The 40661-nt window shown below is 48.5% G+C and carries 38 protein-coding genes and 1 tRNA gene; 21 read left to right on the forward strand and 18 right to left on the reverse strand.

Annotation, left to right across the window (positions count from 1 at the left end; all coding sequences use genetic code 11):
* Positions 1–215: 215 nt before the first annotated feature.
* On the reverse strand, positions 216–1511 hold the full coding sequence (clpX, locus tag JNJ77_14515; protein MBL8823799.1) for an ATP-dependent Clp protease ATP-binding subunit ClpX: 1296 nt from the start codon (positions 1509–1511) through the stop codon (positions 216–218).
* A 202-nt stretch (positions 1512–1713) separates the two neighbouring features.
* Positions 1714–2265, reverse strand: a complete 552-nt coding sequence (locus JNJ77_14520) for a hypothetical protein (protein MBL8823800.1) — start codon at positions 2263–2265, stop codon at positions 1714–1716.
* A gap of 153 nt (positions 2266–2418) precedes the next feature.
* Here JNJ77_14520 and larC point away from each other — a divergent pair, with 153 nt between their 5' ends.
* The 7 genes from larC (at position 2419) to JNJ77_14555 (ending at position 8837) form a co-directional block, all read left to right on the forward strand.
* Complete coding sequence (gene larC, locus JNJ77_14525) at positions 2419–3588, forward strand: nickel pincer cofactor biosynthesis protein LarC (protein ID MBL8823801.1); 1170 nt, start codon at positions 2419–2421, stop codon at positions 3586–3588.
* Positions 3589–3788: 200 nt separating this feature from the next.
* Complete coding sequence (locus JNJ77_14530; GenBank protein MBL8823802.1) at positions 3789–3962, forward strand: Flp family type IVb pilin; 174 nt, start codon at positions 3789–3791, stop codon at positions 3960–3962.
* A gap of 75 nt (positions 3963–4037) precedes the next feature.
* On the forward strand, positions 4038–4217 hold the full coding sequence (locus JNJ77_14535) for a Flp family type IVb pilin (GenBank protein ID MBL8823803.1): 180 nt from the start codon (positions 4038–4040) through the stop codon (positions 4215–4217).
* Positions 4218–4339: 122 nt separating this feature from the next.
* Complete coding sequence (locus JNJ77_14540) at positions 4340–4513, forward strand: Flp family type IVb pilin (protein ID MBL8823804.1); 174 nt, start codon at positions 4340–4342, stop codon at positions 4511–4513.
* Positions 4514–4688: 175 nt separating this feature from the next.
* Positions 4689–5393 (forward strand): prepilin peptidase, encoded by a 705-nt coding sequence (locus JNJ77_14545; GenBank protein MBL8823805.1) that lies wholly within the window; start codon positions 4689–4691, stop codon positions 5391–5393.
* 298 nt (positions 5394–5691) lie between these two features.
* Positions 5692–6717, forward strand: coding sequence for a Flp pilus assembly protein CpaB (gene cpaB / locus JNJ77_14550; GenBank protein ID MBL8823806.1), 1026 nt, complete (start codon positions 5692–5694; stop codon positions 6715–6717).
* Between the two features lie 131 nt (positions 6718–6848).
* Complete coding sequence (locus tag JNJ77_14555) at positions 6849–8837, forward strand: hypothetical protein (protein MBL8823807.1); 1989 nt, start codon at positions 6849–6851, stop codon at positions 8835–8837.
* Between the two features lie 84 nt (positions 8838–8921).
* Here JNJ77_14555 and JNJ77_14560 read toward each other — a convergent pair whose 3' ends face one another.
* Entirely contained in the window at positions 8922–9617 is a 696-nt protein-coding gene (locus JNJ77_14560; protein MBL8823808.1) for a lipid-binding SYLF domain-containing protein, read from the reverse strand.
* A gap of 216 nt (positions 9618–9833) precedes the next feature.
* Between JNJ77_14560 and JNJ77_14565 the strand changes: the two genes are divergently transcribed.
* The 4 genes from JNJ77_14565 to JNJ77_14580 all read left to right on the forward strand — a co-directional run bounded on the left by JNJ77_14565 (position 9834) and on the right by JNJ77_14580 (position 13481).
* Entirely contained in the window at positions 9834–10520 is a 687-nt protein-coding gene (locus tag JNJ77_14565; GenBank protein MBL8823809.1) for a hypothetical protein, read from the forward strand.
* A 213-nt stretch (positions 10521–10733) separates the two neighbouring features.
* The gene (locus JNJ77_14570) at positions 10734–12245 is read left to right on the forward strand and encodes a tetratricopeptide repeat protein (protein MBL8823810.1); all 1512 of its coding nucleotides are present in this window, start codon (positions 10734–10736) and stop codon (positions 12243–12245) included.
* An 11-nt stretch (positions 12246–12256) separates the two neighbouring features.
* On the forward strand, positions 12257–12784 hold the full coding sequence (locus JNJ77_14575; protein MBL8823811.1) for a hypothetical protein: 528 nt from the start codon (positions 12257–12259) through the stop codon (positions 12782–12784).
* Between the two features lie 16 nt (positions 12785–12800).
* Positions 12801–13481, forward strand: a complete 681-nt coding sequence (locus JNJ77_14580; GenBank protein ID MBL8823812.1) for a hypothetical protein — start codon at positions 12801–12803, stop codon at positions 13479–13481.
* A gap of 1 nt (position 13482) precedes the next feature.
* On the opposite strand, the gene JNJ77_14585 is transcribed toward JNJ77_14580, so the two are convergent.
* Both JNJ77_14585 and JNJ77_14590 read right to left on the reverse strand, forming a co-directional pair.
* The gene (locus JNJ77_14585) at positions 13483–13971 is read right to left on the reverse strand and encodes a peptide chain release factor-like protein (protein MBL8823813.1); all 489 of its coding nucleotides are present in this window, start codon (positions 13969–13971) and stop codon (positions 13483–13485) included.
* Positions 13940–16690: a protein kinase gene (locus JNJ77_14590; protein MBL8823814.1), complete on the reverse strand. Its 2751-nt coding sequence runs from the start codon at positions 16688–16690 to the stop codon at positions 13940–13942. Before JNJ77_14590 ends, JNJ77_14585 begins: the two co-directional genes overlap by 32 nt.
* Before the next feature lie 122 nt (positions 16691–16812).
* Here JNJ77_14590 and JNJ77_14595 point away from each other — a divergent pair, with 122 nt between their 5' ends.
* Positions 16813–17607: an MBL fold metallo-hydrolase gene (locus JNJ77_14595; protein ID MBL8823815.1), complete on the forward strand. Its 795-nt coding sequence runs from the start codon at positions 16813–16815 to the stop codon at positions 17605–17607.
* Positions 17608–17830: 223 nt separating this feature from the next.
* A complete protein-coding gene (locus JNJ77_14600) occupies positions 17831–19723 on the forward strand; it encodes a serine/threonine protein kinase (GenBank protein ID MBL8823816.1) in 1893 nt (630 codons plus the stop codon).
* A 9-nt stretch (positions 19724–19732) separates the two neighbouring features.
* Here the strand turns inward: JNJ77_14600 and aroC are convergent, their stop codons facing one another.
* From aroC to JNJ77_14630, 6 genes are all read right to left on the reverse strand, one after another.
* Positions 19733–20815 (reverse strand): chorismate synthase, encoded by a 1083-nt coding sequence (gene aroC / locus JNJ77_14605; GenBank protein ID MBL8823817.1) that lies wholly within the window; start codon positions 20813–20815, stop codon positions 19733–19735.
* 65 nt (positions 20816–20880) lie between these two features.
* On the reverse strand, positions 20881–22008 hold the full coding sequence (locus tag JNJ77_14610; GenBank protein ID MBL8823818.1) for a hypothetical protein: 1128 nt from the start codon (positions 22006–22008) through the stop codon (positions 20881–20883).
* A gap of 145 nt (positions 22009–22153) precedes the next feature.
* Entirely contained in the window at positions 22154–22366 is a 213-nt protein-coding gene (locus tag JNJ77_14615; protein ID MBL8823819.1) for a carbon storage regulator, read from the reverse strand.
* Between the two features lie 328 nt (positions 22367–22694).
* The gene (locus tag JNJ77_14620) at positions 22695–23192 is read right to left on the reverse strand and encodes a hypothetical protein (GenBank protein ID MBL8823820.1); all 498 of its coding nucleotides are present in this window, start codon (positions 23190–23192) and stop codon (positions 22695–22697) included.
* A gap of 32 nt (positions 23193–23224) precedes the next feature.
* Entirely contained in the window at positions 23225–24811 is a 1587-nt protein-coding gene (gene pckA / locus JNJ77_14625; GenBank protein MBL8823821.1) for a phosphoenolpyruvate carboxykinase (ATP), read from the reverse strand.
* Positions 24812–24913: 102 nt separating this feature from the next.
* Entirely contained in the window at positions 24914–25687 is a 774-nt protein-coding gene (locus tag JNJ77_14630) for a segregation/condensation protein A (GenBank protein MBL8823822.1), read from the reverse strand.
* A gap of 70 nt (positions 25688–25757) precedes the next feature.
* On the opposite strand from JNJ77_14630, the gene JNJ77_14635 reads away from it, so the two are divergent.
* A complete protein-coding gene (locus tag JNJ77_14635; GenBank protein MBL8823823.1) occupies positions 25758–26675 on the forward strand; it encodes a diacylglycerol kinase family lipid kinase in 918 nt (305 codons plus the stop codon).
* On the opposite strand, the gene JNJ77_14640 is transcribed toward JNJ77_14635, so the two are convergent.
* From JNJ77_14640 to JNJ77_14650, 3 genes are all read right to left on the reverse strand, one after another.
* Positions 26672–27289, reverse strand: a complete 618-nt coding sequence (locus JNJ77_14640) for a tyrosine-protein phosphatase (protein ID MBL8823824.1) — start codon at positions 27287–27289, stop codon at positions 26672–26674. The two genes, JNJ77_14635 and JNJ77_14640, sit on opposite strands and share 4 nt — an antisense overlap.
* Positions 27290–27355: 66 nt before the next feature.
* A complete protein-coding gene (locus JNJ77_14645; GenBank protein ID MBL8823825.1) occupies positions 27356–29170 on the reverse strand; it encodes a serine/threonine protein kinase in 1815 nt (604 codons plus the stop codon).
* Between the two features lie 206 nt (positions 29171–29376).
* Positions 29377–29769 carry a RidA family protein gene (locus tag JNJ77_14650; protein ID MBL8823826.1) on the reverse strand — a complete coding sequence of 131 codons (393 nt, stop codon included), beginning with the start codon at positions 29767–29769 and terminating at the stop codon, positions 29377–29379.
* Between the two features lie 84 nt (positions 29770–29853).
* On the opposite strand from JNJ77_14650, the gene JNJ77_14655 reads away from it, so the two are divergent.
* Entirely contained in the window at positions 29854–31002 is a 1149-nt protein-coding gene (locus tag JNJ77_14655) for an N-acetylglucosamine-6-phosphate deacetylase (protein ID MBL8823827.1), read from the forward strand.
* Here JNJ77_14655 and mutY read toward each other — a convergent pair.
* Positions 30977–32071 carry an A/G-specific adenine glycosylase gene (mutY, locus tag JNJ77_14660; GenBank protein ID MBL8823828.1) on the reverse strand — a complete coding sequence of 365 codons (1095 nt, stop codon included), beginning with the start codon at positions 32069–32071 and terminating at the stop codon, positions 30977–30979. The two genes, JNJ77_14655 and mutY, sit on opposite strands and share 26 nt — an antisense overlap.
* Positions 32072–32143: 72 nt before the next feature.
* Positions 32144–32821, reverse strand: coding sequence for an FHA domain-containing protein (locus JNJ77_14665; GenBank protein MBL8823829.1), 678 nt, complete (start codon positions 32819–32821; stop codon positions 32144–32146).
* Between the two features lie 231 nt (positions 32822–33052).
* Here JNJ77_14665 and JNJ77_14670 point away from each other — a divergent pair, with 231 nt between their 5' ends.
* From JNJ77_14670 to JNJ77_14695, 6 genes are all read left to right on the forward strand, one after another.
* Complete coding sequence (locus tag JNJ77_14670) at positions 33053–34567, forward strand: fucose isomerase (protein MBL8823830.1); 1515 nt, start codon at positions 33053–33055, stop codon at positions 34565–34567.
* 33 nt (positions 34568–34600) lie between these two features.
* Entirely contained in the window at positions 34601–35551 is a 951-nt protein-coding gene (locus tag JNJ77_14675; GenBank protein MBL8823831.1) for an esterase family protein, read from the forward strand.
* Between the two features lie 27 nt (positions 35552–35578).
* On the forward strand, positions 35579–36676 hold the full coding sequence (gene aroB / locus JNJ77_14680; protein ID MBL8823832.1) for a 3-dehydroquinate synthase: 1098 nt from the start codon (positions 35579–35581) through the stop codon (positions 36674–36676).
* Positions 36663–37805 carry a DNA-protecting protein DprA gene (gene dprA / locus JNJ77_14685; protein ID MBL8823833.1) on the forward strand — a complete coding sequence of 381 codons (1143 nt, stop codon included), beginning with the start codon at positions 36663–36665 and terminating at the stop codon, positions 37803–37805. The genes aroB and dprA overlap by 14 nt, the downstream gene beginning before the upstream one ends.
* Positions 37806–37808: 3 nt before the next feature.
* On the forward strand, positions 37809–38942 hold the full coding sequence (locus JNJ77_14690; GenBank protein MBL8823834.1) for an amidohydrolase family protein: 1134 nt from the start codon (positions 37809–37811) through the stop codon (positions 38940–38942).
* Positions 38943–39408: 466 nt separating this feature from the next.
* A tRNA-Pro gene (locus JNJ77_14695) sits at positions 39409–39483 on the forward strand.
* Between the two features lie 118 nt (positions 39484–39601).
* Here the strand turns inward: JNJ77_14695 and JNJ77_14700 are convergent.
* Together JNJ77_14700 and JNJ77_14705 are read right to left on the reverse strand one after the other, a co-directional pair.
* Entirely contained in the window at positions 39602–40447 is an 846-nt protein-coding gene (locus tag JNJ77_14700) for an alpha/beta hydrolase (protein ID MBL8823835.1), read from the reverse strand.
* A 98-nt stretch (positions 40448–40545) separates the two neighbouring features.
* The coding region (locus JNJ77_14705; GenBank protein ID MBL8823836.1) for an IS5/IS1182 family transposase at positions 40546–40661 on the reverse strand (116 nt) is incomplete at its 5' end.

Below are 40661 nucleotides of genomic sequence, written 5' to 3' on the forward strand. Positions count from 1 at the left end.
TCCATCAGTTGGCTACATCAATTTCGACGCTTACGGGTTCGCTATGAACGACGCGATGACATCCACGAAGCGTTCATGCTACTCGGGTGCATCGTCATCTGCGGCTATTTCCTCTAATGTTCTTTTTGTTAGATGCTCTAACTCATTATCAAGTCAGGATACAAAGTGAAACATCCCGGAATGATTCCGGGATGCTCTTACATCACAATTTACGGTTAAGCACTCATTTTCTCCGGCATTTTGGGAATCATGTCGAAAAGCGATTTCTTACGCAATACCACATCTTCGTTGACGATATACTTGCCTTTATGCTCGCGGTCAGGCAGATCAAACATGGCATCGTTCATGATATCTTCAATAATGCTTCGTAGACCTCGTGCTCCGGTATCTTTCTGCTTGGCCAGTTGTGCGATGGCTCGCAAGGCACCATCGGTGAACTCCAGTTCAGCGCCTTCCATGTCGAACAGCTTCTGATATTGCCGGGATAATGCGTTTCGTGGTTCGGTGATAATTCGAACCAGTGCATCCACATCCAGAGGATCAAGCGGCGCCAGTACGGGCAGTCGTCCAACAAATTCAGGAATGATCCCGAACTCCACCAGATCATCACTGGTGACATTGTTCAGCAACTCACCAAGATCGCGTTCCTTGACCTGGTTCTCTGCTGCAAAGCCGATGGTCTTTTTACCAATGCGGCGAGCAATGATGTTATCCAGGCCAACAAACGTGCCACCACAGATAAACAGAATGTTCGATGTATCGATTTGAATGTATTGCTGTTCAGGGTGCTTGCGACCACCTTGTGGAGGCACATTGCTGATGGTGCCTTCGATCATTTTCAGCATCGACTGCTGCACACCTTCCCCTGACACATCTCTGGTGATGCTTACGTTGTGATGCGTTTTGGCTACCTTGTCAATTTCATCAATGTAAATGATGCCACGCTGTGCAGCTTCAATATCGAAATCGGCGTTGTGGAGCAGTTTGAGAAGCAGGTTTTCAACATCCTCTCCCACATAGCCAGCTTCGGTTAATGTCGTTGCATCGCCGATGGCAAATGGTACATCGAGAATACGGGCCAGTGTTTTGGCCAGAAGTGTCTTTCCAGAACCAGTTGGCCCGATCAGCAAAATATTGCTTTTGTCAATTTCGACATCACCTCGATCAGCATCCAGCAAGGACAACCGTTTGTAGTGGTTATGGACAGCGACTGAAAGTACTCGTTTGGCTCGAGTTTGACCAATCACATACTGATCCAGTTTTTCTTTGATGGTTCGTGGTGTTGGGATATCTGCCATTTTGCCCTTAGGAGCACCACGCCGTCTCTTTTCCTGATCAATAATCGATTGACAGAGCTCCACGCATTCGCCACAGATGTAAACCTCTGCTGGTCCTTCCACCAGAGGCCCTACATCACGATGGCTTTTCCTGCAGAAAGAGCAGTATGCATTGCGATTCTTGGTGGAGCCACTGGCTCGTCTACTGCTGTTACCAATATCTTTTGTCGCCATGCCCAATCCTCAGGTCTTTCCAGAATCACAAATCGAGGAGCATCCATACCGCTCGGCAAGAGGGGTTACCCATCAGGCAGCCAATTCTATCCCCCTGTCTGCAAACAGGCAAACACGACTTGAGCAAAGTTTGTCGTACAGTAGTGTACAACTCACTGGCTCATCCCTAGAGCCGTTGCGAACGGACAAGTCATCGCATTCATCAAGGCGAAGATTCTTGTGTCGGGGTTTCTCCCTTCTTGACTTCCTCCGGTTCAGTCGTCACGGGCTTGACCGGTTTACGGATTTTTTCCGCCAGCAATGCCTTGACTTTTTTGAACTCATCGTCGGTCATTTCGCCTTCTTCTACCGCCTGTCGAAATGACGTCAACTGATCATGTGCCGTGAGAGCAATCGTTCCAGCCTGTTTTTCTCGTGATTTTTTCAACCAGGCAATCAGAATAGCTCCGATCGCCAGGATGCCAATCAGCCAGAGGGCAGGTTCCAGAATGGCTCCGATCTGGTGTTGCCCGGCTGGTGGCTTTAACGGCACTCCCTGATTAGCACCGGGTGGAGGATTAAACGGCAACTCTGGCTGCTTCGCAGGTGCTGTCTCTTTCTTTTCGGGTTGCAGTTGTTTCGCAGCAGCATCCTCTTTGTCCTGGCTTACCGATGTTTTTTCTTCGAGCTTTGCTGCGGGTAGTGTCTTTCCGTCACTTGGTTTTTCCAAGGGTGGATTTTTCTTGTTATCCGGCGGTTGACAAGTGTGTGACATGGATAGTTTACAGCAGTAAGGGTGAGTGTTTACTTTACCATGAATGGCAGGGCTTAGGCAAGTCAGGTAATATTCCCAATTAGATGGAAACGATCTGCTTTTTACCCTCACGAAGGCTCATACATTGAATAAGAACAAGGATACATGATCGATATGCGAACCGCTCATTTTGATTGCTTCAGTGGCATCAGTGGCGACATGACACTCGCTGCACTTATCAGTGCTGGTGTACCTATTGAAGTACTACGGGAAGGACTGGCATCTCTTCAGCTTCCTATTGAACTTGAAGTTGAAGAAGTAATTCGCGGCTGTTTCGCTGCTACATATGTTCAAGTCAAAGCACTTCAGGAACAACCGCAGCGATTTTTGAAAGACATTCAAACGATTATTCATGCGGGTAAGCTTACACCTGGTGCACGTGATCTGGCCCTTGCAATCTTTCAAAAACTGGGAGAAGCAGAAGCTGCTGCACATGGTATGAACCTAGATCAGGTTCACTTCCATGAAGTGGGTGCATTGGACAGCATTGCGGACATTGTCGGCAGTGCCATTGGCCTGGATTATCTGCAGTTGGATCATGTAACTGCACGATCAGTACCAACGGGACATGGCACTGTCAAGGCAGCACATGGCCTGATGCCCATCCCCACACCTGCAACTGCCACATTGCTGAAAGGTGTGCCTTTAGCCTCATCCACTATCAAAGGAGAATTAACAACTCCGACTGGTGCAGCCATCCTCTCCACGATTGTAAACGAATGGTGTGAAAGCCCGTTGATGACAATTCACTCCATCGGTTACGGCGCTGGAACAAAGGATTTTGCTGAACAACCCAACATCTTGCGATTGTTCCTGGGTCATCATGCATCCCAGGATTCGAGAGCATCCATGCTGCAGGATGAGGTCTGGATGCTGGAAACAAATGTCGATGATGTTGCTGGCGAGATTATCGCTTATTGCACGGAAAGGTTACTTCAGGCTGGCGCGCTGGATGTATTCACCATTCCGATTCATATGAAGAAACAACGACCAGGCGTCATGGTTTGCGTCATCACCATTGACATCAAGATGTCACAGTTGGAGGAAATTCTGTTTCAGGAATTACATACGCTGGGAATACGAAGAACAAAATATCAAAGGCATAAATTGTCCAGGCAGGAAAAAACAATCAAGACGCCCTGGGGTGATTTACTTGCGAAAGAAATAGTACTTGCTAAGGGGGAAAAACTCCTGACTCCAGAGTTTGAGGTTTGTGCCCAAATCGCACGAACTCACCAAATTCCGTTGTGGAAAGTCTATCAGGCCATCGAGAAACATCATTGAAACACCGGCCATTCTCTAAAAACATGAATTCAGATACTGCAGGAACTGTGACTATTCATCTAATTTTCTTCAGCAAAATTTGACAGTTATTCCAATGTGACATACCGTTTTGATGTTAACGATCTGCTGAAGCAATGTGCGACCCGACTTGCTGAAGTAGTGAGTGAAGTGTTCAGTCAACTTTCAGTAGGAGAGGAATCATGTCAACCATCTGCCGAAGCATCGTCAACTTCCTGAAAAATGAAGATGGCCCCACTGCTGTGGAATATGCTGTCATGTTGGCCCTGATTATCGTACTCTGTATTGTGGTGATTCGACAGGTGGGCACCAGTGCATCAAGTACCTTCAGCACTGCCGACTCTGCCATCAGCTAACGACAAAACACTCGCCCAAGACGCCCATCAAGAATTCGCCTAATCCTTTTATATGGTGTTGTTCAGGAGAAAGTCATGAAGAAGTATCTGTCCGCGATCAGCCGTTTCATCAAGAATGAAGACGGCCCCACTGCAGTGGAATACGCTGTGATGCTGGCTTTGATCATCGTGCTCTGCATCGTGGTCATCCGCCAGGTTGGAACGAGTTCATCGGCTACCTTCAGCCGTTCCGACTCAGCCATCTCCACGAGCTAGTTATAAACTGTTTCGCCCCCGAGCGGGAGCAGATGGATTCGGGGAAAGTCCACTGTTACTTACTTAAGCATTTTCCCCGTGTCCTGTGAGTTAATCTCACGTTTTTCACCAAGGAGTTTTTCATGAAGAAGTGTCTCAACGCCATCAAGCGATTCATTAAGAACGAAGATGGTCCAACCGCTGTTGAATACGCAGTCATGCTGGCTCTGATCATCGTGCTTTGCATCGTGGTCATCCGCCAGGTAGGTACCAGCGCAAGCCGTACCTTCAGCACTGCTGATTCCGCTATCTCCTAGTGCCCAGCTGGGAAACACGAACAAGCAGCTTTTCACTCTGGTGGAAAGCTGCTTGTTCTGTTTTAACAGTCCCAGATTCTTCTCTCAAAATAATAGCCAAAAATTATTGGCAACCACTCGTTCTGTGACCTAGCATTCTGCTACAATCAGGTATCTTTTCGCCCAAGATCCACTTATGAACACTTTTTCCATGTTTGCATCTTTTCCTGCAGAGAAAACCTGGCTCATTATCATGCTCTCAGTAGCCATGATCGTGATGGCCGTCGTGGACTTCAAATATCTGAAGATTCACAACGTACTTACTTTTCCAGTAATATTTGCTGGCTGGCTGTTTGCCCTGGTAAATGGCTTCATGAATGGCGCTGATATTGAGATGTATCTGCCTACCCATTGGCTCGGAATGAACAAATTGATCATGTTTGAGCTTCACGGAGGAATCGGCGGTGCTGTCCAAGGATTATGGCATTCACTGGGACTTTCATTCCTCGGTCTTGGATTATTGGTTTGGTTATACGCAATTGGTGGGGTTGGCGCAGGTGATGTTAAGATGCAGATGGGTTTTGGTGCCTGGGTCGCCCCCATCTACGGATGGGAAGCAGGGTTGGACATTGTTATCTGGGGATGGATCTTTGGGGTAATTGTCGGCGGCGTTATTTCGTCTATCATGATTTGGTGGAGTGGATCATATAAGCAAAATGCCAAGAATTTAACTAATATTGTCTCGGATTGGGTGAACGCTAAGGGAATTGGTGAAATTCACGATAAAGCCATGGCGCGAAAGCCGTCATTGCAACTTCTTCCTTACGGCGTGCCACTTTGTATTGGATACTTGGCTTATGTTGCCTGGGACTGGTATCAATCCATGCCTGTAGCATCGTAAGTCGTTTAACTGTCGTCAGATCGAACTGATTGACAATAATCAAAAAAAATAAATCACTCGAAGGAGGAGCTTACCTAAGCCAGCTAAATTAAACACATTCGCCATAGACCGTTTCTTCGCGTTCTTCCCTACAGGCGCAAAAGTTGAAGATGGTCATGCTGAATAGTCGAAAGATACGGCTAGAGGTATTGGCGTCTGCGTAGTTCGATAGAACTTGGGATCAAGTTCTGTCGTCTAAGGCTTAGGTAGGTATTACCTCACTTCATCTAGATTGACACAAACGAGGAGGTTCCTGGCCATGCAATCGAAGACGCCCTTACTGATGGTGACAGCACTGGTCTGCGGACTAGGCGCTGCATTTGGTACTTGGAAACTGGTCTCTGGTGCACAAAGTGCTCCAGCAGAAGATGAGAAAGTAAAGGTCTTGGTTCCCGTGGCTGAAGTAGCTCCTTACCATCTGTTTCAGGATGCACAGCGCTTCACCGAGATGGAGTGGCCCAAAAGCCGTCTCCGGGAAGAACTGAGTGATACCATTACCAGTTTTGATCAGGTCAAAAACAAAACATCACGACATTACAAACTCCGCCCCAATGAACCCATTTACAAAAACGATATTTGCGAGAGCATGGACACCGATGTCACTGAACGATTGAAGAACGGCGAAGTGGCTCATGCTGTTCAGGTGACTGCTGAACGCGCTGGTGGTGGATTCATCAATGTAGGAGACCGTGTTGATATTTCTGCGACGGTTCTACCTGGCAATGGTGAAACACAAATCAAGACCTTGTATCTGCTGGAAGATATCGAGGTTCTAGCGGTTGATAACAGATCTCAGAAGGAAAATAACACGATGGCGACACCGCCTACACGTTTCCTGCTGAGATTGACCAGACCCCAGGCGCTGACTCTCAAATACTTCCAGGATACAGCTAAGATCGACTTCGATAAGCGCAAGCACGGCGATCAGAGCCGCGTTGGTGAAAGCTTCTATTTCAACGGGAACAAGAAACCATCTGCAACACCTGGCTACCAGGATGACATTCCTGATGCTACAACCACGGTCAATCTCGAAGAGCGTAAACTGCCAGACCCGGTCGAAGAAACGGCTGTCAGAGTCACCGGAAAGAAACCTGAAATACCAACTGCAGGTACTGGAGAACTCTGGGAAGACATTATCAAGATGAAACGGCACAGCGTCACCATCAATGATTCTGGCACACCAAGGGTTCAGCAAACTAATGAAAAGTATAGAGAAACGGAAAAAGTGAAGAAGGATTCAACAAAAGGGAATGAAGAAGGGAAAAAAGATCCCTCCGGGCAGTAATGCCTGAAGGGTTGAGGGGACATAAACGGCAGTAATGAACTGGTCAGGGATGACCAGAAACAGCTGCCTGACACGGGAACTCGGCACGCCAGGCATCGGGCGCGTGCTTGCACTCAAGGAGGGGTGAAGGGATGCACTCTTTCGCTACTTGGACTGTTCGACATCGCCGGCTGCTGGGTGCGGGACTTGTCGCCGTCGCCACGCTTGCTGGTTCAACTACTGCCAGTATGGCCCAGGGATTGGGTGCAGCTGGGTACGGCCAGAATTTCCAGGGCCAGCCTCCACCGCCAAGCGGACAGGCGCAACCAGCTCCTGCTTCACTGGCGGTCAGCTCTTCCGTCTCATCGGAAAAAGCTGATTTCACTATACAAATCAACGAAGTCTTCAGCTTGCGGCATGAAGAAGGTGGACTCATCAAGGATGTCCTCGCTTCTCGCCCTGGTATTATTCAGGTTGAAGTCGATCCTGATAACGCCAGCATTCTAAAAGTCAAAGGCGTGAATGTTGGTGTTACCCAACTTACGATCAGCGCCCGTGACAAGGATAACAAGTCGCTGACTCCAACAATTAAAACCATTCAAGTCAATCCAGACATCAGCTACATCCGCAGCAAGGTAGCTGAAACATTTCCCACGGCTAATCTCAAGATTATCGCAGGTGGGCCTCCGGGTTCGCTCATCGTTACTGGCACGGTTGATTCCGTTGAAGATATTGAGCCTATTCGAACCTTCGTCAATGGCATAGCTGCGCAGTATCGTGGAGGCGCAGTCCAAGGATCAACCGATCTGGTTACCTATGCTGTACGTGTTTCAGGTCCACAGGTGGTTCAACTCGATGTCTGCCTGGCATCAGTTGATCGCAGGGAAATCCGTCGCTTGGGCGTCGATTTCTTCCAGCGAAGTGGAACCAACTTCCTGGGTACTTCGATCGGCGGTGCAGGTGGCACCACCCTGCAGTTAGGCACTGAAGGTATTGGTCAGGTTGGCTCTTCCGGCGCTAACTTTGTCTTCCGCTCACAGCAGGGCGCCAATGCATTCATTGGCTTCATCAATGCGTTGCGTGAAGAAAATGTTGGTAAAGTGATGGCTAACCCATCCTTGACAGCACTTAGTGGTCGCCCTGCCCGCTTCATCGTGGGTGGTGAAGAACCATTCGGTACTGCTGGCGCTGCTGGCCTGGGTGGTGGCGGTGGTGGTGGTGCTGGTATCCAGTTCCGTCCAACCGGTACTGTAGTCAGCTTCCTGCCCGTGGTTCTGGGCGATGGCCGCATCCGTCTGACGGTTGCTGCAGAAAACACTATCAAGACTGGTGACGCGAATCAGGCAGGTATTATTGCACCGATTCTGGCAACTCAATCGGTTGGCACCACTCTCGAACTGGAAAATGGCCAGTCGCTTGTGATCGGTGGATTAACTGAAAGTACCTCAACAGGTACAACTCAGAAATATCCCATCCTGGGTGATCTGCCGTTCATAGGTGTTGCGTTCCGCAATGTCAACTTCCGAGAAACTGAAAAAGAGTTCGTGATCATTGTGAAGGTCAACCTGGTGGAAGGCCTTGACTCTGCCCAGCGCTGTGCACTGCGACTGCCTGGTCAGGAATCACGCTCCCCAACCGATTTCGAGTTGTTCCTGGAAGGAATTCTGGAAGCACCTCGCGGACCACGCGATGTATTCCCGAACCGCACCTATGTGCCTGCCTTCAAGAATGACGCTCCATTTGGTGCTCGTTCAGGTGAATGCTCACTACCTGGCCCAGCATGTAGCGGCAAACTGGATTGCAATCTCTTCCACAAACATCGCAATCATGGTGATTGTGCACCTGCTAATTGTGCACCAACCACGGCAGTGCCTGCGGCGACGGCACACCCACCTGCTGCTATGGAAGTGCCTTCCACCACGGTAACTCCAGCCAGTATGCCTGCGGTGAATACCACCATAGTGCCTACTACTCAGGAAGTGCCAGTGGAAGTGAAGCCAGTGGAAAAAGTAGACACCACCGTGCCAGTAGTACCCGTGGTGCCTGCTTCAGAAACACCGGCTCCGGTAGTACCAGCGGGCGAAACACCTAAACCTGTTGAACTGCCTGTACCTCCAGTACCACCAAGTGATCCGAAGTAACGGCAGTCACTTCACAATTAAGGCAAGGTAAGGGCGTTGAGATTGATCTCAACGCCTTTTTACATCATCCATTGATGATAGGAGTTATTTTGCAGGTGGAGGGAGTGGGCTTAGCTGGATAATCTGATTCCGCAAATCGTTGGCTGCAGCAGGGAATGTCGGTAGTTGTCCATTCAAAATAACTTCTGTTGGCGGTACTGGATTGCCATAAAAGGCTGAATTAGCTGAATGATCAATTTTTACTTTGGAACCATCCAGAGCAACACCGGCAAACAATCCTCGACTTCTTGACCAGGACAGAATCTCTGTCCGAAATGAGGTATCTGTTCCAGCAGCAATGGTTCTTCCCACGGGTCCAGCTGAAACACTCGCATCAGCACCGAGCGTTAGTTGACGACCTCTTAAGATATTTTCGACTCCACGCCTGGTTTTAAACATCAGCACCAGGTCAGTTGCCTGTACACCAATCTGACCACCGATACTACCACCTGTTATGGTCAGCAAAACCGGGAAACCCCAAAGTCCCTGTTCATTTCGAGTAAGAATCACTCCTTTGCCATGTCTGCCCCCAACTACAAAGCCCGCCTTGACCACATTGGGGAAAATCATGATGGCTTGTGCTTCCTGAATGAGGGAAGTGGGAATCCCTTTATCTGGCACTCGCATGATCTCAGCCAGTACCGTGCCAGCTTCCTTTACCTGTTCCTGTTCCCGTATTTGCGCACATACCTGAGTAGAAAAGCAGGTTGCGATCAGGCAGGTTGTTAACATCCATTTCATTGTGTGTCTCCCTGTACGTCCTTGAGGATACTCACCAAATTATACCTATTTATCGCATATTAAGGAAATACCATGTTTCTCAACTTAACTTAAGCTTGAATGAAGTAGGGTATTTCCTGGCATTCTCCTCTATTTTTCATCAAAATAGCGTGACAAATTGCTCTGGGGTGCGTTTACTGTTGGTGTACGAGTTGAATTCCCTTTTTGGAGCAAGTCATGAAATTGCGATGTGCATTGTGTTCACTGGTTTGTGCAGGCTTGATGGTCGGTGTTTCCCTGGCTCAGCCACCAGGTGGAGGCCGACAGGGCGGAATGATGGGCGGAAACTTGACTGCGTTAGCCAAAGCTAAAGATGTGGCCGCTGACCTGAAACTCACAGAAGACCAGACAAAGAAACTGGATGAACTTGACAAGAAGATGTCAGAAAAGCGCCGTTCTGCCATGCAAGATAATCAAGGCGATCGCGAAGGCATGATGGCTGCCATGCAGGAAATTGCCAAGGAAACCGAAAAGGGCCTTGGAGAAGCTATCAGTGCAGATCAACTCAAACGTTTGAAACAACTGCAATTGCAGGCCTCCATCAAGAATGGTGGATTGATGATGGCATTAGGTAATCCTGATGTCTCGAAGGCTCTGAAATTCAACGAAGAACAGCAGGAACAACTGCGTGGCTTCCGCGAAGACATGCAAAGCACCATGCGTGAAATGTTCCAGAATGCTGGCGAAGGCGACCGGGCTGAAATGCAGAAGAAGATGCAGGAATTCCGAGCCAGTATGGACAAGAAAGTCGCAAAACTCCTGACTGATGATCAGCAGAAAACCCTCAAAGACCTGCAGGGCGAGCCATTCAAGGGTGAGTTCCCTGCCATGGGTATGGGTGGCGGTCGTGGAAAGAGAAAGTAACCGTCAAATGCGATGAATTTCAGAAAAGCCGTGGATAATCTCCTCGGCTTTTATTGTTTTTGCTGGAAGTTATTACTCGAATCGTTCACAATAGCTTTACCCACCTGTTATTCTCTCCCGTGTGACTTTATGTGTTGTTATGTAATCTTTATTAGTCTGTTGACTTTACCAATTCCCCCCGTTGCAAACGCACATGCCCTTGATCTGTTACCAATGTCTCGACTGGCTATTGCAAAACTTCAACCAGGTCTATGTTCGTTAACATATCGCATCACCACACAGTCTGAAGAATGCCAGAAACTGTTCGACCAGGGGCTGGGCTACTTCTACTCCTACGTCTGGACCGAAGCTGCCAGGTGTTTTGAAACTGCAGCCAGGCATGATCCACAATGTGCGATGGCATGGTGGGGATTAAGCAGAGCTTTGCAGCAATGGCCCAAACGCTCTGGTCAAGCTGACGATGCATTGAAGAAAGCATACGAGTTGCGAGAGTTCGCCAGTTACTCCGAAAAGCAATTGATCATGGCCCGTGCAGTGGAAAAAGACATTGCCAAGGGTGCATCTCCCACCGATGCCGCAGCAAGAAAGCAGTCCGCACAAAAGATACTCGATGAACTCCTCATGCTGCATCCCGATGATGAGGAAGCATGGATGATGCGTGGATTGTCAGCTGCCAATGGCGCGTTTTTTGGCGGCAACTCAGCTTCTGCACCCTACTATCTGGCTCTGGTAAAGCTCAATCCATTGCATCCTGGCGCTAATCATGAGTTGCTGCATCACTATGAGCACAGCAAACGGCCTGCTCTGGGTTGGGTACATTCTGAAAAATACATCGAGTCTTCACCTGGAATTCCTCACTCCTGGCACATGCAGGGACACCTTTCCACCCGCATAGGCCGTTGGGAACATGCTGCTGAACGTGCACTTAAGTCCATCGAAATTCAACGAAATCATAACCAGACCTGGAAAGTCAAACCTCGTGATGATCATCAATGGTCGCATCATCTTGAAACCTGTCTTGAGATCCTGGTACATCAAGGCAGGTATCGCGAAGCTCGTGCCGTCTATGATGAAATGAAAAGTCTGCAGTTCAGTAAGCTCGAAGTTTTCGCCCGTTTTCACCTCGCTGTGAGAGAGTATGCAGCATTGCAAAAACTGATTGATGATGCCCGTTCCAAAGACAAGAAAGCTCATGCGTACCTTGCAGCACTTTTGTATTTGAATCAGGGAATTCCTGCCAAAGCTCAGACGGAAATAGAAACTCTGGAAGAATCCTTGAAAAAGAACAGCAGTGATAAAAAACTACAAAATAGAGTCAGGGAAACACGTGGACTCTACCTCTGCCAGACAGGCCAATCGGAACAAGGCCTTGGCATGCTGAAGAAAGCAGCTGTCGCTTCGCAAAGTAACTACGAACAACATGCCTGGGGGCATGGCGCCTACTTCATGGAAATCTGGGGACAGGCAGCACTTGCCGCAGGAAACCATGCCGAAGCAGAGGAAGCATTTCTGGAAGCCTTGGCTCATGATCCTGGCAGCTTCTACGGCGCTGCAGGCTTGATGGTTCTCTGCGAAAGAACAGGGAAACTCGATGATGCTGCCCAATATCGAACTATGGCCGAGAAAGCCTGGCAACATGCTGAAGTGATAGAGTTCAATCGAGCGCTGGCACAGATTCGTTCCGTGAGAACAGGGAACGTAGTTTCTTCCAGCGCAGGTCGTTAACAGGATAAGCTATGCCGATCTTGATGTTGCTTTTGATGACTTTGCCTGTTGCTGATCTGGTATCAGGCCCACAACCCGGGCGTAAATTGGGTCCGTACACATTTTTGCTCTCGACCGGTGCGCATCGAGGGACATCACATTGTTACGTGTGTGAAACAGGGAATGATCCTGCAGTTATAATCCTGGCACGCTCCAATTCAGTTCCATTGGGCAAGTTTATCAATCAACTTGAAAAACAGATGGACAAACCTTCAAAACCTGAGTTGCGTGCCTGGGTCACCTTTGTAGGCATGGACCAGCCCAAGAAGGAACCTGAATTGATCAAATGGAGCAAACAGACAGGCATCCGAAAAATACCTGTTGGTATTTTCGAAGGGTCTTCGGGACCTCCTGGGTATAAGCTGCACGCAGAAGCAGACTTGACCATACTGCTGGTTCGTCAGGGCAAAGTAGTTCACAACTTCGCGTTTGGTGCTGGGAAATTTTCAGAAACTCAAGGCAAAGAAATTCTCTCTAGAATACCGGATATCCTGAAGTAACCACGGAAGATTCGTCATGGCGTCTCGATCCAAAACCAAGACCGCTACTCGAAAACCGAAAAGAATTAAATCGATCATCCAGGCTCGAAAAGTAAAACCTGCCAAGAAAGTGGCGTCGAAGGCCAAACCAAAGAAGTCCATTCGATATCGTTCGCCTCTGGCTAAGAAGCCTGAACTCCCAAAAACAGTACGTTTTAAAAAAACACGTTACCCTCATGATGGCCAGGGTATTCAGTTTCGTATTCCAACATCCTGGAAGGAAACATGGGGAAGTGAAGACAATGGACTGTTCTATCCACCTATTCCAGGCTTGAGTGGCCCAAGCCCGATTGGTGGGAGACTGTTTGTTCGTTTTCGATTGGAACCGGTCGGACATGCCAATGATGCAGCGGCATTCAGCCTGCTATTATCACATCGTACTGATCCATCACAAACAGTTGTTCAACTGGATTCCGGAGCTTACATGTTGCACTTCCAGTCCAGGCATCAGTCCGAAGGATTTCACGCCATTGATTATTACTGGTTCCTGGCCATGCCCTTCCCGCCTCGTCGCGTTGGCCTGGCCTGCTTCATGTTCAGCGGTGTTGCAGAGTTATTCGACGGCCCCAAGGCGCCAGAAGCCCAAATTGTTGCCATGCTGGAAAAAGAGATACCTCAAGCAATATTTGACCAGGAACGATTACCCGTCGAAAAGTAACTTAACCCTGTCGCAAGGGTGAAAGCCCAAAACGCTGTCGAAGACGGTTGGCTTCAGTCCAACCAGCATCGTGTGTTTCGAGAAAATCAATCAGGTTGCCAGTCGTAGTGCCTAAATACTTCGCAGCAGTACTGACCTGTGCCTTGCATTGATCGAGTACATCCAGCACCAGTCCCCAGGTAGGCCAGTAGCGTTCATCTTTCTTACCAATATGAAGATTAACACTGGAAACTGATTCTTCGGGTTGTGTCTCTCGAAGCTGTAGCCAGAATCGTTCCCGTAAACGCCGCAGTGCCTTGGCTTTGTTCTGATGTTGTGACCGACTTTCCTCTGCAATCACCAGAATTCCGCTGGGTGTATGCCTGAGTCTTACCGCTGAACTGGTCTTGTTACGCTTCTGCCCACCTGGGCCGCTGGCACGATAGGTGTCTACTTCACACTGGCTTAACAACTGAGCATCATTCAGGCTGGTCCACACCAAACGTGACATACTCGTATTTTCCAAACTGGAATGCTGACTTCTTAGTAGTATCAAATCGCTTCATGAAAAGCTTGAAATCATCTCGATTGCGCAGCGGCGCGATGTCTGGATCAATCACCAAATGGAGAATACGTGGAGTAGTAAAATAATTTTTCTGAAACAATTCTTCCAGCAATGCCAGGCTTCTCTTGGCATACTTATCCTTACTTTCCGAGTCTGCATGTTGATACGCCTGGGCATACCCACAAGCGACATTGTATACAGCATCAAGATCATCCTGTGCCTTGGTTGTTTTCAGGAAATCTTCAGCCGATCGTTCGTAGCCTTTGATAGCACCATCTCTTGCCCGCATAACAAGCATCATGGAACGCTGCCGGGTACTGCTGTTCTTGAGGTATTTCAACTGTGGCAGTTCCCTGATCATTTGATCCTGCAGATTAAAGGAACGCTCAATGGTTTTCTTGGATTCAACCAGTTTCTGCTGACGGTCCTGAACGTCTCCTAATGTCTGCAGAGCGTTCATCTGCAGCATCCGCACGGGATACATTTTTGGCCTTTGTGACAGCATCGTGTCAAGCAAGGCAACACCCCGACGCAATTCATTCTCACCCGCTTCATGATTACCACTGCGAACCATGGCATAACCATTGATAATGACATACTTGGCATGCAGTGTTTCATATTGATCCCGATCCTGCACCGATGGAGCAGACTCAGTTTCAAGCTTGGCTAAAACAGGCTGTATCTCCTCAAGTAACTTGCGTACTTCCTTCTGATTATTCAGGTTGAGATAGTAATTGGCTGCATCTACCAAAGGAGAAAGATAGGCTAACTGGTTGGCATACGGCTTAGAATCAGCTTGGTAAATTTCTTTACCCAGGTTACGAGCCTTTTCAATGTAATAGGATGCCGTTTTAGGATTGGAGTTCAGGTAATAGTAACTCAAATTGAGATAGGATCGCACTTGTGTGATCTTAAATTCCACATTCTCTGGGAACGCCTGTGCCAAGGCTTCTGCATGCTTGGCAGCTTTTTCATGCATGTTGAAACTGGTTGTCATTTCTCCCTGCATCATGACAGCGCTAGCCAGGAAACTTTCAGTCTTGATCAAATCATGCTTATAATCAAGGTTCTCAGGGAAGTCAGTGCACAGAGCATCCTGCAAAGCCTTGGTCTTCTTCAAGACTTCCTGAGCATTGACGGAATCACCGAGCAGCAGGTAGACTCCAGCCATTCGATAATACACGCGGGCTGCTTCACGCCTCAGCAACGGGTCTTCACTTTCCTGCTCAAGAAAAGACTGATAAAAGGCAACTGCTTCTTCCAGTAACTTTTTCCGTTCTTCCTGTAATTCAGGCCTGCGGGCCCAGTTTTCGGAAGCAGTTCTGGTCAGCAGTTTTTCAACAGCTTCTACTGCCTTTTCCAAACGTTTCTGAGCTTTCTTTTGCTCACTTTCCGCCTTCTTCATTGCGACCATGGCACGATCACGCTCTGTTTGAGCATTATCACGCTCTATCTGTAGCCGGGCGTTGCCAATGGCAATCAAAGCGATGATGGTGCCGACAGCGAGCAGCGCAGTGAGAACCAGACCCGCCAGCGTAGGTCGTCGTTTCGCCGCTTTCCATGTTCTTTCCCACCAGGCAACTGGTCTTGCCTGTATTGGCTCATCTTGAAGAAAACGCTGCAAATCTGCATCAAGCTCTGCGACAGTGCCGTATCGCTTTTTAGCATCTTTCGACAAGCACTTCAGGCAGATCGTTTCAATATCCTTAGGCAGTCTTGGCATCAGCCTGGTAGGTGCAACTGGCTCATCATTCAATACCTGAACAATAGTGTCCCAAGAAGTGCTGGCACGAAAAGGCGGACGGCCAGTCAACAGTTCATACAGAATGGCGCCCAACGCATAGACATCCACAGTTGGACCGACTTGAGTGTTATCTCCTGCCGCCTGCTCTGGAGCCATGTAACTCGGCGAACCCATTACAGTACCAGCCTGAGTCTTCGCACCTGTCCACGTACGCGCATCATCTAACTGCTTGGCTAATCCAAAGTCTGTAACCTTGAGTGTTACCAGCGATTGACCAACCGTTCCTTCATTCACTTCCTTAACCGAATCGAGAACAACCGTGTTTCCCCTGCCTGGTGTGGTTCGCACAGGCTTTTGCGTGCTGTCTACGGTGGAAGGTTGACCATCAACATCCTGAACCAGAATATTGCCAGGCTTCAGATCGCGATGGAGCACACCACGTGCATGGGCATGTGCCACTGCCTCCGCCAACATACTGGTTACACGGGCAGCTTCACGTGCAGGCAGTGGTCTTCCCTGCATACGCTTATCGAGACTGCCACCCGCAACATACTCCATGGAAAACCAGGGGTTGCCCTGACATTCGCCTGTTTCAATCACCTGCACGATATGGGGATGCTGCAATTGAGCAATGGCTTCCGCTTCTGTCTTAAATCGCAATAGATCTGAACTGCTGGCATGATTTCCAGCCAGGATCATCTTCAATGCAACTAAACGATTCAAACTCTGCTGCCGGGCGAGATACACTACGCCCATCCCGCCACGCCCGATCTCCTTCACCATCTCGTAACCAGGGATAATCTCTGGTTTGACAACACCGGCTTCAGTGCCTGCCGAAAGCACAGTACGTTCAGCATCACCAGTCGAGATTTCTGGCCGATACGCAGTTGTCGGGAATGATGCAGCCTGAGAAGAATCCATATTTCTACGATATCGTTGTGAAAACGCTGAATCCAGATGAATTCAACTGATAGTTCATTCGTCTTCACCGAACTCCCATTTCTGCTTCTTGCTCCTTGCTCATAGCTTCTTAAAGTATTCATATGCTCAAGCGAAAATATTTATTGTCTGATCCACGTGTTATTGAGTTGAATTACCAGGCTCGTCGCAAGCTCGGAGTGAATGTTTATCTGGTAGATGGCAAATCGGCATTTTCCCTCATTGATGTTGGTTATCTGGATACTATCGTTGAAATCATTGACCTGCTGAGGGAACTCGATTTCAAGCTTTCTGATTGCAAGTATCTCATTGCCACGCATGCCGATGCCGATCATGTGCAGGGATTGGCCAAGGCAAGTGAGTTGTTACCCGGTGCCAAAGTTGTTGCTCATCCATTGGCAGCTCCGCTGATTGAAAATGGCGACGTGATTGAGACGTTTGCGAAGATTTCCGCCCAGCAAATCGACCTTGAAATGCCACCATGCAAGGTTGATCTACAGGTGAATGAAGGTGACACGCTTGATATAGGCGATGTGACTTTACACGTATGGCATACTCCTGGTCACACAGAAGGACAGCTATCCTTCAAATGTGGCAACGTTTTATTTTCCGGCGACAATATCTATCGTGATGGTGGTGTAGGTGTTATCGACGCTCATCATGGCTCGCATCTACCGCATTTCATCAGCAGCCTGGAACGTATCCGCGATGATGATGCCCGCGTCCTGCTTCCCAGTCATGGACCACCATTTGTCCGCGACAATGCCATGATTCAGAAGACTATCGATCGCTTGGTAGGCTACCAGACTCTACCAGATTTCGGGACTTGTGCAGTACATTGGCCTTTGCTGGAACAATGGGAACGGGATGTTGCATCCGGGAAAATACCCAAACTGTAAACCAACGAATAAACCAGCCTGTTATAAACAGCTGGGCATTCAAGAAATCATTGATAAGCCACCTGGCACTGATTCATTGATGAAAGAGTTGCTGAGATTAAGCAAGAAAAGGTGATGAATTCTCTAAAGAATTATCTGTTGAGGAACTGCATGCTGAGTTGATTGATCTAAGATTAATGCAATACTGCGAACCTGCATTATTCCGCTTAAAGCAGGACATGGAATGAATCAGCCACATCAACCACCATCGCTTCAATCAATCGAACCAACCGTTCGCAAGGACGTTACTTTTTCACAATCTGGATCAGATAAAGCCACCCTGGCTGCGCCATCTTTCGCCGAACCCATACCGGATGTCATAACCAGGAATCTTGAGGCAGGTGATATTGTCCAGGATTTCGAACTGTTGCGTGAGTTAGGACGTGGCGGGTTTGCCACCGTTTTCCTGGCCAGGCAGTTGTCACTTGGCCGACAGGTTGCACTCAAAGTCAGCCCACAGCGCGGCCGCGAAGCACAGACCATGGCAAGCCTGGAACATGATCATATCGTCCAGGTGTTTTCTGAGAGTATTGATGGACTGCGAAAGAAACGTCTGCTCTGTATGCAGTATATCGCTGGTACGACCCTGGCGGAAGTAATGCAGAAACTGCCCGCCAGCATACGAACTGGTGGAAGAGGAAACGATTTTCTGACCGTTCTCGATCAGGTTTGTCATCATCGAGATGAGTTCAAGCCTAGTCTGCTTCAGGAACGTCAATCCCTGGCTTCGGGAGATTTCTTCGAAGCAGTCTGTTGGCTAGGCAGCCGATTATGTGCTGCACTGGAATTTGCTCATGAAAAAGGAGTCCTGCACCGGGATATCAAGCCGGCTAACATTCTGCTCAATAATTATGGCAGGCCGTTCCTGGCCGATTTCAATCTCGCTTGCCAGGCGGACCAGGCTGAAGATGTCATCGTTGGTGGCACCCTGCCCTATATGTCACCGGAACATCTGAAGGCATTTCTTTCCCAGGAAGACGATGACTGGAATAAGGTCAATGAGCAGAGCGATATTTACTCACTGGGGATGGTACTTTATGAATTGGCAACCGGGGTCAAGCCATATCCATCATTGCGGGAACTTGGCCCGGGTCTGGAACTCTATGAGCAGCGTTTGATTCCGATTGACCAACTGCGGACATCCACGCCACCCATACCAGCCTCGCTTGATTTGATTTTACGCAAGTGCCTGGCACCTGATCCGACTCAGCGATTCAGAACAGCATCTGCATTAAGGCAGGCACTGGATGCATGTCGAATCCATCTGCGTTCAATCCAGCAGTTGCCCGCCATTCCACACAGTACACGTCTCCTGCATCATTATCCATTTATTTCCCTGGTGCTAATTTCCACAGTTACCAATATCCTGGGTAGTATTGTAAACACATCATACAACCTGATTCATGTAGTTGATAAACTGTCGCCTCTGCAACAGAAGGCATTTCACTGGGTGATCCTGATTTACAATGGCTTAGCCTATCCACTGCTGGTTGGATTCACCATTTATCTTTTGCGAAAGCGATATCTTGACTGGCAACAGGTACAGCAGGGACGGATGTATACGGCTGAGCAGTTTACAACGCTCAGGAAACGTTTTAATTTCCTTGCTACCTGGTCGATTTTGGGCAGTGCCTTAGGCTGGCTTCCAGGTGGGATTATTTTTCCCGCCGCCATCCACTTCGGCTCGGAACCATTAAGCCTGGAAACTTTTATTCACTTTGTTATTTCCTTCACGCTCTCCGGAATGATTGCTGTGACCTACTGCTATCTCGGCACACAATATCTGGTGCTTCGTGAATTACTTCCAGATTTATGTGCAGTGTCGAGTGAGCAGCGGTTGAAAAATGAATTGAAACCCATACCGGGCAGATTGGCTTTCTTTCAGATGCTTGCGGGCATCATACCACTTTCCGGTGCCCTCATGGTCGTAATGATCGGCTACTCAAGCTACGGCGACAATTGGTTTCGTCTGCTGGTGTGTATGCTGATTGTTCTCGGCATGATCGGCTTTGTCCTGTCATTGCAGGTATCTCAGTATCTTCAACGAGTTCTCAGTGCACTTCTGAAACCTGAGTAATCGCAGAGTTTATAACACTCTGCTTCGATGTCTCAGCCAGTGATCCACCAGAACCAGAGCCATCATGGCTTCACCCATGGGTACAAATCGAGGAAGCAGACAAGGATCATGACGACCTTTTACGCGGACTGTTGTTGGCTCACCTTCTCTAGTAATTGTTTTTTGCTCCTGCGGTATACTGCTGGTAGGCTTCACAGTAACTCGAAGTATTATCGGCTCACCACTGCTGATACCACCCAGCATTCCACCATGGCGATTGGTTGATGTGCCAATCTTCTCCTGCTTTTTGATGAATGCATCGTTATTAGTACTACCACGTTGTAGGGCAGCAGCAGTGCCAATGCCATATTCAAACGCCATTACTGCTGGCAATGACAAGATGGCTTTGGCCAAGTCGGCTTTGAGCTTATCAAAAACTGGTTCACCCCACCCAGCAGGTACTCCTTGTGCAACCAGAGTGCAGGCTCCGCCGATGCTATCCTGTTCCTTGCGAACTTTTTCGATGAGGCTCATCATCATCGCTGCTGAAGCGGCATCAGGGCAGCGTACAGGAGTTGCTTCAACCTGTTCGAGTGTGACCTGTTCAGGTTCTGGGACAGAAGCAACAATATCTCCAATTTGCGAAACATAACCAACGATGAAAACCCCTTGCGTAGCTAGCAGTTTTTTGGCTACTGATCCTGCAGCAACGCGACAAAGCGTTTCACGAGCGCTGGAACGCCCGCCTCCACGATGATCACGAAAGCCGAACTTGGCATCGAAAGTGTAGTCAGCGTGACCTGGTCTGTACAAATGCTTGAGTGCCTCGTAGTCGGAACTATGCTGATCTTTGTTTCGAAAGATCAAACCAATCGGTGTGCCATCGGTTTTTCCTTCAAACACACCTGAAACGATTTCAGGTATATCCTCTTCCTGACGCTGAGTAACCAGTTTGGATTGTCCCGGACGACGTCGTTGCAAATCAGGGATCAGGTCATCTACCTCCAAGGGCAGTCCAGCCGGACATCCATCGATAATGCAGAGATAAGCTGGTCCATGGCTGACACCAGCAGTCGTCACACGAAACAGTTCGCCAAAAGTGTTGGCTGGCATGCATTCCACCTGATTGAGTATCATTGAAATGATATTCAATTCAATCAGAATAAGTAACCTGAGGATCAGGGCGCATAGGGCCTAAGCTGATCATTCAACCATTGCAATACTATCGGAATCATTTTCTGAGCTGTGCCTACATCATGCGTTCCACGGGGGATTGAATGAGAATCTACCTGTAAGCCTCGATTCTGGGCAAGATACATGAAACTTTCAGACTGAGCATCGAGGTTAAAGTTATCTCGGCCTGCCAACGTAATGAGTATCTTGAACTGTCCAGGTTTTATCTTGTAGCGATCAATCAACTCAATCGGGTTATTCTCGCTTGCCAATTGGATAGCAGCATTGCCTCTTCCAAATGCCGGCAAGAGAATATCCTTCATGTGAATCTTGAGTGGACCATATTGTCCAATGACCTCTCGCGGATTGTCCACCCGATCCCGCCAGGCCCAATTGTCTGGTTGAAAATCTGCCTGGTAATTTCCCGAACGATCCATCCACCGTAAGTTCAGTGCTGGCATTAGCCCTACCAAAAGTCCATATTGCTCTGGATGCCTGAGACCAATGCAGAATGCTCCTACCCCGCCCATGGAAGCGCCAGCCATCACGTGGGAATTAGGATCAGGATTTATTGCGAAATTCTTCGTCAGGAAGTGCCACAAATCATGCTCAATCCATGATTGATACTTACCGCGTGGACCATCAATGTAAAAGCTGCCTGCATCCCAGGGATTTGGATCGCCAGTGAAACTGCCATCAGGTGCTGCAACGATCATCGGAGGTAAACAACCCTGAACGATGGCATCATCCAGAGGCTTCACTACCCAATCCAGAAAAGCACGTTCATCCTGGAGGATACCATGAAGTACGACCATCACGGGATACTGCTTTTCCGGACAGTAGCCGGGAGGCAGATAAATATAAAGATCTCGCTTATCGCACAATGAACGAGAAAAGATGCGCCGGTCTCGACCATGATTCTGTGAAAAATCGAGCACTTTCCCCTGTATGCGCAAACACGGAACAATGGCCGGATTGCTCGGCAATGATCCATGACAACAGGCATATATCTGTATAGGTGCAGACGCTAACTGATCTGATGAACTGGCAGTGCTTTCATATCCCAGGATGATACCTGTGATCAGGCAAACGGTGAGCATCCAAGGTGCTGATTTCATCCCAACGCGAATCATGACCGCATCCTTGCGTACCAACAGCGTGAGGCACAACGTAGGTGTCCTGTTTACGCTGATCGACCATAAGCCAATAATGCATCATGAAGAAGTCTTCGTATTAGACGATGTCGAAGCGATTCAGTTCAGACCGTAGGAGTTAGACCTAATTAACACCCACAGCGATACCGCCACGAGCTTTCAGCACCGCGGGAATACCACTGGGTGGCGTACCCTGAAGCTCTTCACGTACGATGTGCACTTGAGCAGGTGCTTCAATGCCCAAGCGTACTTGACCGTTTTTGAGGGAAACAACACTTACAACAATGTTGTCGTCAATGACTATTCGCTGACCAGGCCGTCGGGTGAGAACAAGCATGATTGCACTTCCTTGCACAAGAGACTGGTAATGTTTGCTGATATGAATCTAGCAGCAACAAGAGTGCCAAGGCATCCATGAATTGGCATATTAGTTGTTTTTGTAGCAATCGCTGGGAGAACGGCTAGGGATGCCTCATTACTCCCATGGTGAACATGAAATAGTTTCAATTTGTACACTACTGTACATGAGAAACTCTTACAAGCATGTTGCACCTTGCTACAATCGATTGCTGCAATTCAAGTCTGTTGCTTGCAGTTACCGATATATATTATTCGCATTTGACACTGGTTTTGTTTCGCTGACCGTAAAGTTATTGTGAATTCCTTTATTTTTCATTTTTTCGCTTGGTGGCACTCACTAGATTTCGTGCAAATGTAGTAACTGATTCCAATTGCGTTTCTGTGATTTCATCATGACCGTATGCCTGGGATTCGATCTGAATCCACTGTTCCTGCAAGTTTACTGATTCAACCTCGCTAAGATGATCTACATCTTTCCACGATGAAGTTAGCTCTTCTGCTGTCAGAGAATTCCATGAAGTATTGATCTGATTAGCCAGATAGCCTCTCAGAGCTGTGTACATAGACTGAAATCGAACCCTGGTTGAAATACTGTTATCACTCACATTATTTAGTGCGGTCTCTAATGGATCAATAATGGCAGATGATTGTTTTTTCAACCGATAGATCAACCAGACCATCATTATCAGAAATAGAGTTAGCCCAAAGCCCCAAAACACCCAATTCATATCAGTAGTGGGAATCGGTTCTGGAACAGGAAAATCACGCAGATCAATACCAGAGTTTATAACTGCGAAACTCATCTGTGCTTAGTTGTTTCCTGGCACGAGAGATGTTATGAGACAGCAGGGCCTGCTGCCTTCACTTCAGGACTGGCAACGCTGGCGTACTGTTCAAAGTTTTTATTAAACAAACCTGCCAGCTTACGTGCGGTCGCATCATAGCCTGCCTGGTCTTTCCACGTATTCCTGGGAATCAGGATTTCTGGAGGCACGTTTGGACAAGTTGTTACGACATGCAAGCCAAAAACAGGATCACGTTCCGTCGGTGCATTGACCAGTTCACCTGCATGAATGGCATCGATAATCGACCGTGTGTAAGCAAGTTTCATGCGTTTACCAGTGCCATAGCTGCCTCCGCTCCAGCCGGTATTGACCAGCCATACATTCACATGATTCTTCTGCATCTTGTCGGCAAGCAATTCAGCATACTTGGCAGGATGCCAGACAAGAAATGGCCCGCCAAAGCATGGAGAAAAGGTAGCTGTTGGATCCTTCACACCCACTTCAGTACCTGCCACCTTGGCGGTGTAACCACTGATAAAATGATACATCGCCTGCTGAGGAGTCAGTTTGCTCACGGGAGGCAGCACGCCAAATGCATCTGCAGTAAGAAAAATAATGTCGGTAGGGTGACCAGCCATACAGGGTATCTTTGCATTCTTGATAAACTCTATTGGATACGCACCGCGGGTATTTTCCGTGAAGCTGGCGTCATTGAAATCCGGTTCGCGGTCATCCTCCAGAACAACATTTTCCAGGACTGCACCAAAATGCAATGCCTGGAAGATATCGGGTTCAGATGCAGGTGCCAGGTTGATGGTCTTGGCATAACAACCACCTTCAATGTTGAATACTCCGTGATCCGACCAGCAATGCTCATCATCACCAATCAAGACTCGCTTGGGATCAGCAGACAGCGTCGTTTTGCCTGTACCAGATAATCCAAACAATAATGACGATTTGCTGGAGTAACGATCAGCAGTAGCAGAGCAATGCATGGAAAGCACGCCACGCTTTGGCATCAGGTAATTCATGATGGTGAATACACCTTTTTTCATTTCCCCTGCATATTCCGTCCCCAGTATCACCATCTCTTTATCTTCGAAACTCAAATCGATGCTTGTCTTACTGGTCATGCCAGCAGTCAGCCTGTTTGCAGGAAATTCACCAGCATTGTAAATGGTGAAATCCGGTGTGCCGTAACTTGCCAGTTCTTCTTTCGTTGGCCTGATCAACATCGTATGCATGAACAAAGCATGGTAAGGCCTGGCACAGATGACACGTACTTTCAGACGATAAGCAGGATCCCAACCTGCGAAGCCATCCACGCAATACAACCGTGGCCTGGTGTTGAGGAAATCCTTGGCTCGTTCGCGATTGATCGCAAAACTGTGAGGCTCCATGGGAACATTGACTTGCCCCCACCAGATATCGTGTTCACTGGGGCTGTGTTTTACAATGCGTTTATCTTTGGGTGAACGTCCGGTTTTTTCACCCGAATAGGCTACTAGAGCGCCAGCACCCGAAATTCTCGCGCCCGGATCAAAACGAATGGCCTCCTCATATAAGGTTGCTGGAGGAAGATTACGACCAATAAACGGTGCATCAATATCGTGCGCATCTAGTGAAAAAGTGCTCATACGGGAGAAACCCACATTGTGAAAGTGGCTGGTATTCTAGAGTCTGATAGGGGGGGATGTCAGCATTAATTTTGAAGGAAACCATCGGATTCAATAGTATCGTCAGGCTGCAAGCACTGATTCTTCGATCAATCTTACCTTGATGGAACCGAATGGTTCAACCTGTTCAACTGCTACTCGACGCATTTTGATCAGTTCCAGTAATGCGAGAAACAGGCTGATCAGGCGTGGACGTGTGTGTGGATAAGTAAATAGATTTTCAAATTCTATTGCTTCATTAGTCGAGCGCAGGTGATCCAGCATTTCATCCATTCGAACATGTAAGGGCGTTTCATCTACTGCAATGGCGTTCTGTTGATGTGATAACGTTGCTCTTAATAAACGATCAAATGCACTAACCAGATCCCATAATTCCACCTGTTGCACGGGTTGTTGTGAAGGCTCAAGTTCCTGGTGTGGCTTTTCGTAACTGCCTCGAGGCCAATACGAAGCTTGATGAGCTTCAAGTCGTTCCAACTGCTCACTGGCCTCACGAAAGCGTCGATAGGCAACCAGTTGTTTCACCAGTTCTGCGCGAGGATCTGTTTTCCCAGCAGATTCTGCTTCATCTTCGGAATACTCGTTGCTTCCCGGCAACAATAATCTGCTTTTGATTTCCATGAGTGTGCTGGCCATCACCAGAAAATCTCCCACATCCTCCAGGTTAATACTCTGGATTACTTCGAGATATTGCAGAAAAGAACGGGTGATGGTCGCAATAGGGATGTCCAGGATATCGACTTCGTGTTTTTTCACCAGGAACAAGAGCAGATCGAGCGGGCCACGGTAGATGGGCAATACCACTCGATAATCAGAATTGTGAAGAGAGACTGTCATTTGCCAACCAATCTGATAACGTGAACCCACTTGTACTTGGCCTTGGCCAGCCTGTCAATTGAGTTTCCGTATGTCTGGAAAACCTCGTTTCTGCATTATCTACAATCCGAAGGCTGGTCGGTTAGACACTCATCATCGCTGGCAGCGAATCCAGAAGTTACTAGGGCAGGATGCAGTTTTTCATCCAACACGGTATGCAGGTCATGGTACCGAACTGGCACAGCAAGCAGCCGAGTCAGGCTACTCCATCGTCGTGGCTGCAGGTGGTGACGGAACGGTTCATGAGGTCATGAATGGCATCGTTTGTTCACAGCGAAGTGAGGTTACTTTTGGTGTATTACCTTTAGGATCCGGCAATGATTATGCCAGAAATCTGAAAATACCTCTTGAGGTGAACGGGATGGTCGAGATTCTGAAGGCCAATCAGTCCCGTCCTGTAGATATTGGTGAAGTGATGATTGATGGAAAACAACAAAGATATTTTTGTAACACGCTGGGTATTGGACTGGGAGGCGCAATTACCTCTGAAGCAAAGAAAATCAGATGGTTGCACGGTGTACCTTTGTATGGGTGGGCTTCTTTGAAGACTATTTGGAAACACTACGAACAAGTGGAAGTACATATAACCGAAGGCAATCATCAATGGGATATTTTCATGCTTTATATGGTTTTAGCCATTGGCAAAGCTGAAGGAGGTGGTTTTCTGGTGGCACCTTATGCTGAACTCGATGATGGATGGTTTGACATGGTGTATGTTACTCAACTATCGCGTCTCGGTGCCATACTAGTGCTTCCAAGGCTGATCTGGAAATCCACCCGACAAGGCTGCGCTGCCATTCAGGAACGTAGAACCACAGGTATTACGTTGCATAGCAACAAGCCAGTACCTGTTCATGCGGATGGCGAAATGCTGGCTTATCCGGAACGTGGAGCAACGGAATGCATAGTCAAACTGTTACCTGGACGTTTGAAAGTAATTCAGGGTTAGCGGCTCGCTTTTCGTTTCAAAGTCCAGGATCGAATGTACTCGAGTAGAGGATCGTATTGTGTAGTATCAGTATAGCCACATTCATGCATCCCTGCGAGTGCTTGTTCCTTGCTCCAACCTTCGTGTTCCATTCGATACAAGGCAATCATGACTCCCGTCCGATGCACACCTGCCAGACAGTGGACTAAGATGGGACGAGGATAATTTACTGGGTCATTCAAAACATCAAGAAACTGCTGTACCGCTTGATCGATTAACTCATAAGCATCGCCAGGTGAAACTGGTTTCCGGTGTTCCGAAGACCCCAATGGAATTGCAACAAACTGAGTAAAATTCTTGAAACAGAGATGTTCTTCTTGATCTACACTCTTCCCTGGATGTACTGCAGTTGAACCGCGCAGATTTACTACTGTACCAATATTGTACTCATAGATGACCCGTTCCAAAGCCCTCGGAGAAAGCTGCCCGGAACGATACATGACCCCAGCTTTAACTGTATGCAGATTTCGATAGCTGCAATTTTTGTAGACGGCATAACCACTGATGCTGCCAATAACTACGACGAGCAAGACAATACTGAACAGCCAGCGCCAAGGTATTAATCTGAAACGCATCGGCTTCCCTGCCGCAGTTGGATTAACCATCAACGACATTACCGAAATAGCAGGAAAGTGGAAAGCTCAATTCAACCGCTCAACCTGATAGAGAACTACGTCCCTGCCTCCGGTTGGACTCTTTCTGCTGGTATCACCTTCGTAACTGATCTTGGCTTGCCATCGCCCATCAGTGCTCTGAATCGTTTGGCTTTGTGTCGCTTTCGCAAAGCTGCCCTGAACAGATTGTCCTGTGTCATTTCTGATCAGACAGACAAACTGATTCTTCGGTTCTTTATTTAAACTGAATTTCAACTGTGCACCAGCCAATTCAAATGAACCATCTCTGATAAGGATCATTGAATCAGGTTCCATCATCAGCGTAGCATTCTGTGCCAGCTTCATGCCACGCTCCAGGGTCAGAATTCCTTTTGGAGCAAGTGTTGCGTCGGCCTCCAGTTCAAGTCTGCCCCGCAAAATGCCACTTGGTGCAATGGTGCTGCCCTTGCCAATCTGCATGGCTGGTTCGTCCAGTTGACGGCTGGTACGATGAACTGGTGGTGGAGAATTGTTGATCACCACTGATGATACTGGTTCAGATTTCCCGTTCGGCCACAGTAAAAACACAAGACAAGCGCCAATTCCGCCTACACCTGCCCATATCCATGGTGGTAATTGTTTCTTCGCCTGCAACGGACTGTGTTCTTTTGTCTTATCCACCATGATGGTGACAGATTTGCCACGTGTCTTGGTGGCTACCGAAGAACTGGTGCCAATTTTGGCAGTGGAATTCCCAGCCATGGCTTTGTTGATCGTGAGTGCATCCCGCAGTGGAATCTCATCATCAGCAGGAGGAGGCACGGGCTGATTAAGCCAGGGCTGTAGCGCATCAACCACTTCCTTGGGTTGCTGGAACCTTTGCTTGGGATCCTTATGCATCAGTTTTCTGAAAACATCACACAAGGCTGGATCAAGATCAGGACGCAGTTCCCGGAGAGGAACAGGATCTTTCGATTGATGCATCAACAACTTGGTATGTGTAGGAATTTCCCGTCCATACGGGGGCTGCCCGGTAAACAAGTAGTAGGCTGTACAGCCTAGCGCATACAAATCAGCTCGCACATCAACATCACTGCAATCAATGGCCTGTTCAGGAGCAAGATAATCAGCAGTCCCGATAATCGAGTTACCCTCGTGACGACGGGTAAAGTCATCACCTCGATTGTCAAAGAATCGGGCCAGGCCGTAGTCGAGAACTTTGATTGTGCCGTCCCTGGCCAGAAGCAGGTTGGCTGGCTTGATGTCCCGGTGCACCAGACCCATCTCGTGGCCATGCTGTAAACCTTCTGCCGCCTGTGCCAGGTAATTGACTGCACGGGAAACAGGCAATGCGCCCCGTAGTGCTACTAGTGCCTGCAAGCTCACGCCATCCACAAATTCCATGACGATATAGTGCATTCCCTCGTGGGAATCGATGTCATATGCCTGCACAATGTTTGGATGATTGAGTGTGGCAATGGCCCGTGCTTCGCGATCGAATCGTTCACGGGCTGCTTCGTCATTAGCTAGTCGAACAGGCAAAACCTTGATAGCTACCATGCGCTGCATGCGGCGGTGTTCGCAGAGATACACCTTACCCATGCCGCCTTCGCCAATCATATCGAGCAGGCGATACTTACCTGCAATAAAGAACCCGCGCCATTTGCCTTGCAGCAGCAGACGAACTTGGAAACGAGTCAGCAATCCCATGTTGATGAAAGCCTGAGCAACATCTTTGGGATCAGCATTCTCTGGATCATCCAGCGACGAAATGGCTTCATCCAGTTTTGATTCTTCAATCAACTGGCTTTTTCGAAGCAAAGTCAAGAATGCTTCGCTACTGCTACTCGGCTGCGTTGACATCGCGTTCACAACACCCTCGTCGTGAGGAACCAGAGTTCCAAGGTAGAAACAATTGTGTGGTCTGTTTTGACAAAAAACAAGCGGTTGTTGTAAAATATGTCGAATGTAAGGCTTAGGTAGAGACCTTAGGCAAGATAGTGAAAAATTATGATCCGTTTACTTCATTTTTCAACGTCGAATCAGAACATTCCAATAATAGCGTGATTTTATTCGCTTGAAACGATAGCATCTGCTTCGATTTCTACAAGCATAGCCGGATCGATCAATCTGCTGACTTCGATCATGCTGGTTACCGGACGGATCGTAGCAAATATTTCACCATGTGCCCTGCCAATGGCTTCCCACTGATGGATATCCGTAACAAACATTCGCGTACGTACAACATCCTTTAAGGTTGCACCTGCCAAGGCCAATGCTTTTTCAAGATTCAATAGCACCTGCTTGGTTTGCAAGTACGGATCACCGGCACCAATGATTTCGCCTTTTGGACCAGTTGCTGTCGTTCCACTGACAAATACCTGTAAACCAACTCTAACTGTTCTGCTGTACCCTACCACTGGCTCCCAGGGAGTACCTGTTGAGAAATTCTGTCGGTTCATGACGTATCCTCAGGCAGTTGGCTCTTGCAGGGAAACACACTGTCAGTCTATCATTCAGCAACATTATCACCATGAAAGTCAGACATGATTCTGCACGCTCGCCATTACCAAACTCTTGATGCCATTGAGATTCATATTGAAAACGATGTCATCACAGCTGTCATCCCGAAACCAGAAATGACAGTGAACGAGATTGTCGCACCAGCTTACTTTGATTTACAGATCAATGGGGCCCGGGGCATCAGTTTTACTGATGCTTCCCTGACAATGGAATCTGTCGAATTGGTGGCAGCGACACTTCGCGCACACGGCGTATCTGCCTTTTGCCCAACAGTCCTCACTGCCAGTGATGAAACCATAGCTGCATCTTTGAGCGAACTTCGAAATGCTGTAGATACCAGCCGTAGCCTGGCTCGTGCGATGCCTTGTTTTCACCTGGAAGGTCCATTTATTTCTGCTGAGGACGGCCCTCGCGGAGCTCATCCGCGAAATCATGTCCAACAGGCTAACTGGGAATTATTTCAACGCTGGCAGGATGCCGCTGATGGTCGCATCAAACTGGTAACTCTAGCACCCGAAGTCGCAGGTGCCTTGTCTTTGATTGAAAAACTGGTTAAGCAGAACATCATTGTTTCCATCGGTCACAGTGCTGGCCCAGTTACAGCCATCCGCGATGCTGTTCATGCTGGTGCCCGATTAAGCACACACCTTGGCAACGGATGTGCAAGAATGTTGCCCAGGCATGAGAATATCCTCTGGGAGCAACTTGCCTGCGATTCATTGCATGCAAGTTTAATAACAGATGGACACCATCTGCCTTGGAACGTGGTGAAATGCTTCGAACGATCCAAACAACTTGAGAAACTGATCATCACGTGTGATGCCAGTCCGCTGGCTGGATTGCCTGCTGGGGTTTATTCATTATGGGATAGTTCTCTCCAGATTACTCCTGACAGGAAAATCGTACTAACTGAACAAGGCGTACTGGCTGGTTCATGGGATTTTACTGCAGCATGTGTCGAGAAATACATGCATAACATGCAACATCCATTTCACCATGTACATCCATTGGCATGCGACCATCCACGAAGGTTATTGAATCTTCCTGTCCCTTCCCTTGAAGTTGACCAACCAGCAGATTTGGTATTCCTTGTTCAAGATTTACAGGGTAACTGGAAACACACACGCAGCATCATACAGGGGAAAGTCATTCCTTACCCAATACCAGTTTAGCAATGCGGCGTTGAGGCACACTTAATGGATATTCATGAAGTTGCTCAGGCAAGATCCACTTCAACTGTTGATACTCCCTTTGATGACTTTTACCGCTTTTCCATAAGGCTTTGACGACATTCAGTGTTACCCGATATCGTGTAATACTGTACTGAATCGTGTTGAACAACATTGGCTTCTCGACACTGTATCCAGTTAGCTTCTGGCATTGCTTATTCACTTTACTAAGACTGTGATCTGTTGAGTCCATGATCTGAGTAGGGAATTCCCACATGTTCGCCCAACGACTGGAATGAGTTGGTCGTTGTGCCAATAGTAACTGTTTACCTTTGGTGACGATTAATGCTCTCTGATACTCACTACTGATTAACGGCTTTTCGTTTCGGACTGGCAACTGATTGGCAAACTCGCGACCTTGACAATAGAACTTCAGTGGGCATAAAAGACAGCTTGGTCTACCCGTCGTACATATTGTCTGCCCTAATTCCATCCATGCCTGGTTAAAATCACCAACATGAATTTGCGGCAGTATTGCCTCAGCTGTTGACCAAAGCCAGCTTTGTGTTTCCTTGCTTTGTAAAATCTTCTTCCAGGTAAATAAACGACAGATCACACGGGCAACATTGGCATCAACGATGGGTAATCGTTTGTCAAATGCCTGACTTAGTACAGCATTGACGGTGTAACGACCAAAACCAGGCAAAGTAGACAACTCTTCTTCATTCTGCGGAATTATTCCATCATGTTTTTCAACGATGATGCATGCAGCCTGATGCAAATGCCTGGCCCGCCGATAATAGCCCATCCCTTCCCAATACTTCAGCACTTCCTGTTCACTTGCCTCAGCCAAAGCAAAAACTGTGGGGAACCGTTGCATAAACCGTTGAAAGAAGGGAATGACAGTAGTCACCTGCGTTTGCTGCAGCATGATCTCGCTGACCCAGATGGCGTAGGGTGAGCGCGTATCTCGCCAGGGAAGTTGTCGTCGATTGATTTGATACCAGTTGAGTAATGCTCGACGAATCTTCCTTAATAACTGCGTTGGCAATGGAATGCTTGAATGTTTCATCGTTCAGTTATTGAACCTGTAAACCAAAAAAACCCCGAATGCAATTCGGGGTTCATTTGCAAAGTAGGGAACCTACCGAGGCCGACGCATGTATTTTTCCAGAATGGCCTGCGCTGCGGTTGAAGTGTTCGCTGAGTTTGAAACACTCTTGGCTGCGTCTGATTTCTTTCTCTCATTCGTCCTCCTCTGCTCATCTGTCAATGCTGGCTGATCTTCTGCGGTTGTTGGATCAAGTGAAAGCCCAGCAACCGTGCTTCCCATAGGAATCGAATCGGAAGGGATTGAACCACTGGGAGCATCTGCAAAATTAAAAAGCATTTCAGCAATGTCATCTTCTGCGGCACTTGCCTTTTTCGTTTTCTGAACTGAGCTCGCCATGGCTTTTCCACTCGAACTCTCAATCACCGTCTTTTCCGCTGAAGGCACAATGGTAGGTGCAGCAGCCATCACTGCAGTTGCCTGCAGTTTGATCTTGAATGTCAATGGACCAAACTTGACTACATCGCCATCTCGAAGAAAAGTCTCGCCTTCCACTTTCTGATCATTCACGAACGAACCGTTGGTACTCCCGTAATCCCTGAACAATACCTGTTCACCCTGCAGAATAAATGAACAATGCTTCTTACTGATCATGGGGCTGGCTGGTCGCAGATGACAACCAGGGTCTCGACCAACCGTAAACTCAGGTAACCTGATCGGAATTTCCTTACCCGCAGTTGTTCCAGTTACCACGATTAGGCTGAATTTCATAAGTACGTTAACTCCCAGACGCACTAATCGCTGATGAACGCAATCTACTGCAACTTCATCGTTTCTTCAATCATGTAAGTTCCCACAACTTGGTGATAATTGCAAGTGCCATCTATTGTGGTAAAGCAATTTCTTTTCGTTTTCAGAATATAACAAAAAGATGCTTGGAATCAATCAATTCAGCAGATAAAGTGATGCTCTTTACAAATCTCAAGTTGAGAGCCAATTTCCATGCGTCGTGTAGCAATTTTCTGGCCTGGTGATTATCGCCCAACCCCCAATCAATGGGCGCTTTCACAGATAACAGCCATCACTGAACAACTCACAGCCGCACTGAAAAAATTGGGACGTAAACCGTATCTGGTAAAGGGATTTCTCACCAAGCCATCAGAGTCGATTACCAGGTTAGGGCCTATTGACGACCCGATGATTGGTACGTTCGTGCATTGGACCTATGGCCCACACACTTGCGATGGTGTTGCAGGCAAAAACAATCCACTACTACTGGCCAGCAATTTCTCAGGCACCTGGCCTGGCCTGGTTGCCTTGCTCAATACATCAGCCTGCCTGGAAAGTATCAGCCGACCGCATAGCCGCATCTGGACCAGTCAAAAAGACTGGACCAAGGACAAGCTGTTTATGGAACGACTCGATGAATGGTGCAGTACGGGACAGATTCAATACTCCACCAGTGAATTACACCATATCGCTCCGATTTCTCAGAATGCGACAGCATTAGCTGATCGGGTATATCAGCAGATTCAAAAGAAACGGATTCTCGCCCTGATGCTGGGCGATACTTCCATGGGAATGATCAATGGTTATTTCGGCCCACGTATCCTCGCCAAGCTCGGATTCGCTGAGCACAAAGTAGATCAATCGTGGATCAGTGTGCGAATGAAGTCGGTACAAGATGATCGCGTTGAACAAGCGTTCAAATTTGTCAGGAACAAGGGGGTTCAATTCCACTGGCGGGAAAAGGATGCAGAAGATTTCACGGAAGATGCCACGAGACAACAACTCCGCATGTACCTGGCAGTTTTGGATCTGGTAGAAGAATTTGAAGCAGACTGTGTTGGCTGGCAATATCAGTTAGGATTGCTCTACTCCCTGCCACCCAGCGATTTCTGCGAAGGGCTGATGAACTCGGCATGCCGCCCGGAATCGGATGGCCATCCCCTCATTACCAGTACCGAGGCAGACCAAGGCAACCTGCTACCTATGGAAATGATGAAACGGCTACTTCAGCAGAAAGGGCTGCATGATGCCGTCATGTTCCATGATGTCCGCTGGGGAGCAACTCATGCAGGCAGGTTCCTGTGGATTTTGCTGAACTCAGGCAGTTGTGGAGCCTATGCGTTTAACCATGATCCAGATTCACTGGAAGGCGTACACAGCTACAGGCAACCTGCTGGCTATTTCCCATTTCCTGGCGGAACATTTGCAGGTGCCAGTCTGCCTGGCAAACTGACCTGGGCCAGGGCCTACCTTCGTGGCAATGAACCCTGGATGGACGTTGGGACGGGAGAAAGTGTTGAACTGCCTGAAAAAGTGCGTGAACAATGGTGGAAGGGAACGACCCGCCAATGGCCCTTCATGGCTGCTGACCTGCATTGTTCAACCGAAACCTTAATGGCCCACTACATGTCCAACCATATTGCAGTTGCCTATGGCGACATCTTCGAAGAAATGCTGGCACTCAGCATCAAACTAGGCTACAAAGTCAGAGTCATGCGGAAAAACTGATTCATCTGGATTCACCATCACGGGTACAGAGTTATGGCAAAACGATATCTACTGTCTCTCTTTCTCAGTTTTGTTGTTCTTGCAACCATTGCTTTGCTGGGCAATGCACAAGAGAAGAAACAGTCTGCACTACCGCGGCCATCCGTTGATTCTATCTATCAACTGGGACAGGATTCTCAGCGTAAAAGCGATGTTCCTCATGGCTCGCTTAGCGAAAAGAAAACTTACCGCAGCAATATCTTCAAGCCCACGGATCGCGATTACTGGGTGTATATTCCTGCTAATGCTGACAAGAGCAAACCGCACCGTGTCATGGTGTTTCAGGACGGAAACAATTACGCCAATCCCAACGGCCCCGTCCGTATCACCAATGTCTTTGACAATCTGATGCATCGCAAGGAACTTCCGCCCATCGTTGGCATTTTCATCATGCCCGGTGTTCCTCTTGATAATGATGGCAATCGAGTTACTGATCGAATTAAAACCAATGCACAGCGAAGCCTCGAGTACGACACCTTGTCAGCTAAATATGCAGATTTCCTGGAAAAGGAAATGCTGCCCAAAGTTGAAAAAGAGTATGAGATTAAGTTGACAACCAAGCCGGAAGAACGGGCCATTTGTGGAATCAGTTCGGGTGGGATTTGTGCATTCACCGTTGCATGGGAACGACCTGATCTGTTTCGAAAGGTGCTCAGCCACGTAGGAAGTTTTACCAACATTCGTGAGGGACATCTTTACCCTGACCTCATACGGAAAAGCCAGGGATCACCCAAGCCAATTCGAGTTTTCCTGCAAGGCGGATTGAATGATCTGGACAATCGTGCAGGGAATTGGCCGTTGGCCAACCAGGAAATGGCTGCTGCTCTCAAATTCGCCAAATACGATTATCGGTTTGAATTTGGCACAGGCGGACATTCGCTGGCCCACGGCGCTGCCATCATGCCTGAATCTCTGAAATGGCTCTGGCGGGAAGATTCCCGGTAATTTCAACTTTGCTGGTCGATCATGTCCATCGTTCACGTTCATCTGGGACCTCGCAGTTACAACATACACATTGGATGTAATCTGGAAGAAAATCTTGCCCAGTACTTCCCTGCAGGCTCGCGAAGTGCAAAAGTTTGCTTAATCACCGATCAGAATTCCAAGGTTCATGCACAACTGGTTGCATCGTTGCTTGAAAAAAATGGCGTCATCACGAGACTTGTTTGCCTGCCTGCCGGGGAAGATCAGAAATGTCTCGCGACGCTTTCCCGCCTGTACGATGAATTGGTCGAATTCAAAGCAGATCGCCAAACGATCGTTGCAGCAGTTGGTGGTGGTGTAATCGGCGACTTGGCTGGGTTCGCAGCTGCTACTTTCAATCGTGGCATTCGACTTCTCATGATACCAACTACCCTGCTGGCTATGGTGGACAGCAGCGTGGGCGGCAAAGTTGGAATCAATCATCCAAAAGGCAAGAATCTGATCGGCGCCTTTCATCAGCCTATGGGTGTGGTAATTCACCTCCCTTTTCTGCAAACACTACCTGATAGAGAGTTTTGCAGTGGGTTGGCTGAAGTCGTGAAATATGGCATGATTATGGATGAAGCATTCTTCCGATGGCTGACTCATGCTGGTACCGATTGGCGGAATACCACGATTGTGGAGCACATAGTGGAAACCAGTTGCAGACATAAGGCAACGGTAGTTCAGGAAGATGAGTATGAGACAAACGGTTTACGTGCCATCTTGAATTTTGGTCACACGTTTGCCCACGCAATCGAAACCGTTGCCGGCTATGGCACACTGCTTCATGGCGAAGCTGTTGCAATCGGAATGGTGGCAGCCTGCAGAACTGCTGTTCGCATGAACTGGTTTTCAGAGCGAGAAATAGATGAGTGCCTGATACCCCTTCTTCAGAGTATGCACCTGCCGATCAGATTGCAGAACAACTGGTCTGTTGATTCGTTATTATCGACCATGAAACATGATAAGAAAAATATACATGGTCAATTACGGCTGGTGCTGCCCAGATGGATCGGGAAGGTAGAATCTGGAGTGGAGGTTGATGAAGGCCTCGTCAGGGAAGTGTTGGCAACCAGATTGGCAGGCCCCCATGAACTGGGATGAGGAAACCCTGGCCCGATTGAAACTGCACCTGCTGCCAGGTCTTGGCCCTAAGACACTGGCTGCACTGCTTGATCGTTTCAAGACAGCTCAATATATCCTGCAAACACCTACCGATGAATTGATGACTGTTACTCACATTGGCCAGAAAACTGCTGAACAACTTACCTCAGCTATTTCCAGAATAGATATTCAGAAGGAATTGAATCTGGTTAAACAGCACCACGCAACACTTCTGCATCTGGATCATCCTGATTATCCTGCGTTGTTAAAAAGTATTCCTACTGCTCCGTTCTTTCTGTTTTGTCGTGGTGCGTTCACTGCAGCGGATAGCCAATCGGTAGCAATCGTGGGATCGCGCCACTGTACCGCCTACGGAAAACGAATTGCCACCAGGCTCGCCACAGGATTAGCAAAGGCAGGATGGACGATTGTCAGTGGATTAGCCCGAGGTATTGATGGAATTGCCCACACCGCAGCCTTGGAAGCGGGCGGACGAACCGTTGCCGTCCTGGCAGGTGGCCTGGCTAAAATCTATCCTCCGGAACATAAAGACCTGGCTGAGCGTGTTATCGAGCGTGGAGTTCTTATCAGCGAAATGCCGATGGGAATGTCTCCCATGCCCGACTTGTTCCCACGCCGCAATCGTATCATCAGTGGCTTGAGCCGGGCGGTAATTATTGTGGAAGCAGCCACTCGGAGCGGAGCATTGATAACGGCGCGACTGGCTGGAGAGCAAGGCCGCGAAGTACTGGCTGTACCGGGCCTCATCGACAGCGAAGCCAGTGAAGGCCCTCATCAACTCATCCGCCAGGGTGCCACTTTGATTCGTTCCGTAGATGATGTCCTGGAAGCATTGAATGCATTGCCTGCCATTGAGGATGACACCATCGAGACTGCTGCTTCATCACAAACTGAAACAGTGACCAAGAAGAAACCTGATGATCCGCCAGCTAATCTTTCCTCCATACAGTTGCAGCTTTGGAATGCGATGGGAAGCGAAAGTGCCCTGGTAGATGAACTGGTTGCACAAACCTCGCTCGGCATTTCCGATATCAACAGTTCCCTCCTCATGATGGAACTATCAGGGCATATTCGGCGATTACCTGGTAATCGCTTTGCCAGGAAATGACCCATGACCATCTACCGAGCAGACTGGGTCTTCACAGGGTTAAGTGAACCTATTCGACATGGTGTTGTTGAGGTGGAAGGTGATCGAATAGTTCGTATCGCTCCCTGGAATCATGAACACATCGATGTTGATTTTGGTCAGTCACTCATTATTCCTGGCCTGATCAATGCCCATACTCATCTTGATCTTGGTGAACTCCACAACCAACTTGCACCACCTGCCCAATTCACAGACTGGCTGAAACAGGTCATTTCGTATCGAATGTCCAGCAAGCATGAAAATTGGGATGCAGCCATCCGTGCAGGCATCAGCCAAAGCCTGCAATCGGGAACTATGCATCTTGGCGATATCAGCGTGGGCGGACGCAGCGCTTCACTTCTTCAACAAGCTTCTTGTCGGGCTCAAGTCTATTTCGAACTTATCGGCTTGACTGACGAACGCACGGATCAGGCCTTGCTACAAGCCGATGCATGGCTCGCTTCCAGGCATGATAATATCATTCATGCACTTAGCCCGCACGCCCCATATTCGGTTTCACGCAGGCTGCTCACAACTCTGCGCGACAAATATCCTCATGTGCCTGTTGCCATACATGTTGCAGAAACCCGCGAAGAGTTGCAATTACTGGAAACTCATCAAGGCCCATTTAAGGAGTTCTTGCAATCCATCAACGCCTGGCAACCTGATAATCTCTTTCGGTCTATTGATGAGGTCATCGACGTCCTGAACGGCTTCGATCAGGCATATCTCATTCATGGCAACTACCTGAATCGTGAACAATGGCAGAAGTTGGGAAATGGCATTACGGTTGTTTATTGCCCGCGCACCCATGCCTACTTTGGGCATGACACTCATCCCTATCTCGACATGTTCGCTGACGGAGTCAAGATAGCATTGGGAACCGACAGCCTGGCTTCCAATCCTGATCTAAGCGTTCTGAATGAGTGTCGATTTCTCTGGAAACGGGATAAAAGCAGACTCAATGGTAACACTTTGCTGAACCTGGTCAGCAAGCCCTTTATTCCTGGTTCACTGTCTCATTTTGTGGTGTTTCTTCATAACAATTGCTCGACTGATCCCTGGGAATTGCTTTGGGGGTATGATTCTGAACTAAAAAGACTATTACCATCAACATGACGTAACTTATTACCCACAAACAAGTAGTAGCTACACCCTTCTAAATTAATCAACATTTTCTGCATTATTTCTCAAGTAACCTGTCACAATCGCAAGGCAGCCCGCTCTAGGCTTACAGATGAGGGATGGCTTGACTACCAACTTCTCTGTTTCGAGTGTGGGCGGCATAGCAAGTAGTCAAGCCATCTTTCATATCTACCCGAACAACTGTTGAGTTCGTCCAGATCAACAGGTGATTGACCAGGGCGAGTGCCCAGCTTGAACTGGTCAAAAAGGTGTCGAGGTAACACTCGGCATCGCCTAATAATTCGTCTGGGTCGTTAGCGGATGGGGCGGACAGGCTAACGACTCAGGCGAATTACTTTTTTGGCATACCGATTTAGCCAGCCTTCGAATTTCATATCTCAATCGCCATACCAATAAATAGTTGACCGCGAACCTGCAGCCGTTAGGATGTAGCATTGACCGGGCTGTAGCGCAGTTTGGCTAGCGCGCTTGGTTCGGGACCAAGAGGTCGCGGGTTCAAATCCCGCCAGCCCGATTGGCTTCGCCAATAGAGCAGTAGTGCAGTAGTAGAACTCATGCTCCACTGCTGTCTACTGCTCAACTGTTCTACTCTCCAATTCTGATTTGATCAGTTGGCCCAGGCTTCTTTCGCCTTACGGCTTGGCGTTGAGAAAGTCGTTCACCATCGGCACGATGATGGGCATCTTTTGCATCAGCGTGACATGGGTGGCATCGGGCACGATGGCCAACCGCGATGCGGGGCGAGGCTTGATGTCGCCGTGGATTTCGCCACCCTTGAGGCGGTACATCTCCCCAACGTGTTCGAGTCGGATGCCGTCGGCGTCGCCGTGGATGAAGAACATCGGTGCCGTGGTGGCCTTCAGCTTGTCGGCAGTGATGCTGTCCCCTTTGGAAGCTGAGGCGACCATCCGTTTGATGAACGTCGGAAAGGCGTCCGGCGTCGGGCTCAGCTTCTTGTATTCGGTTTCGAGGGGCGAGCCGATGAAGAGTTCCGCTGTGAGTTTCGCTAACGCCTCTTGCCCTTCCTTGACCACGCCGTCGCGACGGAAGTAGGACGAGATGACGACCACCTTCCGCACCTTGTCCGGATGGCGGATCGCACACTGCATCGCCACGCCACCACCCATGCTGTAGCCGAGGATGTCCGCCTTGGCGATCTTGAGATGATCGAGCAGGGTTGCCACATCGTCAGCCAGGTTCGCCGTGCTGATGTCGCGGTCGATGTCCCCCGTGCGGCCGTGGCCCTGCATTTCGATGGCGATCACCTTCCGAGTCTTGGCGAGTTCGCCGATCCAACCTGTCCAATTGTTGGTGATGGTCATGAACGAGCCGTGAAGCAGTACGACTGGGTCGCCACTGCCGTGGACTTCGTAGTACATTTTGAGCCCGTTGACCGGGGCGTAGCCTGTCGTGGGTTGTTGCTGTGCGGAGGCGAGGGCGGGTAGGAGGAGTGTCAGGAGGAAAGCTGTTGTTTTCATGGTTGGTGTAACTCCCGTTTCGCCGAAACGACACCGTTTGGCTACGTTTTACTGTGAATGCCGCGGATCGATTCTAAGAGCATCTAACAAAAAGAACATTAGAGGAAATAGCCGCAGATGACGATGCACCCGAGTAGCATGAACGCTTCGTGGATGTCATCGCGTCGTTCATAGCGAACCCGTAAGCGTCGAAATTGATGTAGCCAACTGATGG

Source organism: Planctomycetia bacterium (assembly GCA_016795155.1).
Classification (GTDB): Bacteria; Planctomycetota; Planctomycetia; order Gemmatales; family HRBIN36; genus JAEUIE01.

Excerpts from the sequence above, each read along its gene's own strand:
- JNJ77_14585 (MBL8823813.1), bottom strand. The coding sequence starts at position 13,971 with ATGTCACGTTTGGTGTGGACCAGCCTGAATGATGCTCAGTTGTTAAGC.
- dprA (MBL8823833.1), top strand. The coding sequence starts at position 36,663 with ATGAACTGGGATGAGGAAACCCTGGCCCGATTGAAACTGCACCTGCTG.
- JNJ77_14630 (MBL8823822.1), bottom strand. The coding sequence starts at position 25,687 with ATGACAGTCTCTCTTCACAATTCTGATTATCGAGTGGTATTGCCCATC.
- JNJ77_14530 (MBL8823802.1), top strand. The coding sequence starts at position 3,789 with ATGTCAACCATCTGCCGAAGCATCGTCAACTTCCTGAAAAATGAAGAT.
- JNJ77_14690 (MBL8823834.1), top strand. The coding sequence starts at position 37,809 with ATGACCATCTACCGAGCAGACTGGGTCTTCACAGGGTTAAGTGAACCT.
- JNJ77_14635 (MBL8823823.1), top strand. The coding sequence starts at position 25,758 with ATGTCTGGAAAACCTCGTTTCTGCATTATCTACAATCCGAAGGCTGGT.
- JNJ77_14595 (MBL8823815.1), top strand. The coding sequence starts at position 16,813 with ATGCTCAAGCGAAAATATTTATTGTCTGATCCACGTGTTATTGAGTTG.
- cpaB (MBL8823806.1), top strand. The coding sequence starts at position 5,692 with ATGCAATCGAAGACGCCCTTACTGATGGTGACAGCACTGGTCTGCGGA.
- clpX (MBL8823799.1), bottom strand. The coding sequence starts at position 1,511 with ATGGCGACAAAAGATATTGGTAACAGCAGTAGACGAGCCAGTGGCTCC.
- JNJ77_14535 (MBL8823803.1), top strand. The coding sequence starts at position 4,038 with ATGAAGAAGTATCTGTCCGCGATCAGCCGTTTCATCAAGAATGAAGAC.
- JNJ77_14670 (MBL8823830.1), top strand. The coding sequence starts at position 33,053 with ATGCGTCGTGTAGCAATTTTCTGGCCTGGTGATTATCGCCCAACCCCC.
- JNJ77_14610 (MBL8823818.1), bottom strand. The coding sequence starts at position 22,008 with ATGATTCGCGTTGGGATGAAATCAGCACCTTGGATGCTCACCGTTTGC.
- JNJ77_14520 (MBL8823800.1), bottom strand. The coding sequence starts at position 2,265 with ATGTCACACACTTGTCAACCGCCGGATAACAAGAAAAATCCACCCTTG.
- JNJ77_14570 (MBL8823810.1), top strand. The coding sequence starts at position 10,734 with ATGTCTCGACTGGCTATTGCAAAACTTCAACCAGGTCTATGTTCGTTA.
- JNJ77_14675 (MBL8823831.1), top strand. The coding sequence starts at position 34,601 with ATGGCAAAACGATATCTACTGTCTCTCTTTCTCAGTTTTGTTGTTCTT.
- JNJ77_14600 (MBL8823816.1), top strand. The coding sequence starts at position 17,831 with ATGAATCAGCCACATCAACCACCATCGCTTCAATCAATCGAACCAACC.
- JNJ77_14655 (MBL8823827.1), top strand. The coding sequence starts at position 29,854 with ATGATTCTGCACGCTCGCCATTACCAAACTCTTGATGCCATTGAGATT.
- larC (MBL8823801.1), top strand. The coding sequence starts at position 2,419 with ATGCGAACCGCTCATTTTGATTGCTTCAGTGGCATCAGTGGCGACATG.
- JNJ77_14560 (MBL8823808.1), bottom strand. The coding sequence starts at position 9,617 with ATGAAATGGATGTTAACAACCTGCCTGATCGCAACCTGCTTTTCTACT.
- JNJ77_14650 (MBL8823826.1), bottom strand. The coding sequence starts at position 29,769 with ATGAACCGACAGAATTTCTCAACAGGTACTCCCTGGGAGCCAGTGGTA.
- JNJ77_14565 (MBL8823809.1), top strand. The coding sequence starts at position 9,834 with ATGAAATTGCGATGTGCATTGTGTTCACTGGTTTGTGCAGGCTTGATG.
- mutY (MBL8823828.1), bottom strand. The coding sequence starts at position 32,071 with ATGAAACATTCAAGCATTCCATTGCCAACGCAGTTATTAAGGAAGATT.
- JNJ77_14665 (MBL8823829.1), bottom strand. The coding sequence starts at position 32,821 with ATGAAATTCAGCCTAATCGTGGTAACTGGAACAACTGCGGGTAAGGAA.
- JNJ77_14580 (MBL8823812.1), top strand. The coding sequence starts at position 12,801 with ATGGCGTCTCGATCCAAAACCAAGACCGCTACTCGAAAACCGAAAAGA.
- JNJ77_14555 (MBL8823807.1), top strand. The coding sequence starts at position 6,849 with ATGCACTCTTTCGCTACTTGGACTGTTCGACATCGCCGGCTGCTGGGT.
- JNJ77_14645 (MBL8823825.1), bottom strand. The coding sequence starts at position 29,170 with ATGTCAACGCAGCCGAGTAGCAGTAGCGAAGCATTCTTGACTTTGCTT.
- JNJ77_14590 (MBL8823814.1), bottom strand. The coding sequence starts at position 16,690 with ATGGATTCTTCTCAGGCTGCATCATTCCCGACAACTGCGTATCGGCCA.
- JNJ77_14540 (MBL8823804.1), top strand. The coding sequence starts at position 4,340 with ATGAAGAAGTGTCTCAACGCCATCAAGCGATTCATTAAGAACGAAGAT.
- aroC (MBL8823817.1), bottom strand. The coding sequence starts at position 20,815 with ATGCCAGCCAACACTTTTGGCGAACTGTTTCGTGTGACGACTGCTGGT.
- JNJ77_14615 (MBL8823819.1), bottom strand. The coding sequence starts at position 22,366 with ATGCTTGTTCTCACCCGACGGCCTGGTCAGCGAATAGTCATTGACGAC.
- pckA (MBL8823821.1), bottom strand. The coding sequence starts at position 24,811 with ATGAGCACTTTTTCACTAGATGCGCACGATATTGATGCACCGTTTATT.
- JNJ77_14640 (MBL8823824.1), bottom strand. The coding sequence starts at position 27,289 with ATGCGTTTCAGATTAATACCTTGGCGCTGGCTGTTCAGTATTGTCTTG.
- JNJ77_14700 (MBL8823835.1), bottom strand. The coding sequence starts at position 40,447 with ATGAAAACAACAGCTTTCCTCCTGACACTCCTCCTACCCGCCCTCGCC.
- JNJ77_14620 (MBL8823820.1), bottom strand. The coding sequence starts at position 23,192 with ATGAGTTTCGCAGTTATAAACTCTGGTATTGATCTGCGTGATTTTCCT.
- JNJ77_14575 (MBL8823811.1), top strand. The coding sequence starts at position 12,257 with ATGCCGATCTTGATGTTGCTTTTGATGACTTTGCCTGTTGCTGATCTG.
- JNJ77_14545 (MBL8823805.1), top strand. The coding sequence starts at position 4,689 with ATGAACACTTTTTCCATGTTTGCATCTTTTCCTGCAGAGAAAACCTGG.